The 41,863-nt window shown below is 71.0% G+C and carries 33 protein-coding genes; 17 read left to right on the top strand and 16 right to left on the bottom strand.

What is annotated here, in order from left to right:
- On the bottom strand, window positions 1–3,807 hold a 3,807-nt coding region (locus tag HV824_RS18615), incomplete at its 3' end, for an RCC1 domain-containing protein (protein WP_255208149.1).
- A gap of 311 nt (window positions 3,808–4,118) precedes the next feature.
- On the opposite strand from HV824_RS18615, the gene HV824_RS18610 reads away from it, so the two are divergent.
- Both HV824_RS18610 and HV824_RS18605 read left to right on the top strand, forming a co-directional pair.
- On the top strand, window positions 4,119–5,519 hold the full coding sequence (locus tag HV824_RS18610; RefSeq protein ID WP_176423913.1) for a metallophosphoesterase: 1,401 nt from the start codon (window positions 4,119–4,121) through the stop codon (window positions 5,517–5,519).
- Window positions 5,520–5,594: 75 nt separating this feature from the next.
- Entirely contained in the window at window positions 5,595–6,179 is a 585-nt protein-coding gene (locus HV824_RS18605; protein WP_255208148.1) for a TetR/AcrR family transcriptional regulator, read from the top strand.
- A 117-nt stretch (window positions 6,180–6,296) separates the two neighbouring features.
- On the opposite strand, the gene HV824_RS18600 is transcribed toward HV824_RS18605, so the two are convergent.
- Window positions 6,297–10,787: an amidohydrolase family protein gene (locus HV824_RS18600; protein WP_255208147.1), complete on the bottom strand. Its 4,491-nt coding sequence runs from the start codon at window positions 10,785–10,787 to the stop codon at window positions 6,297–6,299.
- Between the two features lie 300 nt (window positions 10,788–11,087).
- On the opposite strand from HV824_RS18600, the gene HV824_RS18595 reads away from it, so the two are divergent.
- Window positions 11,088–11,939 (top strand): RimK family alpha-L-glutamate ligase, encoded by an 852-nt coding sequence (locus tag HV824_RS18595; RefSeq protein WP_176416771.1) that lies wholly within the window; start codon window positions 11,088–11,090, stop codon window positions 11,937–11,939.
- Between the two features lie 7 nt (window positions 11,940–11,946).
- Here HV824_RS18595 and HV824_RS18590 read toward each other — a convergent pair whose 3' ends face one another.
- Window positions 11,947–13,371, bottom strand: coding sequence for an esterase family protein (locus HV824_RS18590; RefSeq protein ID WP_176416770.1), 1,425 nt, complete (start codon window positions 13,369–13,371; stop codon window positions 11,947–11,949).
- A 184-nt stretch (window positions 13,372–13,555) separates the two neighbouring features.
- On the opposite strand from HV824_RS18590, the gene HV824_RS18585 reads away from it, so the two are divergent.
- Entirely contained in the window at window positions 13,556–14,092 is a 537-nt protein-coding gene (locus HV824_RS18585) for an FHA domain-containing protein (RefSeq protein ID WP_176416769.1), read from the top strand.
- 43 nt (window positions 14,093–14,135) lie between these two features.
- Here the strand turns inward: HV824_RS18585 and HV824_RS18580 are convergent, their stop codons facing one another.
- The 3 genes from HV824_RS18580 to HV824_RS18570 form a co-directional block, all read right to left on the bottom strand.
- Window positions 14,136–15,635: a serine/threonine-protein kinase gene (locus HV824_RS18580; RefSeq protein ID WP_176416768.1), complete on the bottom strand. Its 1,500-nt coding sequence runs from the start codon at window positions 15,633–15,635 to the stop codon at window positions 14,136–14,138.
- Window positions 15,636–15,761: 126 nt separating this feature from the next.
- A complete protein-coding gene (locus tag HV824_RS18575) occupies window positions 15,762–16,553 on the bottom strand; it encodes a MopE-related protein (protein ID WP_176423910.1) in 792 nt (263 codons plus the stop codon).
- A gap of 5 nt (window positions 16,554–16,558) precedes the next feature.
- On the bottom strand, window positions 16,559–17,767 hold the full coding sequence (locus HV824_RS18570; protein WP_176416766.1) for a hypothetical protein: 1,209 nt from the start codon (window positions 17,765–17,767) through the stop codon (window positions 16,559–16,561).
- Between the two features lie 187 nt (window positions 17,768–17,954).
- On the opposite strand from HV824_RS18570, the gene HV824_RS18565 reads away from it, so the two are divergent.
- From HV824_RS18565 to HV824_RS18550, 4 genes are all read left to right on the top strand, one after another.
- Window positions 17,955–18,395 (top strand): host attachment protein, encoded by a 441-nt coding sequence (locus tag HV824_RS18565; protein WP_176416765.1) that lies wholly within the window; start codon window positions 17,955–17,957, stop codon window positions 18,393–18,395.
- Window positions 18,396–18,497: 102 nt separating this feature from the next.
- A complete protein-coding gene (locus HV824_RS18560; RefSeq protein WP_176416764.1) occupies window positions 18,498–20,393 on the top strand; it encodes a methyl-accepting chemotaxis protein in 1,896 nt (631 codons plus the stop codon).
- A gap of 10 nt (window positions 20,394–20,403) precedes the next feature.
- Window positions 20,404–21,003 (top strand): HAD family phosphatase, encoded by a 600-nt coding sequence (locus HV824_RS18555; RefSeq protein WP_176423909.1) that lies wholly within the window; start codon window positions 20,404–20,406, stop codon window positions 21,001–21,003.
- A complete protein-coding gene (locus HV824_RS18550; RefSeq protein WP_176416762.1) occupies window positions 21,000–21,857 on the top strand; it encodes a glycosyltransferase family 2 protein in 858 nt (285 codons plus the stop codon). Before HV824_RS18555 ends, HV824_RS18550 begins: the two co-directional genes overlap by 4 nt.
- A gap of 18 nt (window positions 21,858–21,875) precedes the next feature.
- On the opposite strand, the gene HV824_RS18545 is transcribed toward HV824_RS18550, so the two are convergent.
- The 4 genes from HV824_RS18545 to HV824_RS18530 form a co-directional block, all read right to left on the bottom strand.
- Window positions 21,876–22,523: a glutathione S-transferase family protein gene (locus HV824_RS18545; protein ID WP_176416761.1), complete on the bottom strand. Its 648-nt coding sequence runs from the start codon at window positions 22,521–22,523 to the stop codon at window positions 21,876–21,878.
- A gap of 51 nt (window positions 22,524–22,574) precedes the next feature.
- Window positions 22,575–23,174 carry an adenylate/guanylate cyclase domain-containing protein gene (locus HV824_RS18540; RefSeq protein ID WP_163784866.1) on the bottom strand — a complete coding sequence of 200 codons (600 nt, stop codon included), beginning with the start codon at window positions 23,172–23,174 and terminating at the stop codon, window positions 22,575–22,577.
- A 470-nt stretch (window positions 23,175–23,644) separates the two neighbouring features.
- Window positions 23,645–25,282, bottom strand: a complete 1,638-nt coding sequence (locus tag HV824_RS18535) for a serine/threonine-protein kinase (protein ID WP_176423908.1) — start codon at window positions 25,280–25,282, stop codon at window positions 23,645–23,647.
- A 98-nt stretch (window positions 25,283–25,380) separates the two neighbouring features.
- The gene (locus HV824_RS18530; protein ID WP_176423907.1) at window positions 25,381–27,459 is read right to left on the bottom strand and encodes a S46 family peptidase; all 2,079 of its coding nucleotides are present in this window, start codon (window positions 27,457–27,459) and stop codon (window positions 25,381–25,383) included.
- Between the two features lie 134 nt (window positions 27,460–27,593).
- Between HV824_RS18530 and HV824_RS18525 the strand changes: the two genes are divergently transcribed.
- On the top strand, window positions 27,594–28,751 hold the full coding sequence (locus HV824_RS18525) for a triacylglycerol lipase (protein WP_255208146.1): 1,158 nt from the start codon (window positions 27,594–27,596) through the stop codon (window positions 28,749–28,751).
- Here HV824_RS18525 and HV824_RS18520 read toward each other — a convergent pair.
- Complete coding sequence (locus HV824_RS18520; protein ID WP_217917523.1) at window positions 28,745–29,809, bottom strand: TonB C-terminal domain-containing protein; 1,065 nt, start codon at window positions 29,807–29,809, stop codon at window positions 28,745–28,747. The two genes, HV824_RS18525 and HV824_RS18520, sit on opposite strands and share 7 nt — an antisense overlap.
- A 226-nt stretch (window positions 29,810–30,035) precedes the next feature.
- Window positions 30,036–30,926, bottom strand: coding sequence for a haloalkane dehalogenase (locus HV824_RS18515; protein ID WP_217917522.1), 891 nt, complete (start codon window positions 30,924–30,926; stop codon window positions 30,036–30,038).
- Window positions 30,927–31,086: 160 nt separating this feature from the next.
- On the opposite strand from HV824_RS18515, the gene HV824_RS18510 reads away from it, so the two are divergent.
- On the top strand, window positions 31,087–32,016 hold the full coding sequence (locus HV824_RS18510) for a LysR family transcriptional regulator (protein ID WP_176423905.1): 930 nt from the start codon (window positions 31,087–31,089) through the stop codon (window positions 32,014–32,016).
- A 62-nt stretch (window positions 32,017–32,078) separates the two neighbouring features.
- On the opposite strand, the gene HV824_RS18505 is transcribed toward HV824_RS18510, so the two are convergent.
- Complete coding sequence (locus HV824_RS18505) at window positions 32,079–32,570, bottom strand: DUF4442 domain-containing protein (protein ID WP_176416755.1); 492 nt, start codon at window positions 32,568–32,570, stop codon at window positions 32,079–32,081.
- Between the two features lie 98 nt (window positions 32,571–32,668).
- Between HV824_RS18505 and dps the strand changes: the two genes are divergently transcribed.
- The 6 genes from dps (at window position 32,669) to HV824_RS18475 (ending at window position 37,836) form a co-directional block, all read left to right on the top strand.
- Window positions 32,669–33,220: a DNA starvation/stationary phase protection protein Dps gene (gene dps, locus HV824_RS18500; RefSeq protein WP_176416754.1), complete on the top strand. Its 552-nt coding sequence runs from the start codon at window positions 32,669–32,671 to the stop codon at window positions 33,218–33,220.
- Window positions 33,221–33,341: 121 nt separating this feature from the next.
- Window positions 33,342–34,184, top strand: a complete 843-nt coding sequence (locus HV824_RS18495) for an SDR family oxidoreductase (RefSeq protein WP_176416841.1) — start codon at window positions 33,342–33,344, stop codon at window positions 34,182–34,184.
- Window positions 34,181–34,807, top strand: a complete 627-nt coding sequence (locus HV824_RS18490; RefSeq protein ID WP_176423904.1) for a glutathione S-transferase family protein — start codon at window positions 34,181–34,183, stop codon at window positions 34,805–34,807. The genes HV824_RS18495 and HV824_RS18490 overlap by 4 nt, the downstream gene beginning before the upstream one ends.
- A gap of 68 nt (window positions 34,808–34,875) precedes the next feature.
- Complete coding sequence (locus tag HV824_RS18485) at window positions 34,876–36,321, top strand: YdiU family protein (RefSeq protein ID WP_176416752.1); 1,446 nt, start codon at window positions 34,876–34,878, stop codon at window positions 36,319–36,321.
- Between the two features lie 87 nt (window positions 36,322–36,408).
- Complete coding sequence (locus HV824_RS18480) at window positions 36,409–36,939, top strand: inorganic diphosphatase (RefSeq protein WP_176423903.1); 531 nt, start codon at window positions 36,409–36,411, stop codon at window positions 36,937–36,939.
- Window positions 36,940–37,836 (top strand): CHAD domain-containing protein, encoded by an 897-nt coding sequence (locus HV824_RS18475; protein WP_176416750.1) that lies wholly within the window; start codon window positions 36,940–36,942, stop codon window positions 37,834–37,836.
- A 115-nt stretch (window positions 37,837–37,951) separates the two neighbouring features.
- On the opposite strand, the gene HV824_RS18470 is transcribed toward HV824_RS18475, so the two are convergent.
- The 3 genes from HV824_RS18470 to HV824_RS37445 all read right to left on the bottom strand — a co-directional run bounded on the left by HV824_RS18470 (window position 37,952) and on the right by HV824_RS37445 (window position 40,350).
- The gene (locus HV824_RS18470) at window positions 37,952–38,554 is read right to left on the bottom strand and encodes a hypothetical protein (protein WP_176416749.1); all 603 of its coding nucleotides are present in this window, start codon (window positions 38,552–38,554) and stop codon (window positions 37,952–37,954) included.
- A gap of 165 nt (window positions 38,555–38,719) precedes the next feature.
- On the bottom strand, window positions 38,720–39,415 hold the full coding sequence (locus tag HV824_RS18465; protein WP_255208145.1) for a DUF2490 domain-containing protein: 696 nt from the start codon (window positions 39,413–39,415) through the stop codon (window positions 38,720–38,722).
- 119 nt (window positions 39,416–39,534) lie between these two features.
- The gene (locus HV824_RS37445) at window positions 39,535–40,350 is read right to left on the bottom strand and encodes a hypothetical protein (RefSeq protein WP_255208144.1); all 816 of its coding nucleotides are present in this window, start codon (window positions 40,348–40,350) and stop codon (window positions 39,535–39,537) included.
- A 167-nt stretch (window positions 40,351–40,517) separates the two neighbouring features.
- On the opposite strand from HV824_RS37445, the gene HV824_RS18455 reads away from it, so the two are divergent.
- Window positions 40,518–41,774: an Hsp70 family protein gene (locus tag HV824_RS18455; protein WP_176416747.1), complete on the top strand. Its 1,257-nt coding sequence runs from the start codon at window positions 40,518–40,520 to the stop codon at window positions 41,772–41,774.
- Window positions 41,775–41,863 lie beyond the last annotated feature (89 nt).

The raw sequence follows: 41,863 nt of genomic DNA, 5'->3' as shown, positions 1-41,863 counted from the left end.
CGAGTGGTGGTCTCCGCCCGCCACGGCCACCACGCCCCCCAGCCCCTCCACCCGGCCTGGCAGGGCGCGCGACTCCGCGGTGGTGCCGTCGCCCAGTTGGCCGAACACGTTGTAGCCCCACGTCCACACCGAGCCGTCCGAGCGCACCGCCAGCGCGTGGTAGCCCCCCGAGCCAATGGCCACCACGTTCTCCAGCCCGGCCACCTGCACCGGCCTCGTGCGCGAAGTGGACGTGCCGTCCCCGAGCTGGCCGAAGCCATTGGCGCCCCACGCCCAGACGGTGCCATCACTGCGCAGCGCCAGCGAGTGCCAGGCGCCCGAGGACACGGCCACCACGCTCGACAGGCCCTGCACCTCCAGGGGCGCGGCGCGGCGCTCGGTGGTGCCGTCCCCCAGCTGGCCGAACGCGTTGCCACCCCACGCCTGCACGGTGCCGTCCGACATCAGCGCCACCGCGTGCTGCTCCCAGGCGCGCACGGTGCGCACGGGCGGGCGGATTTTCGGCCCCTCGATCTTCACCACCATGGGCGTCAGGCGCGGGCCCGTCTCCCCATCTCCGAGCTGACCGTACTCATTGCTGCCCCAGGCGCGGGCGGTGCCGTCCAGCAGCACGGCCACGGAGTACTGCTCTCCCGCGGCCACCGCCTCCACGCCCCGCAGCTCCGGCACCTGCTGGGGCCACATCCACGTCGGCGAGGACGAACCATTGCCCAGCTGCCCCAGCGTGTTGTCGCCCCACGTCCACACCGTGCCGTCGGCGCTCAGCGCCACCACGTGGTGGGCCCCCGCGGACATGGCGCGGATGCCCTTCACGACGGCCACCTGGCTGGGCACGCTCCGCGTGTGGTTGGTGCCGTCGCCCAGCTGGCCGGACGGGTTCGTGCCCCAGGCCCACGCGGTGCCGTCGTCACGCACCGCCACCGAGAAGGCGCGCCCGGCCGCCACGGACGCCACACGCTCCAGCCCCTTCACGCGCACCGGCGTCAGGCTCGGCTCGGTGCCCCCCTCTCCCAGCTGGCCCGAGCCATTCGCGCCCCAGGCCCATGGCGCGCCGTCCTCGCCCACCGCCAGGGCGTGCGTCTCGCCCAGCGCCACGGCCACCACGTTGGAGAGGTGCTTGAGCTGGGTCGGCAGCGCGCGGTCCATGACGGTGCCGTCCCCCAGCTGGCCACTGGCGTTGCCGCCCCAGCTCCACACGGAGCCATCCGCGCGCAGCGCCACCGACGCGTCTCCACCCGCCGCCAGCGCCACCACGCCTTGAAGCCCCTCCACCAGCCCCGGCGTCACGCGCGGGGCGGTGGTGCCATCCCCCAGCTGCCCCCGGCTGTTCGCGCCCCAGGCCCAGACGGTGCCGTCACACGCGAGCGCCAGCGAGTGCCGCACACCGCTGGCGACGGAGCGGACACAGGGCACACCGCGCACGGGCACGGGCGCCGCGCGGTGGGTGGTGGTGCCGTCGCCCAGCTGTCCCGAGCCATTCTCACCCCAGGCCATCACCATGCCATCGGCGCGCACCATCAACGTGTGCGCGCGGCCAACGGACAGCCGGTCCACGCGGCCAATGCCACGCACCTGCACCGGCACGGCGCTCCAACCCGCGGCGCCCAGGCCCAGCTGGCCGAAGCGGTTGTAGCCCCACCCGCGCAACGTCCCGTCCGAGTGCAGCGCGAGCACGTGCAGGTGACTGGGATGAAGCGCCTGGATGCCCGTCAGGCCAGGGATGAGGGCGGGCCGCACGCGCGAGGTGAGCGTCCCGTCCCCGAGCTGGCCATAGCCGTTGGAGCCCCACGCCCGCACCGTGCCGTCACCTTGCAGCGCCATGGAGTGGGAGCGGCCACCGCTGACGGCGGTGATGCCCTGCAGCCCCGGCACCTGCATGGGGCGGAAGCGGTCCGCCCAGGAGCCGTCCCCGAGCTGCCCTTCACCATTGTCGCCCCATGCCCACACCGTGCCGTCGCTCCGCACGGCCAGCGCATGCGCGGAGCCCGCCGCCACGCGGGTGACGTTCGTCAGTCCCTCCACGCGCACCGGCCGCAGCCGCTGCACGCCGCCGCCATCTCCCAGCTGTCCCTCGAAGCCCTCGCCCCACGTCCACACCGTGCCGTCGGACTGCAGGGCCATGGAGAAGTACGAGCCGGCGGCCACCGCCACCACCGTGCCGAGCCCCGACACGCGCACCGGCGTCAACCGGTCCTCCGTCGTGCCGTCGCCCAGTTGTCCCAGCGCGTTGTAGCCCCAGGCCCATACGCTGCCGTCGCTGCGCAGCGCCAGGACATGGCTGCCGCCCGCGGCCACCGCCGTCACCGACGTCAGACCCGACACCGCGACGGGCCGGGCGCGGTCGTGGGTGGTGCCATCTCCCAGCTGCCCGGCGGCGTTGCGCCCCCAGGCCCAGAGTGTCCCATCCATGCCCACGGCGAGCGAATGGTGGGCGGCCGAGGCGACGCCGCGGACGCTGCCGAGCCCCTCCACGCGCACCGCGGCGTGGCGCTCGGCGGTGCTGCCATCACCGAGCTGTCCGTAGGAGTTGCGGCCCCAGGCCCAGACGGAGCCGTCCCCCAGCGCGGCCAGGGAGTGGAAGCTGCCCGTCGCCACCGACGTCACGCCCGCCAGGCGCATCACCGACGCGGGCACCACGTGGCGCTCGGAGCCGCCGTGGCCCAGCTGGCCCGAGGGGCCGCCGCCCCAGGCCCAGAGCGTGCCGTCCTTTCGCAGGGCCAGCGCGTGCTGCGCGCCGCCCACCACCGAGGCCACCGCGTTCAGCCCCGACACCTGCCCCGGCGTGGCGCGGTCGGTGGTGTCTCCATTGCCCAGCTGGCCGGAGCCATTGGCCCCCCACGCGAACACGGCGCCCGCTTCGAGCAGCGCCAGCGAATCCGAGTCCATGGAGGCCACGGCCTTCACCCGCTCGAGCCCCGGCACCTGCATGGGCACGGCGCGGTCATTCCACGTGCCATCACCGAGCTGCCCGGAGGCATTGCTGCCCCACGCCCACACGCCGCCGGCCTTGCCCAGCGCCAGCGCGTGGTAGGTGCCCGCCGCCACCGCGGTGATGCCATTGAGCTGGGAGACCTTCACGGGAGACAGGCGCGGGGTGAAGGTGCCGTCGCCCAGCTGGCCGGAGCCGTTGGAGCCCCACGCGCGCACCGTGCCGTCCTCGAGCACGGCCAGGGTGAAGTCGAAGCCCGCGGCGAGCGCGACCGCGCCCTTCAGCCCGGGGACCTGCTCGGGCGTGAGCCCCGGCTGCGTGTGCCCCCGGCCGAGCTGTCCGTGGAAGTTCGTCCCCCACGCCCACACCGTGCCGTCTTCACGCAGCGCCAGCGAGTGGAAGTCTCCGGCGGCCACCGCCACCACGCTGGCAAGGCCAGCCACCTGCATCGGCGTCGCGCGGTCGGTGGTGGTGCCGTCCCCGAGCTGCCCGGAGCTGTTGCTGCCCCATGTCCACACCGTGCCATCCGCGTCCAGCGCGAGCGAGTGGGCAGCTCCGGACACCACCGACACGATGTCCTCCAGCGCCGCCAGCCGCACCGGCGCCAGCCCCTGGAGGGACAGCGCCGCCCCGCCAAGCTGGCCGGCGCCATTGCCGCCCCAGGCCCACACGTCGCCCTCGGGTGACAGATACAGCGAGTGCTGGGCACCCGCGGCGATGCGCATCAGCGGGGCCGCGACGACCACTCGCTGGGCGCGCGCGGCGTGTGGAGGCTCCGGCGTGGCGAGCTCCCCCGAGGGCTCGCAGCCAACCATCAGCAAGGCGCTCAACAGGCACGTCAACAGGCGGCGTGTTCCCGCCATCAGGTCAGGGGGCATGGGGGTCTCCTCGAGGAGGTGGTGCATTCGCGTCAGCCAGGCGGTTCGCCGTCACACGCGCGGCGACCCTTCAGTGGCTTGCGGGCAGGCCGGTGTATACGGCCAACACGCTGTTACTTGTATCGCGAGAACGGCTCAGGCGCTCTCCTGGCTGCCTGCCGCGAGCGCATGCGGCGTGGGTTCGGGTCGCGTTTGCCCCAGCTGCAAACGTCCCGCGCGGATTGATGCGATGTCCGTGTACGAGTCGTTCACATTTCTTCACGCCGGATTGCGTTGCAGCGCGTCGTGCACGGGTCAGGATGGCGCGCTGCATGGACACCGCGCGCTTCATCCTCTTCGCCCTCGTCACCGGCCTCGCCACGGTCGCCGTCCACGTCTACCTGTACCGGCGCCTCTTCGCGGCCACGTCGGAGCACCGCGCGTGGCGGCGCGTGGGCATGAGCGTCATGACGGTGCTGGGCACACTGATGGTGCTGTCGTGGTCCGTGACGCGCTTCCTCCCCATGGACGCCACCTTCGCCGTGGCCACGGCGGTGTGGACGTGGATGGGCATGGCCATCTACCTGCTGCTCGCGCTCGGAGTGTTGGGCACGGTGCGCAAGGTGACGGCGCGGATACAGCGCTCGCGCGGCGAGCCGGCGGTAGTTGAGTCGCGGGTCGTCGGCACCGCGGACCCGGTGTTCCAGGCGCACGCGGTGGGTGGCTCGGCGCAAGCTGGCGGCACGCTGGCAGCGACTGGCACGGAGTCTATCTCGGTGACTCAAGAGGCCATGGCGACCCGTGGACACGGCGCGGCGGCGACGCGCACCGAAGCCGCGCCGGTGGCCATGGCGGAGGGGCCCGTCGGCGCCACTTCCGCGTCCTCAGCCCCGGTGGATGTGGAGCGTCGACGCTTCCTTGCTCGGGCGACAGCCGGCGGAGCGGTGCTGGCCGCGGGCGGCGTGACGGGCTTCGGGATGTGGAGCGCCTTCCACCCGCCGGTGGTGAACGAAGTGGCGGTGAAGCTGCCGGGCCTGCCCAAGGCGTTGGATGGCTTCAGCATCGTCCACTTGAGCGACATCCACGTGGGACCGGTCATCCGGCGCCGCTTCATGGACGAACTGGTGCGCCGCTGCAACGCGCTACGCCCGGACCTGGTGTGCATCACCGGGGACCTGGTGGATGGCCACGTCGCGTCGCTGGCCCCAGCGGTGTCGGCGCTGTCCGAGCTGAAGTCACGCCACGGCACCTACTTCGTCACGGGAAACCACGAGTACTACTGGAGCGACGCGGCCTGGGCGGAGGCGCTGGAGCGCATGGAGGTGCAGGTGCTGCGCAACCGCCACGTGCGCATTGGTGACACGGCCGCGTCCTTCGACCTGGTGGGCGTGGACGACTGGTCGGCGGGCAAGATGGGATTCTCGCAGGGCTATGACCTCGCGGCGGCGACGGCGGGCCGGGATTCCGAGCGGGCCTCGGTGCTGCTCGCGCACCAGCCGTCGAACTGGAAGGTCGCGGCGCAAGAGGGAATGGGCTTGCAACTCTCCGGGCACACCCACGGGGGGCAGTTCTTCCCCTTCACGCTGGCGGTCTCCGCCATCTGGGAGCATGACGCGGGCTTGTTCACCGAGGGGGACCGGAATCTGTATGTCAGCCGGGGAACAGGCTTCTGGGGTCCGCCGCTGCGCGTCGGAGCGCCGCCCGAGATTGTCCGGGTGACACTGTTGGCGTGATGCATAGATTCGGCGGGTATGGCCAGGGAACCTGCCCAGCGAGAGCTGAAACAAGAGCGTGCCGCGCGCACGCGCATGGACATCCTGGAAGCGGCCATCCACCTCTTCGCGCGCCGGGGATTTCTCGCCACGACCATGGCGGACTTATCCCGCTCCATTCGGATGACGCCCGGAGCGCTGTACTGGCACTTCCCCACCAAGGAAGACCTGCTGCTGGCTGCGGTTGAGGAACTGCACCAGCGCTGCGTCCGCGAGTTCCAACTGCTCGGCGACCACCGCGAGCTGCCGGCACAAGCGCAACTCCAGGCGATTTCCGAGCGGGCGCATCTGCTCCTGCGCGAGCACCGCGAATACGGCATCTTCTTCGCGATGCTCGCAGCGGAAGCGGCTGATTCGAATGACCAGGTGGCGGGGGCCATCCGCGACAAGCTCGCGTTCTACGCGACGACGCTGGAGGACATCATCCGCCATGGGCAGGAGACGGGAGCGTTCCGTCGGGACGTGGATGCACTCCACGCGGCGCACAGCCTGCTTGGCGGCTTCCTGGGAGTGCTCGTGCACCAGAACCTCTTCCGCGCCTCCATGGCCTTTGACCTGCCTGTGGCAGCGCTGAGTTTGCTGATGACGGCTGGAATCGCGCCCCTCTCCACCACTGGGTAGACGCCTCGGCCGCCGCTGAAAATCAAACGGGCGGAACCCCATGTCAGGGTTCCGCCCGTTCTGGACTTCACGGGGACAGGGCTCGCGCTTCAGCCCCGCCCCCCAGTCACCTGACGGCTACGGCAGCGCCGTGATGACGTTCGCCGCGCCAGGGGTGACGGTCGTGGTGAAGGCGAAGTCCGCCATGTTCACGTCCGTGTCGGTCGAGTCCGCGTCCCGGCACAGCGACCCCTGAGCGGTGTTGCTGTCCGCCAGGGTCGCCGTGTCCGCGTCACCCTCACGCAGGTCGAACTTCGTGTCCGTCCCGGCGATGGAGGCGTCCACCACGTGCCCCTCGTAGGAGAGGGAGTCAATCAACGCATCCGAGGCCTCGTCGTACAGGGCCACCGCGTCCGGCGCACCGTTCTGGATGAAGTCGGTGGTCCCCCGCTGCAGCGTGTGCACGCCAGCACGCCCCGCGAGCGGATCGACGACGGAGGCAGCGCCCACGACCAGATACTCCCGAGGCCCCAGGACGCCGCCGTTGACCTCCGCCAGGGCAATCTTCTGGTAGCTCGTCATGTTGTTGCCGTTGACGAACACCAGGAACACGCTGCTCAGCGACGCGGGCGTAGAGGAGTTGTTGTAGATCTCCACGAACTCCTGCGAGTCACCCGCGCCGACCATGTCGTAGTCCACCTCGTTGATGACCAGCCCGCCTTCCGCGGCCAGGATGACGGACACCTGCGCGGTCTGGTCCACCCCGCCGAAGCTCGCCGTGAGCAGCGCCTGCGCGGGGCTGGAGACCTCGTCCGCCGTGAAGGTGAAGGTCGCCGTCGTCGCATCCCGGGCAACCCGGACCGAGGCCGGAATGGACCCGACACCCGTCGCCGGCTCCAGCGTCAGCGCCACGTCCGACTCGTCCGTCTGCGCCGGGCGGTCCAGCGTCACCGTGAAGGTGAACGTCCGGCCCGTCAGCACCGCCGCGGTGGACGGTGACAGCGCGCTGAGCGTGGGCGGAGGCGGGAGCACCGTGAGCTCCGTGGCCCGGGTGATGCCGTACAGCATGGCGTACACCGTGCCCGTGCCCTCGCCCTGCGCGTCCGCCGTGAAGGTGAACGTCACCTCCGTGGCGCCCGCCGGAATCGTCACGGTGGCCGGCACCGTGCCGTAGTTCGGCACGCCCGCACCCGGCACCACCGCCAACTCCACGACGGTGTCCTGCGCGGCCGAACGGTCCACCGTCAGGGTGAACGTCTGCGTCCCGCCCGCCGGAATCGTCACCGCCGAGGACGGCGACAGGGCCGTCAGCCGCGGCGCATCCTGGTCCAGCGTCACGGTGGCGCTCCCGCTGCTCGCGCCGAGGGTCGCCGTCACCGTGCCGGGCGCGGTGGCCGTGGCCGCCGGGTCCGCGATGAAGGAGAACACCGCCTCCGTGGCGTTCTCCGCCACGGTGAGCACGCCGTCCGCCGGAACGAAGGCGCCAAAGCCCGTCGCCGGCTCCATGCTCAGCGCCACGGTGGTGTTGGCGGGCGCCGGACGGTCCAACTGCACGGTGAAGACCACCTCGCCGCCGGGCACCATCGTCACGTCACCCGGGGTGACCCCCACCACTTCGGGCTGCTCGTCGGCACCCAGCACCCGAACGGTGGCCGTCTGCGAGGAGCCACCCAGCGTGGCCGTCAGCGTCACGCTCTGCGCGGGCGCCACCGGCACCACCTGCACCGTCGCGGACGTCTGCCCCGCGGGGATGGTGATGCGGCCGTCCGGCACGCTCAGCGCGTTCTCGTCGGAGGAGGTGATGGTGATGTCGAGCGCCTCCGCGTAGGCGGAGGACAGCGTCACCGTCAGCGCCTGCGGGAAGGTGCTCACCGGCCCCGTGCCACCCAGACGCACGTAGCCGTCCGGACCGAAGCCCGTCAGCGACGGCGGCGGCAGCGGCATGTCCGCCTGGAAGCGCGGCACCAGCTTGGAGTCGTTGAAGTTGTACGTCAGCACGCCGCGCAGCGCGCCGAAGCGCGTGCCAATGGCAGGCACCGCGTAGGCATAGGCCTGGTCGTCAACCATCAGGCCCGGCTGACCGGCGTCACCGGCCTCGTTCACCAGGAACTGGCCGAACTCGTCCACCGCCGTGTTGACCGCCACGTCGCGGACCTCCACGAGCACGCCTTCCAGCGCGGCGGCGCGCGGGCCACCGGTGCGGATGTCCGCCGTCGTCACCACCACCGGCGCGGGCACCTCGTTGCCGGAGCTGCGCTTGACGTACTTGACCTCGGTCAGCTCGGGCAGGCCGAAGTAGAGGGTCAGCACGCCCGTGTGGATGTCGATGCGGTCACCCACCGCGAGGTCACCCTTGGGCGCGTACACGTAGAGACCGGAGTTATCCACGCTCGTGCCCGAGGGCAGCGGATGCGTCTGCACCCAGTAGCCCAGGGAGCTCGCGCCGCCCTTCACCACGGCGGTGACGACGACGTCGGAGATGGACACCGGCCGGCCCACCAGCGGCAGGTTGCCGTCCACGGGCGTCTTCAGCTCGTGGATGGTGGCGGGGCAGCCCAGGTCGCCCGGGTTCGGAACGCTGGAGCACGCATCACACGCGTCACCCTTGCCGTCGCTGTCCGCGTCCGCCTGGTCCGGGTTGGCCACGAACGGGCAGTTGTCCTGCCACGTCACGATGCCGTCGTGGTCATCGTCACCCACGGTGAACGACGTGCAGGCGTTGCCCTCCTCCAGCGGGCAGGGGTCGCACGCGTCGCCAATCCCATCACCGTCCGAGTCCGCCTGCTTGCCATTGTCCATGGGGCGGATGGGGTTGAAGATGCTGGGGCAGTTGTCGGCGGCGCCCACCAGGCCGTCGCCGTCCGGGTCCGCGGCGCGAACCTCGCCCGTGTAGCTGGTGGAGTTGTTCACGCTGGCCGGCCAGCGCGAGTCCAGCGAGGCGCGGCGGGGCGCGCACACCGGCTCGTTCTCCGGCGTCTCACACGCGAACAGCGGGTACTTGTGCGTGGCCCCCGACGTCAGCGCCGCCAGGTCCTTGCCAATCTCCGACTGGAGGCACACTTCCTTCGAGCTGCCGCACACGTCCAGCGTGTCGCAAGCGTCCGCGCCGCGGAGCCCGGCCATCAGCGCCTGGTCTCCGTAGAGCGGCTTGCCGCCGCGCATGGTGAGCACCACGTGCTCGGGGTTCGCGGTGATGACCGCGCGGTGCGGCGAAGCCGCGAAGGTGCGCAGCTGGAAGATGGCCAGGTCGGCCGCCTTGCCCTCGGCGATGCGGCCCGTCTTCTCGAACGTGTCCACCAGGTCCGACGCGTTCGACGTCACCATGCGCCACAGGTCCTCGTCGCTGAAGGTCCGCGCGTAGTGCGTGCTGTTGAGGTAGTCCGCGCACTGCAGCTCGCGCAGCAGGTTCATGGAGCCGGAGCGCAGCCAGTCGGTGCCCAGCGCGATGGTGACCCCCTGGTTCTTGTAGGTCGACACCATGGCCGTGTCGCCGTACAGCGAGATGTTGGAGCGGGGCGACCAGATGAGGCCGGTGCCGTTCTCCGCCATGAGGCGAATCTCCTTCGCCGTCAGGCCGATGCCGTGGATGACGGCGGTGCGCGGCTGCATCACGTTGTTCGGGCCCGTGGAAAGGCAGAGGAACTCGTTGAGCGCCGCGGTGGAGATGCCCTCGGAGACGTGCGGCAGGTACGCGGCCGAGCGCGGCAGCGAGGCCGTCGTCGGCCTCGAACCGTAGTCACAGCCCGAAGCAATCAGGTTGCCGCTGGTGTCACCCAGCGGGAAGGTGTCGGAGTCCACCACGCCTTCGCCCAGGCCTTCCTGGAGGGCGGTGTTGTTCACGTCCACGTTGCGCAGCAGGCCGGCCTGGCCGCCCGCGCCCGCCATGGTGGTGGCGCCCGCCATCATCTGGCGCAGCTCGCCCCAGCGGACGTTGTCCGCGGCGCTGGCCGCGGGGCTGTTGATGCGCGTGTGGCCGTTGCGGCCGGTGCGCCACTCGTGGCGGTGCTCGTAGCGCTCCTCGGTGCCGACGAACGGCTCCATCGGATAGGTGATGTGCTCGTGCGGATTCACGAGGCCCGGAGAGATGACGCCCCCGGGGCAGGACACCTGCGTGGCCTCGGCGGCGCCCGCCGCGGCGGAGCAGTCACAGGCGGCGCACTGGATGACGCCCTGCGCGTCCACCAGCACCTGGCCGCCCACCAGCGTCTCGCCCTCCTTCAGCACCACGCCCGTGAAGAGGCGCGCGGCGGTGCCGGCCTGCGTCACCGCGCAGGTGGCGCCGTCGGGGAGCGCGGGCGCGTTGGCCGCGGGGCACTGGGTCAGCGTCAGCGCGCAGTTCGCCTGACAGCCATCACCGTCCACCGTGTTGCCGTCGTCACAGACCTCTTCGCCCTCCAGCTTGCCGTTGCCACATACCGCGGCCGGCGGGGGCGTCGGCGTACAGTTGGACTCACAGCCGTCGCCGTCCACCTTGTTGCCGTCGTCGCACTGCTCGCCCTGCTCCACGACGTTGTTGCCGCAGACGGCTTGCGTGCAGCTCGCACCCTCACAGCCAGGCTCGTCGCCGCCACATCCGGCGTGAAAGAGGAGGACCGCGCCTAGCGCGGCCAGTAATAAACGTGGGGACATTCGCATCTCGTGGGTCTCCCGGCGGAGCCGGCCGGAGGGAAGGTGACAGGTCCTTGGCACGCGAAGAGCGTACCCCTTGAAACATTTCAGCGACACCTGACCGCACAGGTCCAGTTCCCGAGCGTCCGCGCCCGCGAATGTGCCGTGGAGTACGCCGCCCGCCTCACCTCAAGTGCGGGACGTTCAGTGCCTACCTGTCGGCCTGGCCCGCACCCCACTTTGACGCACCGCGAGAGCCCTGCGCGCAGGCGCCGCGCGCGCTACAAGCCGCGGCAGGTTTCAACATCGGGAGTCCGCGTCATGGACGTCGCTGTCCTCACCTTCGAAGGCTTGCCTCGACTCGACGCGTTCGACGCGTCACTGCTGCCCGCGCTCGCGGCGCTGGGCGTGGATGCCCGGCCCGTCGTCTGGGATGACCCGGCCATGGACTGGCGCACGGTGCGGCTGGCCCTGGTGCGCAACACGTGGGACAGCCACCTGCGCCGCGACGCCTTCGTCGCCTGGGCGGACAAGGTGGGCCGCCTCACGCAGCTCCACAATCCCGCGCCCGTGCTGCGCTGGAACACGCACAAGCACTACCTGCGCGAGCTGGAGGAGAAGGGCGTGTTGGTGACGCCCACCACCTGGGCGCGGCAGGGCGACACGCTGGACGTGGGCGAGCTGGCGAGCAGGCACGGCTGGGACGCGGTGGTGCTCAAGCCCGCCGTGTCCGCGGGAGCGCTCAAGACACACATCTTCCCGCGCGCGGAGGCCCACGCCGCCACCACCCGACTGCTGGAGCTGACCCGCGAGGGCGACGTCATGGTGCAGCCCTACCTCACCGCCTTCGAAACGGAGGGCGAGCGCAGCTACGTCTTCTTCGACGGCGCCTTCAGCCACGCGGTGCGCCGGCCGCCCACGCTGCTGGACGCGCCGCGCGGCTTCTCCGAGCCCACCGCCTTCACGCCCGAGGACGCGGCCGAACTGAGGCTGGCGGAGTCCGTGCTGGAGGCGGTGGGCCGCCCCCTGCTCTACGCCCGCGTGGACGTGGCCACCGACAACGCGGGCCAGTCCCGGCTGCAAGAGTTGGAGGCCACCGAGCCGCGCCTGTTCCTGTCGCTCGACGCGGGGGCCGCGGACCGGCTGGCCCGCGCCATCGTCGCGAAGCTGTGAGGCCGGACTACAGGCCGCACACCGCCGGGTCCTCGTTGCGGAAGCTGCACAGCAGCTTCGGCAGGCGGCGCTTCCAGAAGAACCAGTCGTGCTCGGCGCCGGGCTCGTTCCAGTGGGCCACGGCGTAGCCGCGACCGCGCAGCGCCTCCACGAGCTGCAGGTTGGACTGGCAGTCGTCCCCACCCGCCTCGCCGTCCCGCGTGCACCCCGCCACCGGCGAGCCGTGGTCCACGTAGAAGCGCACCGGCACCACCGGCTCCTGGCCCGCGCGGACCACCATCGCGTTGCCGTCGTCGCGGTCCACCTCGCCGTCGTGAGGCCAGAACAGCGTGCCGGACTGGGTGCCCACGAAGCCGAACTCCTCCGGCATCTGGAAGCCCGCGTACACGGAGATGAGGCCGCCCAGCGACGCACCGGCGATGCCCGTCTCCTGAGGCCCCGTCTTCACGCGCCAGGCCGCCTCCACGCGCGGCATCAAGTCATCGCGGAGGAAGGCGAGGTAGTCATCCCCGCGCGGCGTGGGCCAGCCGGGGGCGCGCGCGGGCGGGAAGGTGTACTGCGCCAGGCGCACGGACTGGTCCGGCAGCGCCACGAAGACGAGCACCGCCGCGTCCGCCGGCCGCGCCGCGTAGTGCGCGTCCGCCGCCTCCGCGAAGGACTCGCGCGTCAGGCTCTCATTGCCGTCATGGAGGTACATCACCGGCAGGGCCGGGCACTCTGGTCCGTCATACGCCGCCGGCGTGTAGACGAAGACGTCGCGCGCATCCCCCAGCACCGTGGCGGGCACGCCGTACCACGCGGTGAGCCGGCCCTTCGTGGCGTCCTGGAGCCCCGGGTAGACGAGCGAGTTGAACTGCCCCACGTCGTACCGGTTGAGGTTGTCCCACGCGACGTGGCGCGCGCCCGGGTCCGCGATGAAGTCACCGTCCTTCACCAGCTTGTACGGCTGCGGACCGGTGCGCGGCACCTCCACCTCCGCCACGTACAAGTCGGTGTCCCGCACCTGCACCAGGGGCGTGGCCGTGGCGGACCAGCCGTTGAAGTCACCAGCGACGAAGGTGTCCCGGCCAGCCTCGCCCCGCACGAAGAAGGCCACGCGGGGACGGCCCGCCCTGGCGTCACTCACCAGGGGCCTGCCGCCCTGCTCCTCCACCTCCGCCACGAAGCGGTCGATGGCCTCCGTGCGCTGCGCGGAGGACGTGGCGCGGCTCATCTCCAACTGCAGCCGGGTGAGCAGCGTCATGGGCGCGTTGTGCACCGTCGTGCTCCGCTGGCAGGCCCAGGGCTCCTGGGTGCCCGCGTCCGGGCGCGTGCCGGCGTCCGGGTACGTCTCCGTGGAGGGAGGCGGCGGCGTGGGGGCCGGTGGGGAGTCGTCTTCACAAGCCACCAGCACGGCGGCGGCGCAGAACACGGCAGCGAGCAGGCGACGCATCGAATCTTCCAGGAGGCAGGGGAGGCCTTGTCCGGGGACAGGAGGCGGTCGCGGGTGTACTACAGGGGTCGGCCCGTGCGCGAGTGGGGCATCCCACCCGGCATCTGGCCATTCGTTGACATCCCATGGCCCCCCGCGCGCACGTTCTCGGGCCGCGACGGGGGAGGAAGGCTATTCAACCCGCATGGCTCGCGCTCTGCTGCTCTCGCTGCTCGTGAGGCAGCACATGGCTCTCAAGGAGAAGTTTCGCGCCAAGTACCCACACCCGTGGCTGGTGTGGGAGGCGGGCGCGTGGAATGTCCCCGAAGTGGTGGAGGGCAACGTGGCCGCCACGCGGCTGCCGCTGACGGACCTGCGGGACTGCCTGCCCGCGGGTGACGCACTGTGCTTCGAGCTGGTGGGCCACACGGACGGAAGTCCGCTGCGGCTGGGCCGGGCCTCGAACAACGCGCTGGTCGTCAATGACGCCACCGTGTCGCGCGAGCAGCTCCACCTGTCCCCCACCCTGGAAGGACGCTGGACGGTGACGCGCGTGGCCGCCTCCCGGCCGGTGACGCTGGGCGGCACGGCCCTGGAGCCGGAGCAGCCCACCGTGCTCCAGCCCGGCGTACCGCTGAACGTGGGGGACGTGCGCCTCACCTTCCACGAGGCGGAGGACTTCAACGAGCGCATTGGCCGCATCGCCGCCCAGGTGCTCGCCCAGACGGCCGCGCCGCGCTGAGCGGACACGGGCCCCGCCACCCAGGGCGGGGCCACCGCGGCACCTACTGCGTGACAGGGCGCGCGCGGCGCTTGTTGCCCGTCACGCGCTGCGTCCCCGCCGCGGGCTGCTGCCGGGGCGAAGGCAGCGCCTTCACCAGCGGCACCTCCAGCTCGGCGTGCTTGTCCAGCTCCACCATCCGCTCCAGCGGGGCATAGCCGGCCAGCTCCACGCGCAGGCGCAGCGGCGCGGACTCACCGGACACCTGCTTCACCAGCGGCGTCACGCCCAGCAGCTCGCCCGTGTCCAGACGCAGCACCTGCGCGCCCTCCGGGAAGGAGCGCACCGTGAGCGTGACGGGCGGAAGCAGCCGCGGCGCGGCGGCGGGCGCGGCCGGGGCTTCGGCGACGGGCCGGCCCATGACGCCGGCCACCGGGGCCTCGGCGGGGGCGGGCGCTGGCTGCATGCCGGACCAGGTGACCACCGCGGCCACCACCCCCAACGCCGCCGTGCCCACCGTCACCGCCGCCCGGCGGCGCCAGCGCCCCGTCACCGCCACGCGCAGCTTGTGCGTGGGCCGCTCGGAGGCCTCCAGCGCCAGCTCCGCGGGCGTCGGCGCCTGGGCGGACGCGGGCAGCAGGAGGAGCGCCGTCGTCACCTCCGCCAGGCTCTGCGGCCGGGCCTCGGGCTCCTTGGCCAGGCAGCGCATCACCAGCTCCGCCAGCTGCGGCGGCACGGGCTCGCCGGACGGCAGGTGTGAGGGCAGCGGCGGCGGCGGCTGGGTGATGATCTGCACCACCAGGTGACCGAAGGCCGGCGCCTGGAAGGGCGGCTTGCCGGAGATGAGCTCGTAGAGGATGTTGCCCACCGCGTAGATGTCGGAGCGCGCATCCACCGGCAAGCCCGCGGCCTGCTCCGGCGCCATGTACGCGGGCGTCCCGATAATGGTGCCGTCCAGCGTCCCGGTGGTGCTCCCCTCGACGGTGAGCAGCTTCGCCACGCCGAAGTCCAACACCTTCACGAAGTCCGGCTGGCCCGCGCGGTGGATGACGAAGAGGTTGTCCGGCTTCACGTCCCGGTGCACCACGCCCACCAGGTGGGCCGCGCCGAGCGCGGCGCACACCTGCACCACGAAGCGCTGGATGCGCGCCAGCGTCAGCGGCTCCGCCTGCGCCAGCGAGCTCAGGCTCTGCCCGCGCAGCAGCTCCATCACGCAGTAGACGTGCCCGCCCGTCGCGCTCTCGTCGACGAAGTCGAAAATCTCCACGATGTGCTCGTGGTTGATTTGATTGACGGTGCGGGCCTCCTGGAAGAAGCGCCGCACGAAGCCGCCGTCCCGCGCGTGCTCCGGCCGCAGGACCTTCAGCGCCACCTGCCGCCCCAGCCGCGCGTGCCGCGCCTGGAACACCCGGCCCATGGACCCTTCGCCCAGGAGCTGCTCCAACTGGTAGTTCCCCAGCGTGGAGCCCTCCTGGAGCTCGTCACTGGCTCGGGGCCCCGCGTCACTCACGGTGGCCTCGGCACGGGACTGCACGGTCTGCATGAAGGCGTCATCGGAGCCCATGGTGAGAAGAAATTTCCATGTCCGGGGCAAACAGCAACCCTTGATCCGCGCTCTGTCTTCCCAGGGACGCCCTCCCCACGCACCGAGTGCGGGATGGCGGACAGAGGCGCGCGGGCGAGGGCTTCATCACGAACAGACTCCGTTCACCTGGCAGCGCGGGTAGTCGTTGTCGTCATCCGACCTGAGCGGCCCGCACTGCGTCTCCACGGGGCAGTCCGCGCGGTCCGCGCAGTCCGCCAGCCCGTCCCCGTCATCATCCTCGCCGTTGGCGCAGCTCATCTCCGTCTTCGAGCCCTCCTGGCACACGCACTGCGGACCACACGACTGGCCGTCGCAGTCCGCGCGGTCCTGGCAGTCCGTGAAGCCGTCCCCGTCATCGTCCTGGCCATTGGCGCAGTCCAGCTCCTGCCGGCGCACGCACTCGCCATTCACGCAGTCCTGCAGGAAGGAACAGTCGTTGTTGCAGGCGCCGCAGTGGCCCGGGTCCGTCTTCAGGTCGAAGTCCTCGTCCACCGCCCCGTCGCAGTCTTCATCCAGGCCGTTGCAGGTCTCGAGACCGGGCAGCACCTGCCCCACACACGCGATGCTCGCCTCCCGGGTACAGATGGACTCACCCGCGTGACACAGCCCCACGTCGAGCGTGCCCTCCGGTCCCGTGTAGCAGGCGGTCTCCAGATTATCGACCCGGCCGTCGCAGTCGTCGTCCAGGCCGTTGCAGACCTCCGCGGGGTCCGGCAGGCAGCAGTACCGCGGCCCGTCGTCGGGCAGGGACGTGCAGACGTAGCCGTCACCGCCGCAGTCGGCGGTCTCCGTGCACGTGTAGGGCACGTCGTCCGGGAAGCTCACCGTGCAGCCCACCGCGCCCGCGACGAGCAACAGGCCACACCACACGCGCAGCCGGGATTCGAAGGTCTTCATAGGTTCTAGAAACTCCCGCCGACCATGAGGTGCAGCGACGTGGAGGCGCCACCGCTGCTTCCAGGCGCCACGGACGTCGAGGCGGGCGCGCCGCGCGCGGGCACCAGCACCAGCCACGCCACGCTGCCCGCCGTCACCGCGCCGCCGCCCACCAGCAGCGCCGTGGCCAGGTTGGCCTGGGACTGCGCGTCCAGCCGCTCCTTGCGCGTGACGTCGAACACCCCGTCCCCATCCGCGTCACCTCCGCGCTTCTCCACGTCCTTGGCGGCCAGGCCCATCACCACACCCGCGCCCACCGCGGCCAGCCCCACGAGCGCGGTGTAGAGCGCGGGCCGCTTGAAGAGGGACTCGCGAGGCGCCTTCCGGGAAGCCCCCACGCCGGCCACGGACTCATCGGGAGGCCCCTCCGGCGCCGGACCGGAGAGCTCCAGCATGACGTCCACCGTCTCGCGCGCGCCGGGCCGCAGGTCCAGGGTGCGCGTCCGGGTGCCGTACTCGTCCGCGGACACCTCCAGCGCCACCGCGCCGGGCGCCTGGCGCACCTCCACGCTGCCCACGCCCACGATGCGCTCGCCCACCTTCACCACCGCCTGCGGCACGTTGACGTTCACCGTCAACATCGCGCGCGGCCGGGCCAAGGCCGTCAGGCGCTTGGACAGCATCGCGGCGGCTTCGTTCACGAAGTCCTCGTCGCGCGGGTTGCGCCCCGTCACGAAGTCCTCGTGCACCACGCGGCGGTCCCTGTCGTAGGTCCACGTCCGCAGCGTCCAGCCCGCGTCCTCCAAAGACAGCCGCGCGGTGGTCAGCAGGTCCGCGTCCAGCAACTCCGCGGGCTCGGCGAAGCACGCGGCCTCCGCGCAGCGCACCGCCGCGTCGTAGCCCTCCGCCAGCCGCTCACGCGTCTCCACCAAGTCCGACGCCTGCGCCACGCTGACGGAGGACAGCGTCCCACGCGCCAGGGCCTCCAACCAGCTCGACGCCTGCTGCGCGCCCGCGCGCTCCGTCGCGTACAGCCCCACCAACGCGAAGCGAGGCAGCAGGTCCGCGTCTGGATTGCTGGGACGCAGGTCCAGCCCCATGTCCATTCCCGGCTGCTCGGCGGGGGCGTCCGAGGTGAGGTCCAGGCCCAGTCCACCCTGTTCCTGGGCCCACGCGGGAGCGGCCAGCAGCGCGAGCGCCAGCAGGGCGGTGACGGGAGCAACGGGAATACGCATGGCCCCCCTTGTATCGCGACGCTCCGCGCAACGGAATGAGACGCCCCCAGTCTCCGCAAAACCCGTCAAGGACGCGCGGCCCGGCTGCCTGCCCTCCGCGCGGCGGGCGCGCGGCTCGTCTGGGGAAGCTTGCCTTGGCCCCGCAGGGTCCGCATCTCCCACTCTATAGCGCAAGGAGACGCACGACATGGCGAATGGGACGCTCTGGATTCTGGTGGGGAACGCGAGCCGGGCCCGCCTCTTCGCGACGGACGCGAAGGCGGAAGAGGACTGGCGGCTGGTGGAGGAGTTCCACCACGACGAGAGTCGGGCCCATCAAGGCGAGCTGCTCCAGCAGGCCGACAACCCCAACGCCGGCACGCTCCACCGTCCACCCGTGGAGAATGAGCCCGACGGGCGCAAGGAGCTGGAGCACGACCGCTTCGCCCGCGAGCTGTCGGTGTTCCTGGACCAGGGGCATGACCGGCACGACTTCGACAAGCTGGTCATCGCGGCCCCGCCGGGGTTCCTGGGGAGGATACGCCGCGCGCTGAGCACCCGGGTCCGTCAGCGCGTCCTCCTGGACGTGGACTCGGACTACTCCAGCGTCCCCGCGAAGGACCTGCCCGGCCGGGTGCCTGTCATCTGAGCTGAGCAGGCAAGCGCGGGGGTGCCCTGGAGACGCGGGGCTCTGGTATAGGACGGGGGCCGACCTTTCTGGGAGGCCCCCGCACGCTGCCCGCCGCGCCACATGGCCCTTTCTCTTCCTGGAACCAAGTCCCTTCGCGGGCGCCTCACGCTCTACGCGACGCTGCTGTCGGTCGTCCCGCTGCTGACGCTGACGTGGCTCCAGGCCCGCAGCGCGCGGCAGGTGATGGAAGAGCAGATTCGCGCGTCGCTGCTGAGCGAAGCCGAAGGCGTGAAGGACCTGCTGGAGGCCACGCTGGCCGAACGGGAGGCCAGCGCCCGCGGCTGGTCCGAGGACGCCGCGGTCCGCGCCGCGCTGCGGGGTGACGTCGCGCCCTCCGACGCCATGCTCGGCGTGCTCCAGAGCCGCTACCTCACCCTCAACGGCATCGTCGTCTTCGACGACACCGGCCGAGCCATCTCCGCCAACACGCCGGCCCTGCGCGACGAGTACCTGCGCCGGCAGGACGAGGTGCGGCGCAGCCCCTGGTTCGTGGAGGCCCAGCAGGGGCGCACCAGCAGCGAGGGCATCACCGAGGAGCACCCCATCTTCACCGGCCACGTGCTGTCGCTGGCCTTCCCGGTGCTGGACCCGGTCTCCAAGCACCGGCTGGGCGTGCTGCTGGCCGCCTTTGACTGGACCCACGTGGACCAGCTGGTGCAGCCGGCGCTCGCCCGCGCCCACCAGCGCGCGCTGAAGAGCTTCGCGGTGAGCCTCCAGCGGCCGGACGGCGCGGTGCTGTATGACTCACGCGGCGCGAACGCCCAGGGCAATGACAGGCTGCTGGCCGTCACGGCCGTCAACGGCACGGACGTGCGCGACGTGGCCGACGGCTGGCACTTCGTGGCGCGCGTGGACCCGGCGGAGGCCTACGCCCCCGTGGAGCGCGTGAGCCGGGTGGCGCTGCTGATGGCGGTGGGCTTCATCGTGCTGGCCGTCGTGGGCGCGTGGCTGCTGTCGCACCGCATCTCCGGTCCGGTGCTGGCCCTGCGCGCGGCGGTGACGCGGCTGGTGAGCGAAGGCGACCTCACGCAGACGCTGGACGTGAAGGCCGGCAACGACGAGGTGGGCGAGCTGGCCGGCGCCTTCGGCCTGCTGGTGTTCCAGCTGCGGGAGACGGCGCAGAGCCTGCACACCGGCACGCGCGTGCTCAGCGAGACGGTGGCGGAGCTGCAGACGGCGTCGACGCAGCAGGAGCGCAACGTGGCCCGCCAGGCCGCGGCCCTCCAGCAGACGCAGGTGACGGCGCAGGAAATCAAGCAGACGTCGGTGCTGGCCTCGGAGAAGGCGGAGGACGTGCTCAAGCGCGCCTCCATGGCCGAAGAGGTGGGACGCGCGGGCGAAGGGGCCATCCGGGACAGCCTGGGCGGCTTCTCCGAAATCCTGTCCCAGGCCGAGCAGATGACGGAGCGCATCGCCCAGCTCAACGAGCGCACGCAGCAGATTGGCGGAATCACGCAGACGGTGAAGGACCTGGCGGACCAGTCCAACATGCTGGCGCTCAACGCCGCCATCGAGGCCGTCCGCTCCGGCGAGCACGGCAAGGGCTTCAACGTGGTGGCGCGGGAGATTCGCAGCCTGGCGGACCAGTCCATCCAGGCCACGGACCGGGTGCGCGAAATCCTGGGCGACCTGGGCAGCGCCATCCTCTCCACCGCGAAGATGACGGAGCTGGGCCACACGAACATGGAAGCCGGCCTGGAGCAGGTGCGCGGCACCGGCGAGCGGCTGAAGGAGCTGGCCGCCATCATCCAGGACAACGCCACCGCGGTGCGGCAGATTGCCGGCGCGGTGAGCCAGCAGAACGCGGGCATCGCCCAGATTTTCAGCGCGGTCACCGACCTGTCCTCCATGATGAACGACACCCAGGAAAGCCTGGCGGCCACCACCCGGGCGGCGAAGCTGCTCCAGGACGTGTCCGAGCAGATGCAGGACGTGGCTCGCGCCTATCGCATCTGAAGGAGCTCGCATGGCGCAGGTGAAGGCAGTGCTGTTGGACCTGGGCAACGTCCTCGTCTTCCACGACAACACCCTGCTCTTCTCCCGGCTGGGCGCCCGCGCGGACCTGGAGGCCGCGGAGGTGGCCCGGCGCCTGACGGGCGCGGGGTGGACGGACGCCAACCGGGGCGTGCTGGGCGCGGAGGGTATCCGCCAGGACGTGTGCCGCGCGCTGGACGTGGACCTGCCCATGGCGGAGTTCGCCCCGCTGTGGAGCAGCCACTTCACGCTGCATGACGCCGTGCTGCCGCGCGTGGAGGCGCTCCTGGGCCGGGTGCGCGTGGGGCTGGTGTCCAACACCAACGCGCTGCACGTCGCCCACCTGCGCCCGCTGCTGCCGGTGCTCCAGCGCTTCGACAGCGTGGTGATGAGCTGCGAGGTGGGCCACGTGAAGCCGGAGCCGGACATCTTCCGGCTCGCGCTGGCGGGCGTGGGCTGCGCCCCGGAGGAGGCCGTCTTCTTCGATGACCTGCCCGAGTTCGTCCAGGCCGCCGAGGCCGTGGGCCTGCATGGCCGGCTCTTCACCACCGCTGACGCCTTTGACGCGCAGCTCGAGGCCCTGGGTCTATGAAGCTGGGCGGCTACGTCCTCCACCGGAACAACCGGGACACGCTGGAGCCGTGCCTGCGCGGGCTGCTGGCCCTCTGCGACGACGTGGTGGCGCTGGACTCCGGGGCCACGGATGGCTCGGCGGAGCTGGTGCGCTCGCTGGGCGCGCGCTCCGTGCCCCATGCGTGGCGCGGCTACGGCGCCGCGCGTGAGACCGCGGTGAACGCCCTGGCGCCCTGTGACTACGTCTTCTTCCTCGACTCGGACGAACACCTGGAGCCCGAGGCGGTGGAGACGCTGCGCGCGTGGAGGGCCACCTCGCCCACGGCGGCCGTGTACCGGCTGCCCCGCCGCGACTGGGCCGAGCTGGGGGCGCGCCGCTTCCGCTACCGCACGCAGTGGCGGGCGCGGCTGGTGCGCAAGGACAAGGCCGTGTGGCGGCCGGAGCAGATTGTCCACGAGGCCCTGCCGAAGCTGGCGGGCGGGCGCGTCCACGCCTTCATCGAGCACCGCTTCGCCACGTCGGTGGAGTACCGCGCGGTGAAGGAGGACCGCTATGCCCTGCTGTGGGCCCTGCGCGCCCATGCCGAGCAGCGCGGCCTCAAGCCGGTGGGCGTGCAGCGCCTGGCGTCCTGGGCGCGCGACTGCCTCCTGAAGGGGGCGTTGTGGCGCGGCGGCGCGGCGGCCTCCCGCCTGGCCTGGGCGGTGGCGGGTTACCACGCCACGAAGTACGCGTACCTGCGCGAGCTGCGCCAGGGCCGCTACCCGGAGCTGACGCGGCTCTACGCGGAGGGCCGCTACGACGCGCTGTTCGAGCGGGTGCGCGACGGCGCCACCCGAATCGAAGAGGTGACGCCGGCCCCCGCGAGCAGGTAGCGCGTTGAGGGCGGAGGCTCAGTCGTACTTCGGGATGCCGGGCTCGCTCCGCCCTTCCTCGGTCCACTTCTGGAGCGCGGGCAGCGCGAGCACCGCGTCGCGGTAGGCCGCGCTCACCGCGTCCAGCTCCACCCCGTAGGTGACGAAGCGGGTGACGACGGGCGCGTAGAAGGCATCCGCGATGGAGAAGCGGCCGAAGAGGAAGGGCCCGCCCTGGCCGAAGCGGCCGCGACAGTCCTTCCAAATGGCCTGGATGCGGGCGATGTCCTCCGCCACGCCGGGCGCCCGGCCCTTGCCCGGGCTGCGCGCGCGCAGGTTCATGTTCATGTGCTGCCGGAGCGCGCCGAAGCTGGAGTGCATCTCCGCGGTGACGGCGCGGGCCACCGCGCGGGCCGCCGTGTCCTGGGGCCACAGCCGCGCCTCGGGGAAGGTCTCCGCGAGGTACTCACAGATGGCCAGCGAGTCCCAGATGCTCAGGTCGCCGTGCTGGAGCACCGGCACGCGCTTGCTGGGGGAGTACCGGGCAATCCGGTCCTCCGTGTCCGGCACTGCCAGCGGAACCACCACCTCCTGGAAGGGCTGCCCCGTGTGGGCCAGCGCGAGGTAGGGCCGCAGGGACCAGGAGGAGTAGTTCTTCGAACCGACGACGAGCGTGAGCTGGGGCATGGGGCGGCCTCTATAACGCCGCTCGCCCAGGCCCGCCCGCGCTTGTGCGCGTCAGTGCGCCGCGCTCCGGCGCCCCCAGAAGGAGCGCATGCGCGACAGCAGCGGCATCCGGCGGCGGTGCTCGGGCGGGTCGATGCGGTAGACGGCCACGGGCAACCGGATGTTCTTCATCTCGCCACGGCCCAGGCGAACCGGCGGTGAAGCCAGACGGCCTTCCACCTGACGCGCCACTGTCTCGCTGACATAGAGCGTGCCGGGACGGGCCAGCGCCTCGATGCGCGCGGCCAGGTTGACGCCTTCGCCAAACACGTCACCGTCGCGGTGGACCACCAGGCCCAGGTGGACACCCACGCGCAAGACGACCCGGCGCTCCGCGGACACGTCTTCGTTGCGGGCTTCCAGGACGCGCTGCAATTCCAGACCGAAGTCCACCGCCGAGGGGCCGCCCTCGAACTCCAGGAGGAAGCCATCCTCCATCCGCTTCACCTCGCGCCCACCATGGCGCGGCAACAACTCACGGACGAGCAGCGCATGCTCATCCCGCATGTCGTTCTGGAGCGATTCGTCACGCCATGAGAGCCCATCAGGGCCCTCAATGCCCGTGAAGAGAATCGCCGATAGTTTCCCGGGTTCTGGAGCCTCCACCACCATCGTGCATCTCCCCTTCCCCCCCGGCACTGTCAGCAATGCTACATCACACAGGGCCCCCGGTCCCAGCCGAGCCCCACTCCCGGCTGGGACCGGGCCCTGGACGGCCGTCCGCCCCGGGGGGACGTGGCCGTACACGGTGGGTCCACCGGCGACGACAGGCTCCCCCCGAGGGCCCCTTGCCCTCCCCGCGCCCGCCTACGCTCGGTGTTGGGCATGACATGAACCGGCGTGTCAGCCCTCTTCAGGATACGTAAACCCTGACGCGCCGCACCAACGCCCTGCTGCGTCCTGTCCGGGCTGTCGAGCCTCGAACTCAGCAGGTTGGGTTCGGTCCGGGTCCTGACAGGGCACGGCCCCACGGTCCGAAGGGGCTGACCTTCGAGGAAGCGCCGGAGGGTTCAGCCCGAGCACGGCCTCGTGCTCGAGGCGCGCTCGGTCATCGCGCCTGACGCCTCCGCGTGAGCGGGGCGCTACTCCGCGCCCGCGGCGGGCGTTCCTGACGCCTCCACGCGTGGAGACGGCCGTGGCCACGCGGCGAAGGCCACGGCGGCTCCGAGCGCCACCATCATCACCACCGTGAGCGGCGTCAGCTTCCGTTTCGGCTGGGCGGCGAGCACGCCCTGCGAGGCCGACGGGGCCACGCCCGTCTTCGAGCGCAGCAGCACGGTCGACCCCACCGCGCCCGCGTCTGGCGCGGGCGGTCCATTCCGGGCAGCGCCAGGCGCGGACGGGCCCCCGGCGACAGGCGACCTCGCGATGGGCGCGGGGACCACCTTGGGCGACGCGACACCGGCCTGCGCGCCCCCTGCTGGCGGACGTGCGGGCCGAGCCGCGTCAGGCGCCCTCCCCCCGTCCCGAGGCGTCGGTTTCCGGGCACCCGGGCCTGGAGCCCCCGCGGAGGGTGACCTCGCCACGGGCGAGCGGGCGATGGGCGCGGGCACGACGTCCGCTGGCGCCACGACGGGGCGCGCCGGGGGCGCCTCCAGCTCCGGCAAGGGCATCGCCTCGGCGATGGTCGCGGCGTCGTGGGAGGAAACGACCGCGGGCGCGGGCGCTGGCAGGCTGACCGTCTCCGACTCCCGGAATGGCGGCTTCGCGTCGACGTCGCCTTCCTTCGTCCCGTGTCCCGAGCGCCTGCCGGGCACCGTCTCCGGCTTCGACTCCGGAGCCAACTCCACCGCGAGCCGCGGCGTGCTCAGCGGCGTGAGCATCGGCACCTCGCCCATCGTCTGGAGCGCGCGCCCCGTCAGCGCGGAGATGAAGCCGCCCACGTCCGGGAAGCGGTCCTCCGGGCGCTTCTCCAGCGCCTTCTCCACCGCCGCGATGACGTGGTCCGGCAGGTCCGACACCAGCGCATCCAGGGGCTCCGGCGGATCATAGACGATGCGGTAGATGAGCTCCGCGAGGTTGCCGTTGTCCCGGAAGGGCAGCCGGCGCGCCAGCATCTCGTAGACGAGGCACCCGAAGGCGAAGATGTCCGTGCGCGGGTCCACCTCGCCGTTCTTCCCGGTGGCCTGCTCGGGCGCCATGTACTGCGGCGTGCCCAGCAGGATGCCGCCCTGCGTGTGCACGCTCTGCGAGTCGATGACCTTGGAGATGCCGAAGTCGAGCAGCTTCACGTGCTCCATCATCACGCCGCCCACCTCGGTGGGCACGAGGAACACGTTGCCCGGCTTGAGGTCACGGTGGACGATGCCCGCGCGGTGCGCGGCCTGGAGCGCCGAGCCCATCTGCCGTGTGCAGGAGAACACCTCCTCCAGCGTCATCGGGCCCTTGCGAAGCCTGCGCGACAGCGGCTGGCCGCGCAGGCACTCCATCACCATGTAGGGCGAGCCATCCTCGAGGCTGTCGAAGTCCAGCACCTCGACGATGTTGGGGTGCCCCAGCTTCGAGGCAATCTCCGCCTCGCGCCGGAAGCGCACGAGGGCCTCCGCCCCCATGCCCGCATCGTGCCGCAGCACCTTGATGGCCACCTGCCGTCCACGCAGCCGCAGGTGGTTGGCCAGGAAGACGGTCCCCATGCCACCCCGGCCGAGGACGCCTGCAATCTCATAGGTCTCCCTCAGCACCGAGCCGAGGGGAATGTCATTGGGTTTGGAGGGAGCCATGAGTAACCGGTTTTCAGCTTTGAACCGGATTCTATCCTGCTCCCTCTGACATGCCTTGGCCACCGCGGCCAAGGCGTCTCAGTTCTTGAGAGCCGCGACTACTTCGCGGGCAAGAGCGCGGCGTCGCTGGCGGTGCGCAGTTCGTCCACCACGCGCCTGGCCCCGTAGACGTGCTCCAGCCCCGCCAGGATGCCCTCGCCGTGTACGGCGACCGCTCGGTTCGTCTCGGGGACGTAGGCATAGCGGCCCCCCAGCGAGTGCAGGTTCCCATCGAAGATGAGCCCCACCACGCGCCCGTCGCGGTCCACCAGGGGCGAGCCGGAGTTGCCGCCGATGATGTCGTTGGTGGTGGCCACGTCGAACGGCGTCTGGGGCGGCACCTTGCCGCGCGCCTTCAGCCAGGTGTCCGGGAGCTTGTACGGCGCCTTGCCGGTGTGCCGCTGATACGCGCCGCCAAAGGTGGTGAGCGCCGCCACGGGGCGGCCATTCTCATCCCAGCCCTTCACCTGCCCCGCGTTGAGGCGGAGGGTGAAGGTGGCGTCCGGATAACCGGAGGTGCCGTACACCGCGAGGTGCGCCTTGGCGATGCGCTCGCCGTTGCGCTTGAGCACCGCCTCCACGGTGTCCTCGTAGCGCTTGCGAGCCGCGCGGGCCTCCGCGTCCACCTTGCGCGCGAAGAGAATCATCGGGTCCTTGGAGGCCACCACCGCCGCCTTGCCGCCCTTGAGCAGCGCGGCGCGCACCTTCACGTCCCGCAGCTTCGTGCCACGCGCCAGGGCGCGCGCCAGGTCCGCGGGCGCCTCGCGTCCGAGCACCTGCTGGACGAAGGCATCATCCGCGCCCAGCGTCTCGCGCACGCGGGTGAGGCCGAACGTCAGCAGCGCCTGGTCCAGATCGAGCGTCACCGGCGCGTCGCGCAGCAGCTGCTGCTCCAGCGTGGGGAGCTGGGCCTGGGTGTACTCGCGCAGCCGCTCCGCGTTGGGCTTCTCCTTCTCTTCCGCCACGCGCACCAGGTGCCGGGCCATGCGGAAGAGCTCGGAGGGGTAGGCGTCCCCGGCCTCCTTCATGCGGTAGTCGGGCAGCATGCGGCGGTACACGTCCAGCGCCTGGGTGATTTCCTCCCATGCGCCGTCGGTGGCGGCCTTCACCTGCGCGTTGGCGTCCACCTTCTGGCGCAGCGCCGCCTCGTCCTGACGCTTGCCGGCCAGCAGCGCCGGGTCCGCCAGCGCCTGGTGCCGCCCGCGCAGCGCCTTGAGCCCGTTCTCCACGCCGCGCAGCAGGGAGCGCGTGGTGCGGTAGCGCTCCGCGGAGCCCCCGGCGTACTCGCGCAGCATGCCGCGCAGCTCGGCGAGCTGGAGCAGCGTGTACGGCAGGTTGACGTCGCGCTGGAACTCCAGCTCGGCGACGGTCGCCTTGCGCTCGGTGCCACCGGGGTGGCCGGAGACGAAGACGAGGTCCCCCTCCTTCGCGCCCTGCTTCGCCCACGGCAGGAAGTGCGGGCTCTTCGCGGGCGCGTTGTCCTGCCACACGCGCAGGAAGGCCGCGTCGAAGCCGAAGCGCGGGAAGTTGAAGTTGTCCGGGTCACCGCCGAAGGCGGCCATGGAGAACTCGGGCGCGAAGACGAGCCGCACGTCCTGGAAGCGGCGGTACTTGTACAGGTGATACCTGCCGCCGTTGAAGAGCGTCACCACGTCACAGCGCACGTCTCCGGACGTGGCGCAGGCGGCCTCCACCGCGGCCGTCTCCTTCTTCAGCGCGGTGTTGAAGGCCGCGCCAGTGAGGCCCTTCGTCGCCGCGTTCATCCGCGCGGTGACGTCCGTCATCTCCACCAGCTGGTTGGCCTCTACCTTGGGGCAGCGCAGCTCCCGCGCGGCGCTTGACGCATAAAAGCCCTTGGCCAGCAGGTCCTTCTTCGGCGAGGACAAATCCTCGATGCAGCCGCGGATGCAGTGGTGGTTGGTCATCACCAGTCCCTCCGGCGACACGAAGCTGGCGGAGCAGCCGCCGGCCAGCCGCACCGAGCCGAGCCGGACGTGGTCCAGCCACGCCTGCGTGGGCGTGAAGCCATGGGCCTTGTTCACCGCGTCGGAGGGAAAGGCGTCGTAGGTCCACATTCCCTCATCCGCGGCGGCGGGGAGGGACAGGAGCAGGCCGAGTGCGAGCAGTCTGCGATCCACGTGCGGGCGTCCTTCTGTCGTGACTGTGAGTGGGTGTTGCCGGTCCTGGACTTGACGGCCGGCGCGCGTCAACCTCCGGGCGGAGGACGCATTCCCCACAGGTATCATGCGCCGCGTCAGATATGGTGGCGGCAATGTCCGGCAAGCATCGCGTCTACCTCGTCCCCGGTTTTTTCGGCTTCATCAACCTGGGCGAGCTCATCTACTTCGGCCACGCCCTGGACTACTTGAAGGCGGAGCTGGCCCGCAGGCAGGTGGAGTCGGAGGTCATCATCGTCCTCTCCCACCCCACGGCCTCCATCCGCACGCGCACCGCGGACCTGCTGAGGGCCGTGCAGGAGACGGCCGCTGGAGATGACGGGCCCCTCCACCTCATCGGCCACTCGACGGGCGGGCTGGACGCGCGGCTGTTCGTCAGCCCCGGCGCGCAGGTGGCGGAGGGCCTGGACCTGGAGCCCTTCGCCAGGCGCGTGCGCTCCGTGACGTCCGTGTCCACCCCGCACGCGGGCACGCCGCTGGCCACGTTCTTCATGGGCCTGTTCGGACAGCGCATCCTCAAGCTGCTGTCGCTCTTCACCGTGTATGTGCTGCGCTTCGGCCGGCTGCCGCTGCGCGTGGTGTTCCGCTTCGGACATCTGCTGGCGCGGGCGGATGACCAGCTCGGGTTCAAGCCCACCCTGCTGGACCAGCTCTATGACCAGCTCCTGGGGGACTTCTCCTCGGAGCGTCGTGACGCGGTGTCGAAGTTCCTGAGCGACGTGGGCAACGACACGTCGCTGATTCCGCAGCTCACGCCGGAAGGCATCGACCTGTTCAACGCCAGCACGCTGGAGCGGCCCGGCGTGCGGTATGGCTCGGTGGTGACGCAGGCGCGGCCGCCGTCGCTGCGCACGCGCATGGCGGCGGGGCTGGACCCGTATGCCCAGCTCACGCACACCATCTACGCGCTGACATACGGACAGACGCAGCGGATGCCGCTCACCGCGCTGCCGCTGCACACCCCCGCACAGACGGCGGCGCTGGTGCAGGCCTATGGCGCGATGCCCGGGCCCACGGCGTGTGACGGCATCGTCCCCACGCGCTCCCAGGTGCATGGCCGGGTGCTGGCCGCGGTGCGCGCGGACCACCTGGATGCGATTGGCCACTTCGACCAGCCCGCGCACCAGCCGCCGCACGTGGACTGGCTCATCTCCGGCTCCGGCTTCCGCAGGCCCCAGTTCGAGTCGACGTGGAAGGCCATCGTCGACTTCATGCTGGAGGACGAGCAGCCCAACGTCCGGCTGGGTCAGTAGACGCCAATCAGGTGAATCTGCACGCGCGGATTCCCAAGGTACTCCTCCAGTCGCCAGCGGCTGCGCATGCCGTCATCCCGGATGCCCAGGCCCCCGCTGGGCTCGGGCGCGTCGGCGCTGGCGAGCGCCTCCCGGAGCTGGGACACGGCCCAGGTGTCGAAGTTCGGGTCGCCGGAGCCTTCGAGCACCTTGAGGTCGAGCAACTCCCCGTCGCGCGCCTGCCAGACCTCGACGATGGCCTTGAGCGCGAGCACCGGCGCGGTGACGTCCGCCATGTACATGTTCGCCGCGCGCCCGGCCTCGACCGCCGCCTGCATGCGATTGCGCTGCTCCAGCCGGTGGTCCCGGGGCTCGGAGACGACGGGGCTGCCTGTCTTTCCAAAGCGCGCGATGGCCTCCACCTGCTCGCGCTTCATCCGTGAGCCCAGCACCGACAGGTCCGGGGGTGGCGGGTTCACCAACTGCCTGGCGAAGCCTTCCCGCAGCTTCGCGAAGTAGGGGTGCGTGGCGCCGCTCGATGCGCGCGCGCTCGCGGCGGCGTCCTGGGCCCAGCCGTCCACCCGCTCGCGGGCCTCCTCGGCCTGCCGGGCCGCCACGGCCTTCGGGTCGGGAGCTTCGCCAGGGCGGAGCGTCCGTCCCGTCGACGGTGGGCCACCGCCCAGCAGACCACCGCCCAGCAGGCCCTCTGGCTCCAGGTTGGGACGCGGCCGTGGCTGTGGCGGGACGTCTTGAGCCAGGACCTGCGGCGGCGCTCCGGCGCCCGCCGGGGCGGCTTCGGACGGAGGTGCCTGGGACGTGTCGGGGGGCTCCGTCGCGGCTCGGCGCGGGCGCTCCGCGTGGCGCGGCGGCGCCCACTTCCGTGGCGGGCGCGGAGGCGCTTCGTCAGGAGGCGGCTGGCGGGGCTCAGGCACCGGCGGCGCGAGGGGAGGCGTCACGTCCTGGTAGACGACCTCCATCTCGACGGCACGCGGTGGCACCCGGCGCTGGCGGTCGCTGGGCGCACGGCTCGACAGCGCCACGAAGAGCGCTCCGTGCAGGAGCCCCGAAACCAGGAGCATGAAAATCAGCTGAGCGCGCCGCGACACGGCGGACAGCTTGCCTCGCCATGCCACCACAGTGAAGCAGCCCTGTGGACTGGCGCACGGGACTGACGCGTGCCTGCCAACTCCCCGCCCTCACCTTCCCTCCAGGCACGACTGACAACCCGACTTCGCCGGATGGCAGGCAAGCGTGGGTGGCGCAACAGGCAGGCGCGGCTGGAACGCCCCCCTTCCGGCCTCGCGGCTACCGTCCGCTGGCCGGCTTCCCCCCCTCCTCCCGCGGAGGCGCCAGGCTGCGAAGCCAATGGGCGATGGCCCGTCCAATGTCATCCGGGAGGTCCTCACTCGCGTGGTGACCGGCCGCGCCGAGCGCCACGACCTCGAGGTTGGCGAACCGGCCTTGAGCCCACTCGACGACGGACGGAGCGCCGAGCGGCGTCGGACTGTCGAAGGTGAGCAGCAGTTTGGGGACCTCCGGCGACGCTCCCATCCAAGCGACATAGCGCTCCAGCACCGCCATCATGTCAGCCGGCTGATTCTCGATGGGAATCTCCCGCGGCCACGCCAACAACGGGCGCCGTGAAGGCGCGTCTGGATAGGGCGCCGCGTACACCGCGGCCTCAGCCGCGGTCAGACCCCGTTTGACGCCGACCCCCAGCGACCGGGCCAGGAACTGGTTCTGCTCCAGCACCAAGGTCTCCCCCACGCCAGGCGTCCGCAGGTTCTTGAACAGCTCGGCGCCTTGCGGTGGGTAGTCGCTCCACTCGAGTGAGCGGAGGAAGGTCTCGTACACGACGAGGCCGCGGACCCTGTCGGGGTGGCGAGCGGCCCAGTCCATGGCCAGCGAGCCGCCCCAGTCGTAGCCCACGAGCACGACGTCGCGCAGGTCGAGCGCATCGAACCAGGCGTCGAGATACCGGGCCTGGTCGGCGAAGCGGTAGGCGATGTCCGGCTTGCCCGAGTCGCCCATGCCAATCAGGTCAGGCGCCAGCACGTGGTAGCGGTCCGAGAGATGGGGGATGACGTCGCGCCAGACATAGGACGAGGTCGGGTTTCCATGGAGCAAGACCACCGAAGGGCCGCGCCCCGCCTCCCGATAGGCCATGTGGGAATCGAGGACGTTGACGTCACGCATGGCTGTTTCCAGAGGCAAGGGAGGGGTCGCCACGCGCAAGCACGCGGTGAGCGCGACCGAGAGGAGCGGGAACAGCAGGTTCATCCTTGGCATGGCCCCTTCATGGGTCGCTTCTTTATTTTCGGATAGTGATTGTTCGTGATGGGTATCCTCACCACTCATGAGTATTTCCGCCCTCGACCTCAACCTGCTGGTGGTGCTCGACGCCGTCCTCACCGAGCGCAGCGTCGCGCGGGCCGCGCGCCGCCTCCATGTCACGCCGTCGGCCATCAGCAACGCCCTGGCCAGGCTGCGCGTCGCGCTTGGCGACCCGCTGTTCGCCCGCAGCGGCCGGGGCATCGTCCCCACGCCCCGCGCGGTGGCGCTGGCCCCCACGTTGAGCCGCGCCCTCAGAGACCTTGACCACGCCGTTCACGGCGCGGCCTTCGACCCCGCCACGACCACGCGGGAGTTCTCGCTCGCCATCGCGGATTCCGGACAGATGGTGCGGCTGCCTCGCATCGCCACGCTGCTGGCCGCTGAGATGCCACGCGCCAGGCTGCGGGTGATGGGCATCGACACCTTCCTCACGGGAGGCGGCCTGGCCAGCACCGAGGTCGACGTCGCCATCGCGGTGGGCGAGAAGTCCCCCGGCCTGCATCTGGAGCCCCTCTACCGGGAGCGCACCGTGCTGGTGGCGCGTCACAATCATCCCCAGGCAGGAGACCGTGTCTCCAGGAGCGCGCTGGCCAACCTGCGCCACGTCGAGGTGCAGGTGGCCCCCGGCAAGGGCTACCGCGCGTTGCCCGGCGCCTACGCCCGGCTCGGCATCGCTCGCGACGTCGCGCTGGTGGTGCCGAACTTCAGTACCGCCGCCGCCGTGGTCGCGGAGACCAACCTGGTCGCGACACTGCCCGCCTCACTGCTCTCCCGGCTCGGCCCTCGCCTCGGCCTCCGCGGCTTGCAGAGCCCGGTGCCCTCGCTCACCCTCACCATCAACCTGTGCTGGCACGAACGAACCCACGCCGACCCTGCGATGGTCTCCTTTCGCGACCTCATCCGGCGCGCCGGTGCCACACCGAGGACCCGGCGCACCTCGGCCGCGACCTGAGCCAGGGGGGATGACGACCGGCACCGCCTGGCCCCGGCGCAAGGGGTCAACCCCACGCCACCTCACGCCTTCTTCAGCACCGCCAGGAAGCGGGCGTCCGCGATGTGCGTGCCCTCGAAGTCCTCCAGGCGGACGGGAATCCACTCGCGGGCCTTGTCCCCCTTCTGCTGGAGCGTGGCGTCCAGGGTGTTGAACACCTCGGGAGGCGGCTCGCAGATGGCGCGCACGCCGCCCTTGGCCTTCGCGTGGAAGGACACCTGGAGCTCGTTCACCAGCGCCAGGTAGCGGCCCGGCGGGAAGCGGCGGAAGAGCCACACGCCCATCGTCAGCTCCATCACCGTCACCTGCACGCCCAGGTACACGCTGCCCACGTGGTTGCGCGTGCGCCGCTTCAGCGGCACGGACACCTTCGCCCGGGCATCCGAGGCGTCCTCCACCCGGACGCCCATCACCGAGGACAGCGGGATGATGTTCTTCACCGCCACCGTCAGCAGCGCGTTCGCCGCGCTGGGGGATACCTGACGCAGCCGTTCCACGAGGTCGAGAGCAAGCATGGTCCACCCATCATACCGGCCGGGAGCCCGGCCGCCTGCCCCCCAGGCGTCGCGCGCGGACTGGCATTCCCGGAAGGAATCCCCACCTTGGGGTGACCATGAACTTTCCAAGCCATGTCAATCTCCCCACAGACGCCCGTGAAGAGCTCATCGATTCGCTCAACACCCTGCTGGCCGACGCCATCGACCTGCATTGGCAAATCAAGCAAGCGCACTGGAACATCCGCGGCCGGCACTTCTACAGCCGCCACGAGCTGTTCGACGACCTGGCCAAGCACGTCCGCAAACAAGCCGACGAGTTCGCCGAGCGCGCGGGCACGCTGGGCGGCTACGCCGAGGGCACCATCCGGCTGGCGGCCAAGAACAGCGAGCTGCCCGAGTACGACCTGAAGGCCGTGGACGGTGACGACCACCTCAAGGCCCTGGTGGACCGCTTCGCCCGCTACGGGGCCAGCATCCGCAGCGGCATCCACCGCTCCGACGAGCTGAACGACCCCGTCACCGCGGACCTGCTCACCCAGACGCTGGGCGAGGTCGAACTGGACCTCTGGTTCCTGGAGAGCCACCTGCACGGCGAGCCTCGCGCGGGGGTGCGCCGCGGCGGTGAGGTCCGCGCCCAGGACGCCTCCACTCCCCCGTCCAACGCCTGAGCGGAGCGTTGACCACCGGAAGGCCCCGCGCGCCTGCTCAAGAGCAAGCGCGCGGACAGGCTCCAGCGTATAGAAGGCGTCCTCTCACGCTGGAGGACGCCTTTTGACTTCACAGACGCGCATGGACGGGAAGGTGTGCCTCATCACCGGGGCCACGGGGGGCATTGGCCTGGAGGCCGCCAAGGCGCTCGCGCGCATGGGCGCCACGGTGGTGTTGGTGGGCCGGGACGCGGGCCGCACCGAGGCGGCCGTGGCCGCCGTGAAGGAGGCCGCCCCCAGCGCCCAGGTGGACTGGCTCCGCGCCGACCTCACCTCCCTGAAGTCCGTGCGGGAGCTGGCGGAGACCTTCCGCTCCCGCTACCCGCGGCTGGACGTGCTGCTGAACAACGCGGGGCTCATCCTGGACCAGCGCCAGGTGACGGAGGACGGACTGGAGGCCACCATGGCCACCAACCACTTCGCGCCCTTCCTCCTGACGAACCTGCTGCTGGACGTGATGAAGGCCACCGGCCCGGCCCGCATCATCAACGTCTCGTCGGATGCCCACGCCGCGGGCAAGCTCGACTTCGATGACCTGCAGAGCGAGCGGAGCTTCATCGGCTTCCGCGTGTACGGCACGTCGAAGCTGGCCAACATCCTGTTCACCCGCGCGCTGGCGAAGCGGCTGGAGGGCACGCAGGTGACGACCAACGCCCTGCACCCGGGCGTGGTGCGCACGGGCTTCGGTCACAACACGCAGGGGTTCTTCCGCCACATCGTCAAGCTGGGCGCGGCGTTCATGCTTTCGGCGGAGAAGGGAGCGCGGACGTCCATCTACCTGGCGTCCTCGCCCGAAGTGGAGGCAGTGTCCGGGCAGTACTTCTACAAATGCCGTCCGAAGAAGCCGTCCTCCGCCGCGCGGAACGACGCGCTCGCGGAGCGGCTCTGGCAGGTGAGCGCGCAGCTCACGGGAGTCAAGGAATGATTGACCTGTATACGTTCGCTACGCCCAACGGGCAGAAGGTCTCCATCGCCCTGGAGGAGCTGGGCCTCCAGTACAAGACGCACGTGGTGGACATCACGAAGGGCGAGCAGTTCAAGCCCGAGTTCCTGGCCATCAACCCCAACAACAAGATTCCGGCCATCGTCGACCACGCGGCGCTGGACCACCGTCCGCTCACCGTCATCGAGTCCGGCGCCATCCTCATCTACCTGGCGGAGAAGACGGGCCAGCTCTTGCCCTCCCACCCGCGCGGCCGGGCGGAGGTGCTGGAGTGGCTGATGTTCCAGATGGGCGGCGTGGGCCCCATGTTCGGCCAGCTCAACCACTTCGCCCGCTTCGCCCCCAAGAAGGTCCCCTACGGCATCGAGCGCTACCACGCCGAGTCCCGGCGGCTCATCGGCGTGCTCGACGGAAAGCTGGGCGGGGGGGACTACGTCGCGGGCCGCTACTCCATCGCGGACATCGCCCTGTACCCCTGGGTGGCCGGCACCCGCGCGTACTTCCCCGAGCTGTTCCAGGGCTCCAGCAACGTCGTGCAGTGGCTCCACCGCGTGGGCAGCCGTCCCGCCGTGGAGCGCGGCATGAAGGTCCCCGAGCTCAAGTAGTCCCACGCAGCTTGCCTGGAAGCGCGGTGGCCGGATGGCCGCCGCGCTGCCGTGTGTTCTCCCCTGTCATGGCCACGCTCGAACAGCTCCGATTCGACAACACCTACGCCCGCCTGCCCGCTGGGTTTGGCGCGCGCGTCCACCCCAGTCCCTTCCCGGACGCGAAGCTGGTGAGCGTCAACCCCGCCGCCTTGAAGCTCCTGGACCTGACGCCCGAGGAAGCGCGGCGGCCGGAGTTCGTCGCGGCGCTGGGCGGCGAAGCGCCCCTGCCGGGCATGGAGCCCTTCGCCATGGTGTACGCGGGGCACCAGTTCGGCGTGTACGTGCCCCGGCTGGGCGACGGCCGCGCCCTGCTGCTGGGCGAGGTCCGCAACGCCGCCGGTGAGAAGTGGGACCTGCACCTCAAGGGCGGCGGGCCCACGCCCTTCTCGCGCGGGGGCGACGGACGCGCGGTGCTGCGCTCCACCCTCCGCGAGTACCTGTGCGGTGAGGCCATGCACGGCCTGGGCATCCCCACCACGCGGGGCCTGGGCATCCTCGGCAGCCAGGCGCCGGTGTACCGCGAGGCGGTGGAGACGGGCGCGATGCTGGTGCGCATGGCGCCCTCGCACGTGCGCTTCGGCTCCTTCGAGTTCTTCCACTACACCGAACAGCGTGAGCACGTGGCCACGCTGGCCGACCACGTCATCACCGAGCACTTCCCTCACCTGGCGGGCCAGGCGGGCCGCTACGCGCGCTTCTACACGGAGGTGGTGGAGCGCACGGCGCGGCTGATTGCGCAGTGGCAGGCGGTGGGCTTCGCGCACGGGGTGATGAACACGGACAACATGTCCATCCTGGGCCTCACGCTGGACTACGGGCCCTTCGGCTTCCTGGACGACTTCGAGCCGGGCTTCATCTGCAATCACTCCGACGACCGGGGCCGCTACGCCTTCGACCAGCAGCCGCGCATCGGCCTGTGGAACCTCGCGTGTCTGGGCGAAGCGCTGCTCACCCTCATCTCGGAGGACGAGGCCCGCGCGGCGCTGGCCACCTACCAGCCCGCCTTCAACGCGCACTTCATGGACCGGATGCGCGCGAAGCTGGGCCTGCGGGAGGCGCGCGACGAGGACCGCGAGCTGGTGAGCGACTTGTTCGCCCGCATGGCAGAGGCCCCCGTGGACTACACGCGCTTCTTCCGCGCGCTGGGCTCGGACGCCCGTCCCGTGCGTGACATGTTCTCCGCCCCCGAGGGCTTCGACGCCTGGGCCGGGCGCTACCGGGCGCGGCTGGCCGCCGAAGGCAGCGTGGACCCAGAGCGCCACGCGCGCATGGCCCGGGTGAACCCCAAGTACGTGCTGCGCAACTGGGTGGCGCAGGAGGCCATCTCCCGCGCGGAGGCTGGGGACTTCTCGCTCGTGGACCGGCTGCTCGGCGTGCTGTCGGACCCGTTCGCCGAGCACCCCGACGCGGAGTCCTACGCGGCGGCGCCGCCCGCCTGGGGCCGGCACCTCGAGGTGAGCTGCAGCTCCTGAGGCCGCGCGCTGGTGAAGGTTGAAGAGGCGAAGCTTCCGCCCGGACGCGCTTGCCGGAACCCACGGCAGGCGCAACCTTTGCTGTCTATGGTGACGGACCTCACCCGGTTGCCCTTGCGAGGGAAACAAGGCGCCTTTCACGTCGTCGTCGAGTCTCCCCGAGGCTCCACGCTGAAGCTCAAGTACGACACGGCGCTCCAGGCCTTCAGCCTCTCACGGCCGCTTCCCAGGGGCCTGAGCTATCCCTTCGACTGGGGCTTCATCCCCTCCACCCAGGGGCCGGATGGGGACCCGCTGGATGCCATGGTGTACTGGGACGACACGAGCTTTCCCGGCGTGGTGCTGCCCTGCCGCGCGCTCGGCGTGCTCCAGGTGGAGCAGAACACGGGCGGCGGCGGACGCGAGCGCAATGACCGCATCCTCGCGGTCCCCGTCACCCCGTCCCGCGCCGGACACCTGACGGACTTCCAGCAACTGCCACGGCGCGAGCGAGAGGAGCTGGAGCACTTCTTCCTCGCCGCCGTGCGCTTCGAGGACAAGGACGCGCGCATCCTGGGCTGGGAGGGGCCGGAGGGTGTGGAGCGGATGCTCCGCCAACACGCACGCACGGAGGAATAGATGGCTCACCCCACGCCCATCCGAGGACTCGGGCCCGACAGCCGACTGGGCGACGCCGCGCGCCGCATCCTCGCGGGCCGGCTCGCGGACGTCCGCAAGCCAGAGGCCGGCTTCCAGGACGCCGTGGATGACGAGTCCGTCCATGACATGCGCGTGGCCACCCGGCGGCTCCGCGCCGCCCTCAAGGTGTTCCGCTCCCTGGGCGGCCTGAAGAAGCTGGAGCGCGACGTGAAGCGCATCCAGGACGCGCTGGGGGGCGTTCGCGACGTGCACGTCCAGTCCGCGTGGCTGGAGGGCGTGGCCCGGAAGGCGAGCAAGAAGCCCCAGGTGCGCGCCGGCATCCAGGCGCTGCGCAAGAAGCGGCTGTCCGAGCTGGAGACGCACGAGACGCGCCTGCACGCGGAGCTGGAGCGCTGGGTGGACAAGACGGTGCCCCGGCTCTTGCGCAAGCTGGACGGACTGGATGACGGGCACCGCTTCGCTGGCCGCCGCGTCCGGGACACGCTGCGCCAGCGCCTCAAGCGCGTGCAGAAGCGAATCGACACGTACGTGGACGCGGCCGACGCGGCGTCCGCCCACGAGCTGCGCAAGGAGCTGAAGCGGCTGCGCTACGAGCTGGAGATCTTCCAGCCGGCCTTCCGCCGCACCCTGGACGCGCTGCTGGAGGTGCTCGTCCCGCTCCAGGACGGCCTGGGCGAGCTGCATGACGCCGACGTGCGGCTGGAGCTGTTCGAGCGGCTGGCCGCGGAGTCCGCGCCGCGCGAGCGCAAGTCCGCTCGGGCGCTGCTCCCCCTGGTCCGGGAGGAGCGGACGAAGCGCGCGGCGGAGATTGCCCGCGAGGTCCAGCGCTGGCGCACGGAGGAGATTCCCAAGCGCCTGCGCCGCATGTTGACCTGAAGGCCACGGAGCGTATGTGGCACATCCCCAATGGCACACAGTCTGTCTGGTCAGTTGAAACGACTCAACCCGCCCGCCACGCCCAGGTGAGGCCCAGACGTGGCGGACCTGTGTATTACGGCCAGGGGGCCGGGTCCGGGTTCGGATCCAGGCAGCGCGGGCCGACGCAGCAGTCGACGTAGCACGTCACGACGTCCTCGCCCGGCCCGCAGATGCCGTCACCACAGGCGAGGATGAGGCCGCAGTCCTGCCGGCAGCTCCGGGGCGTCTCCAGGCCGTTGCAGACGCCGTCGCCACAGAGGGAACCACAATCAAAGTCGCAGGTCGCGGTCGTCTCCGAGCCGTTGCAGATTCCGTCGCCGCACCAGGTGACGGGGCCGCAATCCTGGGGGCAGGTGTTGGTGGTCTCGTTGCCGTTGCAGATGCCATCACCACAGTAGGCGAGGATGAGGCCGCAGTCCTCAGGGCAGGTGCGACTCGTCTCGCGCCCGTTGCACACCCCGTCCCCACACCACATGAGCACGTTGCAGTCCCAGGGACAGTTGTCGCCGTTCTCCCCGTTGAGGGTGTCACAGAACCCGTCGCCACACAGGTAGCGCTGAACCTCCGCCTCGGACTGCCCCACCTCCACCAGCTCCGACTCCGACTCCACGGGGCCACAGGCGGCGAACAGCCCCAGCGACAACCCTGCCAGCATGACGACCAGACGAGACTTCACGTGAACCTCCTTGGGGGAACGAGGCCACGCATGTCAGCGCATTCTGAATAAACAGACAACACCCGGGCTCATGAAACGCGATTTCAACAACCACCGCGACACAGGTGCTGCGCACGGAGACCGCGTCCGTCCTGACCCGGCCTCCGCGTTTTGTAGCGCATTCCGTTACATGTAATTGAAGGGCATGTTGACGGAGAGCGTGTGGATGAGCTGATCGGTCTGCTCGGAGGGCCTGCGCGTGAAGGCGTTGAGGTAGCCCACCTCGATGGAGGAGTGGTCCCCGAGCTTCCAGCCCGCGCCGACGAACGCGCGGTTCATGTCGAAGCCGGCGCTGGGGCCATTCGCCACCGAGTTGAGGTGGTAGAAGACCTCATCCCAGACAATCAACGACAGCCGCCCCTGCGCGGCCACGGGGCGCGCCCCGCGCAGCATGACGCGGGCACGGTGGGAGACCTCTGTCGTGCCGGGCAGGAAGCGCTGCTCCAGGCGGGCGCGGAGCGTGCCCGCCACCTGCCCGAACTTCGGCGTGTAGAGGAGCTGCTGGAAGAGGCGGCTTTCGCCCTGGCGCAGGGCCGGGTCACCCTCCCACTGCCACAGCGGAATCCAGGCCGGCCCCAGCCACAGCGACAGGTCCTGGCCCACCCGCACACCCGCCGCCGAGCGGAGGATGGCGCGGGCGTCGTCCTTGCCGAAGCGCGGCTGGGCTTCCAGGTAGTAGAGGAAGTGCTCCCCGATGCCCCCTTGCGCCGACACCGTGTACCAGAGCTGGGCCTCCGCGCTGACGGGCCGGGCCTCCACGGTGCGAAGGGGAATGACGAGCAACAGACTGATGAGGGGAATCCAGGTCGCCGTACGCATCATGCGCATGCCCTAGAGCACGACGCGCGCACCGGCTCAACGGGTCAAAGCACGAGTGCAGTCTGACTGACGATGACGCGTCCGCCCTTCACCGTGAGGGAAGGACGGACGGCCCATGCCACCTACTGCGTGGGCTGCTGGGAACCCGGGGTGGACTGGCCACTCTCCGGAGCGGCCGGCGCCGTGGGCTGCACCTGCGAGGTCGCCTCGATGCGCACCGCCTGGGGCTCCCCGCTCTGCTCGTCGGTCCGGTACGAGGCCCGGACCTGGCTGCCCTCCTGGATGTCCCCAGCGCTGGCCTGGCGCCCGTCCACCGTGACCTGCGTCTGCGGCGACATCTGGAGGCGCAGCTGCGGCTCGCCCTGTGAGCTGAGCAACAGCTCGTCGTCGTTGGCGCTCAGCACCTCACCGACGATTTGCTGCTCGGTGCCCTGCTGCTGCTGTTGCGCCTGGGGCGCGGGCGCCACGGCCACCGGCTGCTGCGACTGCTGACGAAGCTGCTCGGTCTGCTGGCGGGCCTGCTGGTTCTGCTGCGCCAGCCTCTCGCTCTGCTGACGCTGGGCCTGCTGCGCCTCCTGCTGGGCCTGCTGCGCCTCCTGCCGGGCCTGCTGCGCCTGCTGCTGCGCGCGCTGCTGGGCCTGCTGGGCCTCCTGCGAGGCCGTATGCGCCTGGGCCTGGGCCTCCTGATACGCCTGCTGCTTCTCGTGGAGCTCCTTTTGGGCGCTGGCGGCCTGCTCCTGCTGCTTGCTCGCCTGCTCCTGGGCCTGGCGGGCCGAGCCGAAGGCGCTCTCCGTGCGCTGCTGCGCCTGCGCCAACTGGTCATTCACCGTGGACTGCCCGCTTGCCTGCCCTTGGGTCCCCCGGTCGCGTTCTTCACACGCCGTCCCCAGCGTCAATGCAGCGGCGCCCGCCATCAACCACCCCGCTCGAAATCTCATTGGATGTCTCCCGTCCGTCATGCACGTCCTGGGAGAAAGATGGCGAGCGGCATCCTCGCGCCAACCCACATCCGCGCCAGGCGTCCGCCCTCCCGGCCGCCCACCTCCACTTGTTGATGCACGAAGCGCTACCCATGGATGGGGTTTAACGGTAAGGGGCGCCCCCCATGCGTGCGTGCGGACTCGATTTCGGAACCAGCAACACCGCCGCGGCCCTGCCTGACGGCACGGTGCTGTCCCTGCAACCCCATACCTCGGAGGCCCGTCTCTTCCGCTCCGTCCTCTTCTTCCCGGACGACGAGCAGGACATCTACGCCGGCGCCGACGCCATCCAGCGCTACCTGGAGGACAACACCGGACGTTTCATCCAGTCCGTGAAGTCCTTCCTCCACTCCAGCTCCTTCCGCGCCACCCAGGTGAAGGGGCGCACCTACACCATTGAAGAGCTGGTGGCCGTGCTGCTGCGCCGCGTGCGGGACGCCGCCGCGAGCAGCATGGGCGGCGCGCCCGAAGCCGTCGTGCTCGGCCGGCCCGCCGTCTTCACGCCGGACCCGGAGGCGGATGCCCTGGCCCAGCAGCGCCTGCTGCGCGCCGCGGAGCTCGCGGGCTTCCAGCATGTCCAGTTCCTCATCGAGCCCATCGCCGCGGCGCTCGCCTATGAGGCCCAGCTCACCCGCGACGAGCTCGTGCTGGTGGCGGACTTCGGCGCCGGCACCACCGACCTCACCCTGATGCGCCTGGGCCCCAGCCGCCGCGGCAACCCGGACCGCCGCCAGGACGTGGTGGGCTCCACGGGCGTGCGCATCGGCGGAGACCGCTTCGACGCCGAAATCATGCGCCACAAGCTGCTGCCCCGCTTCGGCGCGGGCTCCACCTACCAGGTGCGCGGCTTCAGCGACAAGCGGCTGCCCATTCCCCAGCACATCATGGCCAAGCTGCTCACCTGGCACGAGATGTCCTTCATCCGGGAGAAGTCCACCCAGGAGCTGCTGGAGACCATGCTCAACACGAGCGACCGCAAGGCCGAAATCCAGGCCCTGTACGACCTCGTCATGGACAACCTGGGCTACCGCCTGTTCCGCGCCATTGAAGCGGCCAAGGTGCGCCTGTCCCAGGAAGAGCAGGCCACGGTGGACTTCGAGGAGGCCCGCATCACCCTCCACGAGCCCATCACCCGCGAGGAGTTCGACACCTTCAGCAAGCCCCTGCTGGACGAGCTGGACGCGTGCACCACGGGCCTGCTGGAGAAGCACGCGGAGGCGAGGGACATCGACGCGGTGTTCCTCACCGGCGGCTCGTCGCAGATTCCCGCGGTGCGCCAGCTCTACGTGCGCCGCTTCGGCGAAGGGCGCGTGCGCACCGCGGATGCCTTCACCTCCGTGGCCGAAGGGCTCGGGCGCGCGGCGGCGCACCTGTCCGTCTGAGCCGGACGTCCGGGGCGGGGCCTACGGGCCCACGTCCACGGCGCGGCTGAGCCACCCCACCCCGCCCCGGACGTCCGGCTCAGACGGAC

The sequence above is a fragment of the Myxococcus sp. AM009 genome (genome assembly GCF_013372605.1).
In the GTDB taxonomy this organism is placed as follows: domain Bacteria; phylum Myxococcota; class Myxococcia; order Myxococcales; family Myxococcaceae; genus Myxococcus; species Myxococcus vastator.
Note: the sequence above shows the minus strand (reverse complement) of the source record. Positions and strands in the feature narration are given on the sequence as shown.

Bases quoted from the DNA above. Each gene is read 5' to 3' on its own strand.
- HV824_RS18550 (WP_176416762.1), top strand. From the start codon at position 21,000: ATGAAGCTGGGCGGCTACGTCCTCCACCGGAACAACCGGGACACGCTG.
- HV824_RS18580 (WP_176416768.1), bottom strand. From the start codon at position 15,635: ATGGGCTCCGATGACGCCTTCATGCAGACCGTGCAGTCCCGTGCCGAG.
- HV824_RS18590 (WP_176416770.1), bottom strand. From the start codon at position 13,371: ATGCGTCGCCTGCTCGCTGCCGTGTTCTGCGCCGCCGCCGTGCTGGTG.
- HV824_RS18455 (WP_176416747.1), top strand. From the start codon at position 40,518: ATGCGTGCGTGCGGACTCGATTTCGGAACCAGCAACACCGCCGCGGCC.
- HV824_RS18535 (WP_176423908.1), bottom strand. From the start codon at position 25,282: ATGGCTCCCTCCAAACCCAATGACATTCCCCTCGGCTCGGTGCTGAGG.
- HV824_RS18490 (WP_176423904.1), top strand. From the start codon at position 34,181: ATGATTGACCTGTATACGTTCGCTACGCCCAACGGGCAGAAGGTCTCC.
- HV824_RS18600 (WP_255208147.1), bottom strand. From the start codon at position 10,787: ATGTCCCCACGTTTATTACTGGCCGCGCTAGGCGCGGTCCTCCTCTTT.
- HV824_RS18555 (WP_176423909.1), top strand. From the start codon at position 20,404: ATGGCGCAGGTGAAGGCAGTGCTGTTGGACCTGGGCAACGTCCTCGTC.
- HV824_RS18485 (WP_176416752.1), top strand. From the start codon at position 34,876: ATGGCCACGCTCGAACAGCTCCGATTCGACAACACCTACGCCCGCCTG.
- HV824_RS18595 (WP_176416771.1), top strand. From the start codon at position 11,088: ATGGACGTCGCTGTCCTCACCTTCGAAGGCTTGCCTCGACTCGACGCG.
- HV824_RS18565 (WP_176416765.1), top strand. From the start codon at position 17,955: ATGGCGAATGGGACGCTCTGGATTCTGGTGGGGAACGCGAGCCGGGCC.
- HV824_RS18480 (WP_176423903.1), top strand. From the start codon at position 36,409: ATGGTGACGGACCTCACCCGGTTGCCCTTGCGAGGGAAACAAGGCGCC.
- HV824_RS18545 (WP_176416761.1), bottom strand. From the start codon at position 22,523: ATGCCCCAGCTCACGCTCGTCGTCGGTTCGAAGAACTACTCCTCCTGG.
- HV824_RS18575 (WP_176423910.1), bottom strand. From the start codon at position 16,553: ATGAAGACCTTCGAATCCCGGCTGCGCGTGTGGTGTGGCCTGTTGCTC.
- HV824_RS18520 (WP_217917523.1), bottom strand. From the start codon at position 29,809: ATGCTCCTGGTTTCGGGGCTCCTGCACGGAGCGCTCTTCGTGGCGCTG.
- HV824_RS18610 (WP_176423913.1), top strand. From the start codon at position 4,119: ATGGACACCGCGCGCTTCATCCTCTTCGCCCTCGTCACCGGCCTCGCC.
- HV824_RS37445 (WP_255208144.1), bottom strand. From the start codon at position 40,350: ATGAGATTTCGAGCGGGGTGGTTGATGGCGGGCGCCGCTGCATTGACG.
- HV824_RS18495 (WP_176416841.1), top strand. From the start codon at position 33,342: ATGGACGGGAAGGTGTGCCTCATCACCGGGGCCACGGGGGGCATTGGC.
- HV824_RS18585 (WP_176416769.1), top strand. From the start codon at position 13,556: ATGGCTCGCGCTCTGCTGCTCTCGCTGCTCGTGAGGCAGCACATGGCT.
- HV824_RS18505 (WP_176416755.1), bottom strand. From the start codon at position 32,570: ATGCTTGCTCTCGACCTCGTGGAACGGCTGCGTCAGGTATCCCCCAGC.
- HV824_RS18515 (WP_217917522.1), bottom strand. From the start codon at position 30,926: ATGCGTGACGTCAACGTCCTCGATTCCCACATGGCCTATCGGGAGGCG.
- dps (WP_176416754.1), top strand. From the start codon at position 32,669: ATGAACTTTCCAAGCCATGTCAATCTCCCCACAGACGCCCGTGAAGAG.
- HV824_RS18525 (WP_255208146.1), top strand. From the start codon at position 27,594: ATGTCCGGCAAGCATCGCGTCTACCTCGTCCCCGGTTTTTTCGGCTTC.
- HV824_RS18475 (WP_176416750.1), top strand. From the start codon at position 36,940: ATGGCTCACCCCACGCCCATCCGAGGACTCGGGCCCGACAGCCGACTG.
- HV824_RS18560 (WP_176416764.1), top strand. From the start codon at position 18,498: ATGGCCCTTTCTCTTCCTGGAACCAAGTCCCTTCGCGGGCGCCTCACG.
- HV824_RS18605 (WP_255208148.1), top strand. From the start codon at position 5,595: ATGGACATCCTGGAAGCGGCCATCCACCTCTTCGCGCGCCGGGGATTT.
- HV824_RS18540 (WP_163784866.1), bottom strand. From the start codon at position 23,174: ATGGTGGTGGAGGCTCCAGAACCCGGGAAACTATCGGCGATTCTCTTC.
- HV824_RS18570 (WP_176416766.1), bottom strand. From the start codon at position 17,767: ATGCGTATTCCCGTTGCTCCCGTCACCGCCCTGCTGGCGCTCGCGCTG.
- HV824_RS18465 (WP_255208145.1), bottom strand. From the start codon at position 39,415: ATGATGCGTACGGCGACCTGGATTCCCCTCATCAGTCTGTTGCTCGTC.
- HV824_RS18510 (WP_176423905.1), top strand. From the start codon at position 31,087: ATGAGTATTTCCGCCCTCGACCTCAACCTGCTGGTGGTGCTCGACGCC.